This is a genomic window from Lentzea indica, from assembly GCF_012184385.1.
GTDB classification, from domain to species: Bacteria; Actinomycetota; Actinomycetes; order Mycobacteriales; family Pseudonocardiaceae; genus Lentzea; species Lentzea indica.
The window spans coordinates 55,818-98,757 of the sequence record NZ_VSRL01000005.1; the positions used below are offsets into that span (position 1 = coordinate 55,818).

The 42,940-nt window shown below is 67.8% G+C and carries 42 protein-coding genes, 2 tRNA genes and 2 pseudogenes; 27 read left to right on the plus strand and 19 right to left on the minus strand.

Translation table 11 applies throughout. The features are described from left to right. Positions 1–35 precede the first annotated feature (35 nt). From FXN61_RS02605 to FXN61_RS02615, 3 genes are all read left to right on the plus strand, one after another. Positions 36–434, plus strand: coding sequence for a DUF7674 family protein (locus FXN61_RS02605; protein ID WP_167969826.1), 399 nt, complete (start codon positions 36–38; stop codon positions 432–434). Between the two features lie 32 nt (positions 435–466). Next, positions 467–542: transfer RNA gene (locus FXN61_RS02610), tRNA-Gly, on the plus strand. 229 nt (positions 543–771) lie between these two features. Beyond that, positions 772–1,200, plus strand: coding sequence for an OsmC family peroxiredoxin (locus FXN61_RS02615; RefSeq protein ID WP_167969828.1), 429 nt, complete (start codon positions 772–774; stop codon positions 1,198–1,200). On the opposite strand, the gene FXN61_RS02620 is transcribed toward FXN61_RS02615, so the two are convergent. After that, positions 1,175–1,966 (minus strand): cytochrome P450, encoded by a 792-nt coding sequence (locus FXN61_RS02620; protein ID WP_167969829.1) that lies wholly within the window; start codon positions 1,964–1,966, stop codon positions 1,175–1,177. The genes FXN61_RS02615 and FXN61_RS02620 overlap by 26 nt on opposite strands. Before the next feature lie 157 nt (positions 1,967–2,123). Here FXN61_RS02620 and FXN61_RS56895 point away from each other — a divergent pair. From FXN61_RS56895 to FXN61_RS02640, 3 genes and pseudogenes are all read left to right on the plus strand, one after another. Beyond that, positions 2,124–5,068 (plus strand): annotated as a pseudogene (locus FXN61_RS56895) (AfsR/SARP family transcriptional regulator). An 81-nt stretch (positions 5,069–5,149) separates the two neighbouring features. Continuing rightward, a complete protein-coding gene (locus tag FXN61_RS02635) occupies positions 5,150–5,542 on the plus strand; it encodes a contact-dependent growth inhibition system immunity protein (protein ID WP_167969835.1) in 393 nt (130 codons plus the stop codon). 45 nt (positions 5,543–5,587) lie between these two features. Beyond that, positions 5,588–5,944, plus strand: coding sequence for a septal ring lytic transglycosylase RlpA family protein (locus tag FXN61_RS02640; RefSeq protein WP_167969837.1), 357 nt, complete (start codon positions 5,588–5,590; stop codon positions 5,942–5,944). Between the two features lie 130 nt (positions 5,945–6,074). Here FXN61_RS02640 and FXN61_RS02645 read toward each other — a convergent pair whose 3' ends face one another. Continuing rightward, a complete protein-coding gene (locus tag FXN61_RS02645; RefSeq protein ID WP_167969839.1) occupies positions 6,075–6,275 on the minus strand; it encodes a hypothetical protein in 201 nt (66 codons plus the stop codon). Between the two features lie 282 nt (positions 6,276–6,557). Between FXN61_RS02645 and FXN61_RS02650 the strand changes: the two genes are divergently transcribed. From FXN61_RS02650 to FXN61_RS02680, 7 genes are all read left to right on the plus strand, one after another. After that, the gene (locus FXN61_RS02650) at positions 6,558–7,682 is read left to right on the plus strand and encodes an SHOCT domain-containing protein (RefSeq protein ID WP_167969841.1); all 1,125 of its coding nucleotides are present in this window, start codon (positions 6,558–6,560) and stop codon (positions 7,680–7,682) included. Further along, the gene (locus FXN61_RS02655) at positions 7,675–11,391 is read left to right on the plus strand and encodes an FkbM family methyltransferase (protein WP_167969843.1); all 3,717 of its coding nucleotides are present in this window, start codon (positions 7,675–7,677) and stop codon (positions 11,389–11,391) included. The genes FXN61_RS02650 and FXN61_RS02655 overlap by 8 nt, the downstream gene beginning before the upstream one ends. A 69-nt stretch (positions 11,392–11,460) precedes the next feature. Beyond that, positions 11,461–12,084 (plus strand): hypothetical protein, encoded by a 624-nt coding sequence (locus tag FXN61_RS02660; protein ID WP_167969845.1) that lies wholly within the window; start codon positions 11,461–11,463, stop codon positions 12,082–12,084. Continuing rightward, positions 12,077–13,057, plus strand: a complete 981-nt coding sequence (locus FXN61_RS02665; protein WP_167969847.1) for a hypothetical protein — start codon at positions 12,077–12,079, stop codon at positions 13,055–13,057. Before FXN61_RS02660 ends, FXN61_RS02665 begins: the two co-directional genes overlap by 8 nt. Next, entirely contained in the window at positions 13,054–14,163 is a 1,110-nt protein-coding gene (locus tag FXN61_RS02670; protein WP_167969849.1) for an acyltransferase family protein, read from the plus strand. Before FXN61_RS02665 ends, FXN61_RS02670 begins: the two co-directional genes overlap by 4 nt. A 163-nt stretch (positions 14,164–14,326) precedes the next feature. Next, on the plus strand, positions 14,327–15,682 hold the full coding sequence (locus FXN61_RS02675; RefSeq protein ID WP_446684928.1) for an acyltransferase family protein: 1,356 nt from the start codon (positions 14,327–14,329) through the stop codon (positions 15,680–15,682). A 317-nt stretch (positions 15,683–15,999) separates the two neighbouring features. Continuing rightward, the gene (locus FXN61_RS02680; protein ID WP_045313056.1) at positions 16,000–16,374 is read left to right on the plus strand and encodes a hypothetical protein; all 375 of its coding nucleotides are present in this window, start codon (positions 16,000–16,002) and stop codon (positions 16,372–16,374) included. 5 nt (positions 16,375–16,379) lie between these two features. Here FXN61_RS02680 and FXN61_RS02685 read toward each other — a convergent pair whose 3' ends face one another. After that, positions 16,380–16,478: a DUF397 domain-containing protein gene (locus tag FXN61_RS02685; RefSeq protein ID WP_223165290.1), complete on the minus strand. Its 99-nt coding sequence runs from the start codon at positions 16,476–16,478 to the stop codon at positions 16,380–16,382. 151 nt (positions 16,479–16,629) lie between these two features. Here FXN61_RS02685 and FXN61_RS02690 point away from each other — a divergent pair, with 151 nt between their 5' ends. Further along, positions 16,630–16,977: a hypothetical protein gene (locus FXN61_RS02690; RefSeq protein ID WP_167969851.1), complete on the plus strand. Its 348-nt coding sequence runs from the start codon at positions 16,630–16,632 to the stop codon at positions 16,975–16,977. 86 nt (positions 16,978–17,063) lie between these two features. Then, positions 17,064–17,291, plus strand: coding sequence for a hypothetical protein (locus FXN61_RS02695; protein ID WP_167969853.1), 228 nt, complete (start codon positions 17,064–17,066; stop codon positions 17,289–17,291). On the opposite strand, the gene FXN61_RS02700 is transcribed toward FXN61_RS02695, so the two are convergent. Together FXN61_RS02700 and FXN61_RS02705 are read right to left on the minus strand one after the other, a co-directional pair. After that, positions 17,288–19,069 carry a gamma-glutamyltransferase family protein gene (locus tag FXN61_RS02700; RefSeq protein WP_312877507.1) on the minus strand — a complete coding sequence of 594 codons (1,782 nt, stop codon included), beginning with the start codon at positions 19,067–19,069 and terminating at the stop codon, positions 17,288–17,290. The genes FXN61_RS02695 and FXN61_RS02700 overlap by 4 nt on opposite strands. Positions 19,070–19,088: 19 nt before the next feature. Then, positions 19,089–20,390: a UDP-glucose dehydrogenase family protein gene (locus FXN61_RS02705; RefSeq protein ID WP_167969855.1), complete on the minus strand. Its 1,302-nt coding sequence runs from the start codon at positions 20,388–20,390 to the stop codon at positions 19,089–19,091. A gap of 293 nt (positions 20,391–20,683) precedes the next feature. Here FXN61_RS02705 and FXN61_RS02710 point away from each other — a divergent pair, with 293 nt between their 5' ends. After that, the gene (locus tag FXN61_RS02710) at positions 20,684–21,442 is read left to right on the plus strand and encodes an SDR family NAD(P)-dependent oxidoreductase (RefSeq protein WP_167969857.1); all 759 of its coding nucleotides are present in this window, start codon (positions 20,684–20,686) and stop codon (positions 21,440–21,442) included. Here the strand turns inward: FXN61_RS02710 and FXN61_RS02715 are convergent. Next, the gene (locus FXN61_RS02715; RefSeq protein WP_167969859.1) at positions 21,439–23,082 is read right to left on the minus strand and encodes a TM0106 family RecB-like putative nuclease; all 1,644 of its coding nucleotides are present in this window, start codon (positions 23,080–23,082) and stop codon (positions 21,439–21,441) included. The genes FXN61_RS02710 and FXN61_RS02715 overlap by 4 nt on opposite strands. Before the next feature lie 82 nt (positions 23,083–23,164). Between FXN61_RS02715 and FXN61_RS02720 the strand changes: the two genes are divergently transcribed. Continuing rightward, complete coding sequence (locus tag FXN61_RS02720; RefSeq protein WP_167969861.1) at positions 23,165–23,599, plus strand: DUF6474 family protein; 435 nt, start codon at positions 23,165–23,167, stop codon at positions 23,597–23,599. Here FXN61_RS02720 and FXN61_RS02725 read toward each other — a convergent pair. Further along, positions 23,577–25,226, minus strand: a complete 1,650-nt coding sequence (locus FXN61_RS02725) for a BCCT family transporter (RefSeq protein WP_167969863.1) — start codon at positions 25,224–25,226, stop codon at positions 23,577–23,579. The two genes, FXN61_RS02720 and FXN61_RS02725, sit on opposite strands and share 23 nt — an antisense overlap. A gap of 58 nt (positions 25,227–25,284) precedes the next feature. Between FXN61_RS02725 and FXN61_RS02730 the strand changes: the two genes are divergently transcribed. From FXN61_RS02730 to FXN61_RS02745, 4 genes are all read left to right on the plus strand, one after another. Continuing rightward, positions 25,285–25,800: a hypothetical protein gene (locus FXN61_RS02730; RefSeq protein ID WP_167969865.1), complete on the plus strand. Its 516-nt coding sequence runs from the start codon at positions 25,285–25,287 to the stop codon at positions 25,798–25,800. Between the two features lie 68 nt (positions 25,801–25,868). Next, positions 25,869–26,582, plus strand: a complete 714-nt coding sequence (locus FXN61_RS02735) for a YcnI family copper-binding membrane protein (RefSeq protein ID WP_312877508.1) — start codon at positions 25,869–25,871, stop codon at positions 26,580–26,582. Continuing rightward, a complete protein-coding gene (locus tag FXN61_RS02740; RefSeq protein ID WP_167969869.1) occupies positions 26,579–27,115 on the plus strand; it encodes a copper resistance CopC family protein in 537 nt (178 codons plus the stop codon). The genes FXN61_RS02735 and FXN61_RS02740 overlap by 4 nt, the downstream gene beginning before the upstream one ends. Continuing rightward, positions 27,112–28,131 carry a CopD family protein gene (locus FXN61_RS02745; RefSeq protein ID WP_167969871.1) on the plus strand — a complete coding sequence of 340 codons (1,020 nt, stop codon included), beginning with the start codon at positions 27,112–27,114 and terminating at the stop codon, positions 28,129–28,131. Before FXN61_RS02740 ends, FXN61_RS02745 begins: the two co-directional genes overlap by 4 nt. On the opposite strand, the gene FXN61_RS02750 is transcribed toward FXN61_RS02745, so the two are convergent. Then, positions 28,109–28,951 (minus strand): LysR family transcriptional regulator, encoded by an 843-nt coding sequence (locus FXN61_RS02750; RefSeq protein WP_167969873.1) that lies wholly within the window; start codon positions 28,949–28,951, stop codon positions 28,109–28,111. The two genes, FXN61_RS02745 and FXN61_RS02750, sit on opposite strands and share 23 nt — an antisense overlap. An 87-nt stretch (positions 28,952–29,038) precedes the next feature. Here FXN61_RS02750 and FXN61_RS02755 point away from each other — a divergent pair, with 87 nt between their 5' ends. After that, complete coding sequence (locus FXN61_RS02755) at positions 29,039–29,758, plus strand: SDR family oxidoreductase (RefSeq protein WP_167969875.1); 720 nt, start codon at positions 29,039–29,041, stop codon at positions 29,756–29,758. Positions 29,759–29,839: 81 nt separating this feature from the next. Here FXN61_RS02755 and FXN61_RS02760 read toward each other — a convergent pair whose 3' ends face one another. Together FXN61_RS02760 and FXN61_RS02765 are read right to left on the minus strand one after the other, a co-directional pair. Beyond that, positions 29,840–30,121, minus strand: a complete 282-nt coding sequence (locus tag FXN61_RS02760) for a hypothetical protein (RefSeq protein ID WP_089949382.1) — start codon at positions 30,119–30,121, stop codon at positions 29,840–29,842. A 152-nt stretch (positions 30,122–30,273) separates the two neighbouring features. Continuing rightward, a complete protein-coding gene (locus tag FXN61_RS02765) occupies positions 30,274–31,656 on the minus strand; it encodes a helix-turn-helix domain-containing protein (protein ID WP_167969877.1) in 1,383 nt (460 codons plus the stop codon). Between the two features lie 246 nt (positions 31,657–31,902). Between FXN61_RS02765 and FXN61_RS55045 the strand changes: the two genes are divergently transcribed. Next, a complete protein-coding gene (locus FXN61_RS55045; RefSeq protein ID WP_312877512.1) occupies positions 31,903–32,136 on the plus strand; it encodes a hypothetical protein in 234 nt (77 codons plus the stop codon). Positions 32,137–32,149: 13 nt separating this feature from the next. Further along, entirely contained in the window at positions 32,150–32,509 is a 360-nt protein-coding gene (locus FXN61_RS02770; RefSeq protein ID WP_035909125.1) for a hypothetical protein, read from the plus strand. A 249-nt stretch (positions 32,510–32,758) separates the two neighbouring features. Here FXN61_RS02770 and FXN61_RS02775 read toward each other — a convergent pair whose 3' ends face one another. The 4 genes from FXN61_RS02775 to FXN61_RS02790 are packed head-to-tail and all read right to left on the minus strand — an operon-like array spanning position 32,759 to position 36,270. Next, positions 32,759–33,001, minus strand: coding sequence for a three-helix bundle dimerization domain-containing protein (locus tag FXN61_RS02775; RefSeq protein WP_167969879.1), 243 nt, complete (start codon positions 32,999–33,001; stop codon positions 32,759–32,761). Positions 33,002–33,042: 41 nt separating this feature from the next. Next, positions 33,043–33,822, minus strand: a complete 780-nt coding sequence (locus FXN61_RS02780) for an SDR family NAD(P)-dependent oxidoreductase (RefSeq protein ID WP_167969881.1) — start codon at positions 33,820–33,822, stop codon at positions 33,043–33,045. Next, positions 33,822–34,982 carry an MFS transporter gene (locus FXN61_RS02785; RefSeq protein ID WP_167969915.1) on the minus strand — a complete coding sequence of 387 codons (1,161 nt, stop codon included), beginning with the start codon at positions 34,980–34,982 and terminating at the stop codon, positions 33,822–33,824. The genes FXN61_RS02780 and FXN61_RS02785 overlap by 1 nt, the downstream gene beginning before the upstream one ends. A gap of 40 nt (positions 34,983–35,022) precedes the next feature. After that, the gene (locus FXN61_RS02790; protein WP_167969883.1) at positions 35,023–36,270 is read right to left on the minus strand and encodes a GH1 family beta-glucosidase; all 1,248 of its coding nucleotides are present in this window, start codon (positions 36,268–36,270) and stop codon (positions 35,023–35,025) included. 113 nt (positions 36,271–36,383) lie between these two features. Here FXN61_RS02790 and FXN61_RS02795 point away from each other — a divergent pair, with 113 nt between their 5' ends. Then, positions 36,384–36,998, plus strand: a complete 615-nt coding sequence (locus FXN61_RS02795) for a TetR/AcrR family transcriptional regulator (protein ID WP_312877509.1) — start codon at positions 36,384–36,386, stop codon at positions 36,996–36,998. Here the strand turns inward: FXN61_RS02795 and FXN61_RS02800 are convergent. Then, a complete protein-coding gene (locus tag FXN61_RS02800) occupies positions 36,995–38,176 on the minus strand; it encodes an amino acid deaminase/aldolase (protein ID WP_167969885.1) in 1,182 nt (393 codons plus the stop codon). The two genes, FXN61_RS02795 and FXN61_RS02800, sit on opposite strands and share 4 nt — an antisense overlap. Before the next feature lie 86 nt (positions 38,177–38,262). Here FXN61_RS02800 and FXN61_RS02805 point away from each other — a divergent pair, with 86 nt between their 5' ends. Further along, positions 38,263–39,543 carry a D-arabinono-1,4-lactone oxidase gene (locus FXN61_RS02805; RefSeq protein WP_312877510.1) on the plus strand — a complete coding sequence of 427 codons (1,281 nt, stop codon included), beginning with the start codon at positions 38,263–38,265 and terminating at the stop codon, positions 39,541–39,543. Here FXN61_RS02805 and FXN61_RS02810 read toward each other — a convergent pair. From FXN61_RS02810 to FXN61_RS02825, 4 genes are all read right to left on the minus strand, one after another. Beyond that, positions 39,540–40,196 carry an NAD(P)H-binding protein gene (locus tag FXN61_RS02810; RefSeq protein ID WP_167969887.1) on the minus strand — a complete coding sequence of 219 codons (657 nt, stop codon included), beginning with the start codon at positions 40,194–40,196 and terminating at the stop codon, positions 39,540–39,542. The genes FXN61_RS02805 and FXN61_RS02810 overlap by 4 nt on opposite strands. Before the next feature lie 14 nt (positions 40,197–40,210). Next, the gene (locus FXN61_RS02815; RefSeq protein WP_167969888.1) at positions 40,211–40,828 is read right to left on the minus strand and encodes a hypothetical protein; all 618 of its coding nucleotides are present in this window, start codon (positions 40,826–40,828) and stop codon (positions 40,211–40,213) included. A gap of 315 nt (positions 40,829–41,143) precedes the next feature. Continuing rightward, positions 41,144–41,956 (minus strand): NADP-dependent oxidoreductase, encoded by an 813-nt coding sequence (locus tag FXN61_RS02820; RefSeq protein WP_167969889.1) that lies wholly within the window; start codon positions 41,954–41,956, stop codon positions 41,144–41,146. Between the two features lie 88 nt (positions 41,957–42,044). Then, positions 42,045–42,127, minus strand: a tRNA-Leu gene (locus FXN61_RS02825). A 117-nt stretch (positions 42,128–42,244) separates the two neighbouring features. Here FXN61_RS02825 and FXN61_RS02830 point away from each other — a divergent pair. Continuing rightward, positions 42,245–42,845, plus strand: a pseudogene (locus tag FXN61_RS02830) (DUF3662 domain-containing protein); the annotation flags it as partial. Positions 42,846–42,940: the final 95 nt, after the last annotated feature.

A 42,940-nucleotide genomic window follows, 5' to 3' on the forward strand; every position in this document is an offset into this window, starting at 1 on the left:
CGGACGAAGAAGATCGAGCGACTATCGTCACGGGCGTGGTGGACTGGCGGGAACGCGCTTCGGCCCTGGTGCCGGAACTTCGTGCTGTCGCCGAGACCGAGGAGTGGTCCTGCCACGTCTTCTTCTCCGAGCTGTCTCAACTGGCGATGGAAGCACACCGCGAGCAGGACGACGACGTCCTGCGGCGCGCGTACGGGTTCGCGCACTGGTGTTTCCACCAGCCGGAGCAGTTCCTGGAGAACGCGGCACTGATCAGCTTCTACGAGCACGTGTTCGACGACTGGGACCTCCGCGAGGAGGTCGCGGCGTGGCTGCCGGTCGACGTGCTGCCCAAGGTTCGGGCGTTGTGGGAGTGGCGCTGGCCCAAGGAACAGTTGGACGAGGTAGATCAACTGTTGGCGGGTTTGCAGCCCCCCGGTCGAGACGCCGTCTAGCGCTGTTGTATAGTTGTTCCCCGTAAGGCAGTGCGGATGTAGCGCAGTTGGTAGCGCATCACCTTGCCAAGGTGAGGGTCGCGAGTTCGAGTCTCGTCATCCGCTCCACTCGGGACGGCTCATGCTCATGGAGAGCATGAGCCGTTTCGTTTCGCCATGATGTTGGGGGGACGACCCCCAAACCCCCCGCGTGAACTCAAGGGCCGGTACTCAAATGAGTACCGGCCCTTTGTGTTGTTCACCGTTGGCGGGGTGATCGCCGGCCAAGTCCGTGGAAAGGTGGACACGTCCGCTCGAACCGTCCCGTTCGAGCTCGTGCGAGAAGGACTTGGAGACCATGGCTGTCACCCAATCGGCAAGCGCGCACTGGGAAGGCTCTCTCATCGAGGGCAAGGGCAACGTCAACCTCGACACGTCCAAGAGCGGCAGCTTCGACATCGACTGGAAAGCCCGTGCCGAGGAGGCAGGCGGCAAGACCAGCCCGGAGGAGCTCATCGCGGCGGCGCACTCGTCCTGCTACTCCATGGCGCTCTCGCACGCCCTGACCGGAGCGGGCACGCCGCCCACCTCCATCGACACCAACGCGAAGGTGACCTTCAAGGCCGGCGACGGCATCATCGGCATCCACCTGACCGTGCGCGCCAACGTGCCGGGTCTCTCCGCGGAGGGCTTCCAGGAGGCCGCCGAGGGCGCCAAGGCGAACTGCCCGGTCTCCAAGGCGCTCGCGGCCGTCGAGAACATCACTCTGGACGCCGCCCTGGTCTGAAGCGCAACGCCGCAGGCCCGTGACTGATCAGGTGCCTGCGGTAGCGCACGTCGCCGGGCTGCTCGGCCACCTCGGACGAGCGGTCGAGCAGCTCTTCGGCGACGATGCGGCCCTCCAGCCTCGCGAGCTGCGCTCCGAGGCAGTAGTGCGGGCCGTGCCCGAAGCCCAGATGCGCAGGCACGGACGGCCTGCCGGGATCGAAGTCCTCGGTGAACACGCGCGGATCGCGGTTGCCCGCCGCGTAGTCGAGGAACATGTGGTCGCCCTCGGCGATCTTCACCCCGCCGATGGTCACCGGACACGTCGCCGTCCGGAAGAAGCCGATGAACGGCGCGTCGAGCCGCACCACCTCCTCGACCACGCCACCCAGTCGACGTTCCCGCCGGTCGAGCCGCAGCAGAGTGCTGGCCAGCAGGTTCGTGGTCGAGTCGGTACCGGCCACGACGATCGCGAGGCACAGCGACAGCCGTTCCTGCTCGGACAGCTGCCCACCCTTGAACGCGTCCGAGCGCCCGAAGTAGGCGCAGAACTCGTTCATCCCGGTGAAGTACGACCCGAGGATCCGTTCGCTGACCTCCTCGCCGCTGGTCAGCTCCAGCACCGGCGCCACGAACTCGCGGAACAGCGGGAAGTCCCGTTCCGGCACTCCGAGCACGTCACCGACGACGCCCAACGCGAGCGGCGCGGCGAACTCGCTGACGAAGTCCGCCTCTTCCGGCAGTTCGTCGAGCAACGCCCGTGCGCGTTCCCGAATTGGGTCAGCCATATGGCGCACAGCCGATGGGGTGAATTTTTGATTCGCCGCCGCACGGATTCGGGCGTGCCTCGTGCCGTCCGCCGTGTTGAGCGAGGACATCAATTCCAGCAATCGCCGCTGCTCCGGCGGCAGCAGTGCCGCTACGGCCGCGACCTGCGGGCCTGCCATGTTCCGGGAGGAGAACGTCGCCGGATCAGCCAACACTGCACGTAGATCGGCGTATGCGGTCACGCGGTGGGCGTTGATTCTCGGGTCGAATTCCATTGAAGTATCTTGTCCCGGTTCCAGCCTTTGTCGGGGGCTGACGACAGGACGAATTGAAGTGATCATCCGGCTGCTCGGACCGCTCGAACTCACCGGCCCGAACGGAGCAGTCCACCTCAGCAGCGCGGGACAGCGGACCCTCGTGGCCCGCCTTGCCCTGAAACCCGGTGAAACGGTGCCGAGGAGCGCGCTGATGGACGCGCTCTGGTCGGACGAGGTGCCGGCCACAGCCACGAAGACCCTGCACAGCCTCCTCGCGCGTCTGCGCGGCCAGATCCGGGACGCCGGGCTCGGCGAGCTGATCACCACCCGCGAACCCGGCTACGCGCTGAACGCGCCCGCCGACACCGTTGACGCGGCACGGTTCGAGGCGCTCGTCGCAGCATCACGGCAGAGCGACGGGCCCGCAGAGTCCGCGAAGCTGCTGCGCGAGGCCCTCGCGTTGTGGGTGGGTGACCCGCTCGCGGACTGCCGGCCGGGTGAGTGGATCCGGCAGGAGTCCGCGCGCTCACCGAGCTGCGCATGGACGCGACCGAAGACCTGATGGAGGCGTCGCTGGAGCTCGGTGAGCACGCTGCGGTGGCGCCGTTCGTGAACGCGCTGGTCGAGCAGCACCCGTTCCGCGAACGGCTGTGGGAGCAGCTGATGATCGCGCTCTACCGGTGTGGCCGGCAGGAGGAGTCGCTGGCCGCGTTCCAGCGAGCGCGCGGCGTTCTGGCCGACGAGCTGGGCATCGAGCCCAGCGCCAGGCTGCACGACCTCGAACAGGCGGTGCTGAGCGCCGATCCACGTCTTGACCTGCCAGAACGTGCTCCCGTCGTGGTGCACGGCAACCTGCCGGCCGACCGATCGAGCTTCGTGGACCGCCCGGAGACCGAACACGTCGCCGGCCTGATCAGGCAGCACCGGCTGGTCACGTTGATCGGTGTCGGCGGCGTGGGCAAGACACGGCTCGCGATGCACGTGGCACGCGGCGAGAAGCCACCGGACGGCGTGTGGCTGGTCGAGCTGGCGGCGTTGCGCGACAGGGCGCTGATGCCGCACACCGTGGCCGAGGCGCTGGGCGTGGCCGACCAGACCGGGCGCGGGCAGCTGACCGTGCTCACCGAGTTCCTCGCCGATCGGGACGCGCTGCTGGTGCTGGACAACTGCGAGCACGTCGTCGATCACTGCGCGGTCCTGGTCGACACGCTGCTGCGGGCTGCGCCTCGGTTGCGGGTCATCGCCACGTCGCGGCGCGCGCTGCGGGTCTACGGCGAGCAGGTGCTGTCCGTGGCGCCGTTGTCCGTGCCTTATCCGGCGGCGACGTTGTTCGCCCAACGCGCCGATGCCGCGATGGCCGGCTCGTTCGTCATCACGAGGGCGAACGAGCAGGCCGTGACGGACCTGTGCAGGCGGCTGGACGGTATCCCGCTGGCGATCGAGATGGCGGCGTTGCGGGTGCGTGCGCTGACGCCGGCGCACTTGCTGGAACGGCTGGACGACCGGTTCAAGGTGCTGACCAACGGCGGGCGGACCGCGTTGCCGCAGAACCAGACCCTGCTCGCAACGATGGACTGGAGCTTCGATCTCTGTTCGCCGCGCGAGCAGCTGCTGTGGGCACGGGCGTCGGTCTTCGCCGGCAGCTTCGACCTCGCCGCGGCCGAGGCGGTGTGCTCGGACGACTCGCTGACCGCGGACTTCATGTTCGACGCCGTCGACGGGCTGGTCGACAAGTCCGTGCTGCAGCGCGAAGAACACGTCGGCGTTGCGCGCTATCGGCTGCCGGAGACCATGCGCCAGTACGGGCAGACGCGGTTGCGTGCGAGCGATGAAGAACCACGGCTGAAGGCGCGCCACCGTGACTGGTACGCGGGCGTTGCCGCGCAGGGCGAGCGGGCCTGGTTCACGTCACGGCAGGCCGCGACCGTCGGAGCGATGACGGCGGAGAGCAGCAACCTGCGAGCTGCGCTGGAGTACTCGCTGACGACCCCCGGCGAAGCCGACACGGGACTGCGACTGGCGGCGACGCTGTGGTTCTACTGGGTCGGCTGCGGGCGGTTCGACGAGGGACGGCACTGGCTGAACTGGGCGTTGTCGCTTGAGACCGAGCCGTCACGTGCACGCTGCAAGGCCCTGTGGGTCAGCGGGTACGTCGCGACGTTGCAGGGCAACACCTCCGCGGTGCCGGCGTTGCTGAAGTCGTGCCGCACCGAGGCCGCCCTGCTCGACGACGCGGACGCCGACGTCTACGCCACCTACGTGCAGGGTGCGGCGGCGGTGTTCGACGGCGATCTGCGGCTGGGCGCGTCGTTGCTGGCCGAGGCCGACCAGCGGCACACCGAGCTGGGGCACCTCGACAGCAACGTGATCATGGCGCGGGTCTCGTTGGCGATCACCGTGGCGTTCGGCGGTGAGCTCGACAAGGCGGCTTCGTTGTGCGTCGAGGCTCTGTCCGTGTGTGAGGAGAACGGTGAGCTATGGGCGCGCGCGTACGCCTTGTACGTCCTGGCTTACGTCACGATGGGACGCGGTGACGTAACCGAAGCCCGCGAGCTGGCCACCTCTTCGTTGCGCATCAAGGAGAAGTTCGACGACCTGCTGGGCATCGCGATGTCGGTGGAGCTGCTGGCGCTGATCTCGGTGATCACCGGGTCTCCTGCGCATGCCGCACTGCTGCTGGGCGGCGCGGACCGGGTGTGGCAGTCGGTCGGGCCGCCGCTGTTCGGGTCGGCGAACTTCGCCGCGTCGCACGACCACTGCGTGGCGTTGTGTCAGCAGGCTTTGGGCGAAGAGGCCTATGGCGAGCACTTCGCACGCGGTGCCGCGATGAGGTTGGCGGCAGTGGTCGCGGCGGCGCAGTCGTGACGCGGTTCGCGTGCACACCCAATGCCGAACCGTTGCCTCAGTCTGCACGCCAGGTCTTCCCCTGGAGTGGACCATGTGTGCGTGGACCGCGACAGAACGCTCGCGCACCTGAGCGACGACGACTGGCTGAGACCTGACTCGTCGTCCACCCAGCTGTACCGGGACCTGTGCGCGTTGCGCGACCTACCCGTGGGGCAGCTGACGCCGACGTCACTGCACCTGCTGGTGACGCATCAGGTGGGACTGGACGTGACAGCGCTGCTGGCGCTGGAGCACGTGGAGTCCGACCCGCTGCGGTCGGTTGCGCTGTACCCCGGCGACCTGCTGGCCGCTCTACTGAGAGTAGATCCCACCTTTTGGACCGATCACCCGGAGTTGCTGACCCGAATGTCGGCTTTGCTGGATCGGCTGCGCACGTTGCCAGAAGGCGACTGGCAGCTGCTGGTGTCGGCGGCCGAGCAATTTCCCGGTTAAGCGCGCGTTAGGCGAGTCTTTGCCGCGTGCTGAGTTCCTTGCAGCATGGCTAAGACTCTCGCGGCTGCCGGCCTCACGCTGGCCTCTCTCGCCGCCACCGCTGTGTTCTTCTCCCCCGTGGCTTCTGCCGAGACCTGCAAGGCTTCCTACTACACCGGTGGCGGCACGACCGCCAGCGGCGAGCGCTTCGACCCCAACAAGCTGACGGCCGCGCACAAGACCCTCCGGTTCGGCACCAAGGTGAAGGTGAAGAACCGCTCCAACGGCAAGACCGTGACCGTACGGATCAACGACCGCGGCCCGTTCATCACCGGCCGCTGCATCGACCTGACCCCGAGGGCGTTCAAGGCGATCGCGCCGTTGTCACAGGGCGTGGTCGGCGTGACGGTCACCAGGGTTTGATCCAGTAGAAAACTCCCGTTTTGCTTGACCCAATCGAGTGAACGAGATAGGCAATCCGGGTGTTGGCGGCGATGAGCGGGCCGGGTCGGCTCGCAACCGGGGCGCTACTGGGCGCTGTCGTCGCCGCGTTTTACGTGCTCGCGCCGCATGTCGGATCGTTCGCATCGGGCGATCCGACAGGTTCGGGGGACGACAAACCGGCGCGTGTGTCGCTGATCAACACCCCTTCGCTGATGCCCACGCCGACCGAGGCGCAATCACAGACAGTGGCGTCCAGTTCGTCGTCCGCGCCGTCTTCTTCTTCCAAGACAACGACTACGACGACCGCCACGACAACCGCTCCTGTCGTGACAACAACTCAGGCGCCACCACCCGCCACCACGACGACCACGCGGCCGCGGCCTCCAACGACGACCACGACCACGAGGCCGTGCGGCATCATCTTCTGCTGACGCGTCGCTCGTAGACCCTGTTGAAAGGTGCGGGTCGGTGAGCCAATGCACCGGTGGGTCTCGCCACAACCAGGTCACGACTTGAGAGGCCAGCACGATCCCTTTCGGGGGCACGGGCACAATGTCCGAGTCTCATGTTCGCGCGGAAGGGGGTGCCAGGGGTGACCTGGCAAGACGAGCTGCAGAAGCTCGACAACGAACTCGCCTCTGGTCGGATCTCGGCTGACGACTATCGTCGTCGCCGGGACGAGATTCTCTCCGGCTCTGCGGGTGGTGCGCCCGCCCAGAGTCCTCAGCAGGCTCCGTTCGCTCCCCCGTTCAAGTGGGAGGCGAAGCCGCCGAGCGGACAGAACTCGGACGCCACGCAGGTGGTTCCGAACCAGATGCCGCAGCAACAGCAGCAGCCGCAGCCGCAGCAGAACCACAACCCGGACGCCACGCAGGTGGTGAACACGCAGCAGCGCTCGAACGACGCGGAGCGGACCCAGTTCGTCTCGCCGGTCGCGCCGCCGCACGGCCCCGGCGGTTGGGGCCAGCAGCAGCAACAGCAGGTCGCACCGCCGCCGTGGGTCGGCGGTGACTTCGACGCGATCAATCAGCCGTCACCAGGCTGGAGCCACGGACCCGAGGTCTTCGACGAGTCCAGCGGCGGCGGCAAGGGCAAGGTCATCGGCATCGTTTTGGCCGTGGTCCTGCTCGCCGGCCTCGGCTTCGGCGCCTACTGGCTGTGGGGCCGCGGCGGCAGCGACCCCAACGGGGGCGGCCAGACCTCGAGCGCCCCGACCAGCGCCACCTCGAGCGCACCGCAGGACCCGTTGCAGGTCGGCAAGGTCGCGGGCAACCCGCAGGAGCGCAAGGACATCACGACCTTCGCGCAGATCGAGGGCCTCAAGCCGCCGTACCTCACGCCCGGCGAGGTCAACGCGTACAAGACCGCCGGTGGCGCCAAGTCCAAGCTCAGCCTGGCCACGCCCGCCAAGGGTGTCAGCACCACGATCATGATCGTCACGGCGTCCGAGAACGCGGCAGCGAACAACTGCGCGCTCGAGCTCAAGGACGTCCAGACGACGAACGGCATGACCGAGGTGACCTCGGACGTGCCCGCCAAGACCTACGTCACCCAGGTCGATGCCAAGGACGGGCAGCCGGCCCGCATCCGCGGCCACTACTCGAGCACGAAGTACGTGGTGCGCATCGACGTCACGGCCGCGACGCTGGCCGAGGCCATGCAGCACTTCAAGGCCGCGGCCGAGATCCAGATCAAGGCGATGCCTGCTGATGCCTAGAGTCACCGCCTGCACGGTGGTCGCGAAGAACTACCTGCCGGCCGCCCGAGTTCTTGCCCGTTCCTATCTCGAGCACCACGAAGGCCACCGGTTCGTCATCCTCGTCATCGACGCCCCGTGGGGCAGCGTCGCCGACGAGGACGGCGTCCGCGTCGTCGGACCTGACGCGGCAGGCATCGGCGAACTCGACTACCTGCGCATGGCCACCGCCTACTCGGTGACCGAGCTCGCGACCGCGGTGAAGCCGTACCTGTTGCGCCGCCAGCGCGAACAGTCCGACGTGGTCATGTACATCGACCCGGACATCAAGGTGTTCGCGCCGATGCCGGAGCTCGCCGAGCTCGCGGTGGAGCACGGCATCGTGCTCACCCCGCACTTCCTGGAGCCGCTGCCGCGCGACGGCAAGGAGCCCAGCGAAGCGGTGATCATGGGAACCGGGATCTTCAACCTGGGCTTCGTCGCCACGGGCCCAGGTTCCGAGCCGTTCCTCGACTTCTGGGCCGAGCGCCTGCGCCACGACGCGATCGTCGCGCCGGAGCGGCAGCTCTTCACCGACCAGCGCTGGGTCGACCAGGTGCCCGCGCTGTTCCGGAACCACGTGCTGCGCGATCCCGGCTTCAACGTCGCCTACTGGAACCTGCACGAGCGCTCCATCCAGAAGCGGGACGGGAAGTACTTCGCCGACGGACACCCGTTGCGGTTCTTCCACTTCAGCGGTTACCGGCCGGAGCACCCGTGGCTGCTGACATACCACTGCCAGCGCCGGCCCCGGATCCTGTTGTCCGAGAACCCGGACCTCAAGGCGGTCTGCGACGACTACGGCACCGCGTTGCAGGCCAACGGATACGCCGAGACGCTCGACGCGATTCCGTACGGCTTCAACAAGATGGCCGACGGCTCGAAGCTCAGCCCGACCATGCGCGGGATGTTCCGCGACGCGTGGATCAAGGCAGAGGTTCCGCACGAGCGGATCTCCAAGCACGACAACGAGATTCCGCCGCACGCGTTCGGACCGGACGAAGGCCTCGGCTTCCGCCGGTGGCTGACCTCTCCCGCCACACAGGGGCAGGCCGCCGCCGGGCTCAGCCGGATCACGGTGGCCGTCTACGAGGCGCGCACCGACCTGCAGCTCGCGTTCCCGGACGTGCTGGGCGCGGACGCGGACGACTTCCGCGCCTGGTGCCGGACGTCGGGCGTCACCGAGGGCATGCTCCCCGAGTGGGGTCTGCCGGTCGACCCGAAGCCGGTGCGTGAGCCCGTCGACGAGTTCGGCGTCAACATGCTCGGCTACCTGACCGCGGAGCTCGGGCTCGGTGAGATGGGCCGGATCGTGCACGACGCGATCGAACTGGCCGGAGTGCCGATCGTGTCCGTTGTGGAGGATCGACTCGTCTCCAACCGCACGAACGTCGACCACCAGGGCACCATGGGTGAGCCGAAGTTCCCGGTGAGCCTGCTCGCGGTGAACGCAGACCAGACGAAGGCAGTGCTGGGCAACCACCCCGGCGTCGGCCACCACCGCTACCGCATCGGTCTGTGGGCGTGGGAGCTCGAGGACTTCCCCGAGTGGCTGCACTCGGCCTTCGCCCTCGTCGACGAGGTGTGGACGGTCAGCGACTTCTGCCGCGAGGCGATCGCCAGGCACTCGCCGGTTACGGTCAAGACGATCCCGGTGCCGGTGCGCGATCCCGGCGAGCCCGCACCGGCACCCGTCGGCGGGCCCGTGCAGTTCCTCTTCGCGTTCGACTTCAACAGCATCGGTCAGCGCAAGAACCCGTGGGGCGCGGTCACCGCGTTCCAGCAGGCGTTCGAGGGCCGCGACGACGTCCGGCTGGTCATCAAGGCGATCAACGGCAAGCTGCACCCGCTGAGCGCGGAACGCCTGCGTGTCCTGGCCGCCGACGACCCGCGGATCGAGCTGCTGGAGCGCTATCTGACGGTGCAGGAGCTGCACGACCTGTACGCCGACAGCACCGCCTACATCTCGTTGCACCGCAGTGAGGGTTTCGGCCTCACCGTGGCCGAGGCGATGGCGCGCGCCCTGCCGGTGATCTCCACGGACTACTCCAGCACGACGGAGTTCTTCGACTCCCGCGTCGGCTGGCCGATCCCGTACGAGCTCACCGAGGTCGGCAAGGGCAACTTCCCGTACCACGAGAACGCGGTGTGGGCTGACCCCGACCTGGCCGCCGCGGCACACGCCATGCGAGAGATCGCCGACAACCCTGCCGAGGCTCGGCGGCGCGGACTCGCCGCACGGGAGTACGTCCTGCGCACGAGGTCGATGGACGCGGCCGCGGAATGGATGCGCGAGCAGCTGACCAGCGCGTACGACAGCTGGCGCGCCAACCGGTACGCGACGGCCGAGCAGGCGACCACCGTCGATCCGCTGCAGCCGCTGCGGGACTCGAAGCAGGCCCTGCTGTGGCAGCCGGAGGCGGGTGCGCCGTCACGGTTGCCGGGTGCGCCCGCGATGCGCCGGGCCGTGCTGCGGGTGATCGACCACTACGACGTGCACCAGCGCAAGGTGATGGGCGCGCTCATCGAAGGCGTCGAGGACACCTCCGCGCAGATGCTGGCCCGCATCGAAGCGATGGAACACACCTTCGCCACCCGGCTCGACGAGGTCACCAAGAATCTCGACGAGGTCACCAAGAACGTGGCCAAGAACATCGAGCGGCTGGAGCGGGCGCCCGACCTCACCGCCGCACTGCGGGAGATCGCGCAGGCCGGCGAACGCGTCGGCGAGGACCTCAACGACGTCCGCGAGTCGATCAGCGGCGTGCGCGACCAGGTCGAGGCCGCGGAACAACGCCACCACCAGATGTTCGCCGACCGCGACGTGCGGATCGACCAGGACGAGCGCACGTTGCAGCAGATGAAGCGCGACCTCACGGCCGTGCACACCGCCGCGCGGCTCGACCACGCCCCGGTGCCTCGCGGCGCCCAGGTGGTGCTCTGCGACGCGGGCGCCCTGCTGGTGCCCGAGGACGACGTGGTGCTGCCGTGGCTGGCGTACCACCGGTCGTGGGAGGTCAGCGAAGCCGATCTCATGGCGGAGCTGATCGGCGAGGGCGCGTTCCTCGACATCGGTGCGCACGTCGGCTACCACACGCTGCGGCTGATGCAGCGCACGTCGACGCCGATCGCCGCCGTCGCGGTCGAGGCCAACCCGATGAACGCCGACTACCTGCTGCGCAACGTCTCGGTGGTTCTGCCGGCGGAGGTCGCGGAACGGGTCACCGTGCTGCCCATCGCCGCGTGGGACTCGGACACCGAGGTCGTGCTCGTCCAGGAGGAGGAGTTCAACAGCGGCGACCACCGCGTGCGCGAGAGCTCCGGTGACGACGACACCACCGGTGTCGTGGTGCCGGCGGTGCGGCTCGACGGCCGTCCCGAGGTCAACGGCCAGCGCATCAGCCTCGTGAAGGTCGATCTTCAGGGTCGTGACCACCGGGCGCTCGCCGGTCTGTCCGAGGTGCTCGAACGCGACCGTCCGCACGTCGTGTGCGAGTTCTGCCCCGGTGCGATCGCCGAGCTCGGCGACGACGCGGCCGAGGTGCTCGTGACGTACCGGAAGCTCGGCTATCACCTCGTTCCCGTGGACGACAACGGACCGGTGACGGGCGAGCATTCGGACGAAGAGCTGATCACCATGGCCGACTCCGCCGAGACGAAGTTCATAACTCTCTGGCTTCGCCCCCTCTGAGCTGCGCGCTCTCGTACCATTCGTCCGGACTCGCGGTCATCCACGCGAGCCTGGACCAGGGGGAAGTACGTGAGCCGGATCAACCAGGGCGCCACCACACGTCGCAGTGAGCTGCGCCGTGCGGTCGGCACCCTGGTGATCTTGGCCGTACTCCTCTCGATCGCCGGCGGCAGCTGGCTCGCCTGGGGCAGCGAGCTGGAGCTCGGCGGCGCGCGGGACGCCCGTCCGGTCGGCGAGGAAGGCCGCATGCCCGCAGATCCGCTCGCCATGGCGGACATGGGCGGCGTCCACGAGAACTACGAGCCGGTCCGCTCCTTCGGCGGCGTGCGCCTCGTCGACTTCCTGACCGAGGAAGAGCTGGGTGCGTACGAGACCGCCGGCGCGGCAGGAGCCCGCATGGCGGTGTCGATCTTCCAGGAGGGGAAGGCCACCCTGGCGGTCATCCAGGTCCGCGACGCTGACGCTGCCCGGACCGCCGCGGCTGAACTCGTGGCGCTCCAGGAGGGCTACGGGCTGCGGCTCTCCGCCCCGCACGTCTACCTCGCCAAGGACGGCTCGCTCATCAGGTCGGTCTACTCCCACGAGAACGTCGTGGTCCGGCTGGAGGTGCGCGGCGAGACCCATGGGTGGGTGGTGGCCAAGACCGCCGAGATCATGGCGGCCCAGTTGGAAGCGCTGCCCGCCGATGAGTAGTCCGCCCGAACCGACGCAGCCGATCGCGTCCGTGTCCGCCAGGCATGCAGGCCTGCACGCGCCTGTCGCAGTCGCGACCGTCCTGATCGCCTACAGCTTCCTCGGAGGGCTCTGGCTGAACCGGCACGGCTACTCGCCTGAGTGGCTCGTGGTCGTCCGCGAGTGGTTCAACAAGCCGCTCGGCCTCGGCGAGGACTTCGGTTTCCTGGCGATCGCGCTGCTGCTGATGTCCGTCGGCCACCTGTTGACCGCACGGGCGATGACCAGCCCGTGGGCGGTGTTCGCCAAGCGACTGGCCTGGCAGGCCCTGCCCCCGGCAGCGATCGCGGCCGTGCTCGGGCTCCTCTTCTCGCTGTTCGCCGACCCGCTCCCGCTCGCCTTCGACTACCAGGCCAACCCGTTGCTCTTCAGCCTGCTGGTCGGCCTGGCGTTCGCGGGACTGCTCGTCCTGACCGCACCACTCCTGCCGCGTCAGTGGCCTGTCGCGGTGGTCGCCCAGCTCGCCGTCGTGACCTTCACCCTCACGGTGGCCGGGATCGCGGACGTCCCGCAGCTGGGCATCCTCGCCGCTCTGGTGACGCTGCCGATCATCGGCGAGCTGCTCTGGCTGTCCAGGAAGGGCCTCGCCAGGTTCTGGGAGGCGGCCCCGCTCGCCCTCTTCTGCTTCGCCCTGCTGATGGTGTGCGAGCACCTCTTCCGAGAGGCGCGCGACTGGTGGTTCCCCGTGGCGGCGGTGAGCGCGCTGATGCTGATGCTCCTCGCGGTCCGCGGCGACGCCAGGGCAGAGCACCCCAGGCCCGTCGAGTGGCTCGTCAGCCGCAGCTACTACCTGGTGGTGCTGTGCGGGGTGCTCGCCTACCCGCTGGTGGGACTGCTGGACCTGCTGTCCCTGCCGATCTCGTACGTCGTCTCGTTGCTCGTCTGGGGCCTTGGGGCCGAGCTGCTGCACCGCTGGTTCGGGAAGTCGACATGAACACACTCACGAGCACGACCACGACGCAGGCCCGGCCACGCGGCAACGGCGGCGGGTACATGCACGGACTCGACATCCTGCGGGTGATCGCGTCCACGGCCGGCGTGTACGTGCACACCGCGAACTGGTTCGCCGTCAACCAGCGCGAATTCTCGCTCAACGGTGTGGTGCGGACCGTCGTGGCCGACCCGCTGCACCTGAACCCGCACCTGTCGTTCACCGACGTCACGATCTTCATGGTCATCAGCGGCATGGTCGTCACCCACGTCGCGGACCGGGAACGACCGGGGCAGTTTCTGCTGCGCCGGTTCGGGCGCATCATCCCGCTGCTGGTGGTCGTCCTCTTCATCACCGCAATGCTGATCAACCTCGGCGTGTTCCGGGCGGAGACGAAGCAGACCTCGCTGAGCTTCCTCGACGTTCTCGCCGGGGTCACCCTGACCGGTTTCTTCACCACGCCGACCGTGATCCTGGTCGGCGTCACCTGGACGCTACTGCTGCAGATCACCTTCTACTCGTACGTCGCGGCCACGATGCCGCTGTTGCGACGGAGGCCGTGGCTGCCGTCAGCCGCGGCAGCAGCGCTCGTGTGCGTCGGTCTGTCGCTCGCCAGCGGCCCGCAGCCGGAGCCCGTGCACCGCATCGGCGTGATCGCCACGTTCATCACGCTGATCTTCATCGGCCAGCTGATCACCCTGGTGCGCTCGGGCAAGGTGAGCGTCGGCACCGGCTCGGCCATCGGCGCGGCCCATTTCGGCCTGTTCGTCTGGGCGGACAAGCTCGGCGGCTACGCCTACGCGGGCGGCGGCATGGTCCGCACCGCATTCCTCGCGATCCTGCTGATCCTGGTCGTCATGTACATGAGCGGCCCGATCACGAAGTCGGCCTTTGTGAAGGCCTGGTCGGCGCGGACCTACGCGATCTACCTGATCCACCCGGTCGTCATCTACCCGACGCTCGCCGCCCTCGCGCCGAAGATCGGGAACATCCCGGCGCTGCTCGTGGCACTGGTGTTCACCGCCGCCGTCACCGAGGTGCTGCACCGCTACGTCGAGATGGCAGTGCACCAGCGCATTCGCCGCTGGGAGAAACAGCGTTCTTCGTAGTTGGCCTGCCACCGTCGGTATTCGTCCGTTACTCTCCTTGCCGTAACGCCATTTCGGGACCGCACGATGGCGAAGGGGGTCGGTCCCGCTGGATTCACCAGCGCGCGAACCCGCCGGCACGGCCAGCGCACGGTCGGAGAAGACGCGGGTCGCATTCATCGACATCGGCCGCGCGGTGGGCGCACTGCTCGTCTTCTACAGCCACATCGCGGCACAGTGGGTCGGCAAGCGGGACGAGAAATCGGCGTTCTTCGACACGCTCAACGCGGTGTCGAGCGATCCGTTCCACATGTCGCTGCAGGGCATCGGCGAGGTCGCCGTCCCGTTCTTCTTCCTGGTCAGCGGCTTCGTGGTCACTCCGATCGCACTGCGTCACGGCCAGGTGCGCTTCGGCCTGAACCGGCTGTCCCGCGTCTATCCCCCGATGATCTTCACGGTGCTGCTGACGGCGCTGCTGATCACCGTGGGCGGCGGCCTGCTCGCGACCGGCCAGTCCCAGACGATCAGCGCGTGGACGCTGTTCACCAACTCCGTGCTGGTGAACTACCTGATCTTCCCTCAGGTCGTGCTGGTCGGCGTGGCGTGGACGCTGATCGTCGAGGTCATCTTCTACGTCCTGCTGATCCTGCTGATCCCGGTGCTGCGCCGCTGGGTGTGGCTGGCGCTGGCCATCGAGCTGACGTTCGTGTTCGTCGTGCTCATGAGCCGCGCCCAGTTCGGCAAGTCCTGGTCGCTGTTCGCGGTCAACGTCTCGTACCTGCCGATCCCGATCATCGGCCAGATCATCTGGGCGACCACGACCAAGCGGATCCCGCTGTGGCTGGGCGGCCTCTACACGGCGGGCGCCTGGTCGTTGTACGTGCTGGGCGACGCGCTCAAGCTCGGCCGCGTCGACAACTCGTACAGCCTGGCGCTGGCCATCGCCGTCCTATGCTTCCTGCTGGGTCTCTTCGCCGAGCCGCGGCTGCGCGAGCGGAAGTTCTGGATCGCGCTGTCCGAGCGGAGCTACTCGATCTACCTGCTGCACGGCCTGGTCGCGTTCGCGATGCTGGACCTGCTGCGCCCGGCGGTGCCGCTGCTGCCGGCCGTCGTGATCGCCGTGGCCATCACCTTCGGGGCAGTGGAACTGAGCTACCGGTTCGTGGAGAAACCGAGCCACAAGCTCGCCCGCAAGCTGTCCAAGCCGAAACTGCGGCCCGCAGCCGAAGAGCCCGCCAGCGAGTCGGCCACCGAGTCGGCCGAGAGGGTCGCCGACTCGCGCGCAATCGTGACGGCAGAGGTCACCATCGAGATCCCGCGCCTGCGGGCAGGGCCACGGACACCTGCCTCCCAGCCGACCGAGGACGACCACACCCAGGTCCTGCCGCGCGTGCCGAGCTATCCCGCCAGCGATCCGGACGAGAGACCGAGGCGCCGCCGCCTCGAGGCCAACGCCAACGGAGCCGTCTCCGTGGCGCGACTGCTGGCGGACCAGGCGCAGAAGGAACAGAAGGCCAGGCAAAACCGGCCGACGAGGTGAGTCGCTCCCGCCTGCAACCCCGGGCGAGTGCTACACGTCTAGTACTTGTGTAGGTCACCACTCGGAGGCGACACATGTGGATCAGCGTGACATTAGTCACATTGGGCGGTTTGGCGTTTCTGACGCGAACCGTAATGGCCCTCCTGGCCGTTTCCCCCAGCAAGGACGCCAGTGATTACCCTAAGCCACAAGCGTCCACCAATTGAGATACTCGTTCGGACTACGGCTTACGGACTTACGTTGACTTACCGTACGATCCTTTTGGGTCGTATGACTGAACGGTCACCCGATGGGGGCCTCACAGGGGTAGGTGCGCCATGGACCACGCACTGAGCAAGGTCATCGAGCTGCGCGAGAGCGGTTTTCAGTTCCTCCACCTGAGGGACGACGCCGGGCAGCTCGACCGCATCATGGCGTTCAAGCAGCGCAGAGGATTCATCGACTCGATCCTGTTCTGGTCGGAGACAGAGGCGCGAGCAGGGCGTTTGCCCGCGGTCCGCGACTCGGCTCGACCGGCCCAGGCCGTGTGGATCTACGAGGGGCCGCTCTGCGAGGCCGTGGACAGGCTGCTGGACCTGCCTGAGCCCGGCGCCCGCAACGCTCCCACGTTGATGAAGGCGACGGCTTCCGATCTGGCTGTCGTCACAACGCTGCCATTTAAGTTGAAGCTTCCACCGGGCGCGATCGCCTAGTCCGGTCAGACCTTTTCAAAGTCGCCGCGCTTGATGGCGCCGATGAACGCTGCCCATTCGGGCGCGGCGACGACAGGGCCTGTCTTGTTCTTGGAGTCGCGCACGCGCGCCTGTGGGCCGTTCAGAGCAACTCCGGAAGGACATCCGGGTTTGCACGCTCGGAATCGAGTGGCGTCCCTCCAAAGGATGAAGAACTTCCCTCGCCTGAGTTACACAGCTTGATGTAGAGGGTCTGAACACGCAACGTTCGCGCCCATGAACCTCAGGAAGACCGTCACGGGGGCCGCTGTTGCCCTCGGCAGCGCTACCGTCATGCTCGGCCTGGGTGGTATCGCACACGCTGACGACCACGCCAGCGCCACTGCTCACACGCAGCCGGACATCGGCGGCCAGCTCGGCGACGTCGCGTCCGTCGGCAACCTCGCGAAGGTCGACACCTCGGACGTGGCCGGCAAGATCCAGGCCATCAACGCGGAAGACGCCGACGTCACCGCGCTCGTGGAGAACGTCGACGCGGGTGGCAACGGCGTTCCGGCCTCCACGCTGCTCGGGCTCAACGAGCCGCAGGGCCCGTGGAACGGCTTCGCGCACCTCGACATCTGATCCGACCAGTACTTCCTGGCCGGGGCGGCGCCCGATTCCCTCCCCCTCGAATCGGGCGCCGTTCCACTTTTACGAAGCGAAACGCCTTGAGCATCAAGAAGATCGTCGCGTCCGCTGGTATTGCCGCCGGTGCGATCGCCGCACTGGCGGGCACCGCGCAGGCAGCGCCGCTGCCTGCGCCGCAGCTGCCGGACGTCGATCCGATCAGCAAGGTCAGCGAACTCGGCGAGAGCGCCGGCATCAGCACGCTGCACAACTTCGGTGGCGCCAACGTGGAAATGGTCCACGACGGCACTCAGGTCATCGGCGACTAACGACCGACGGCATAACCCTGCGCGCCGCGTGGATTCGCACCGGCGCGCAGGAGTCCGTCCGAGGAATCCCTTGCCACGGCCGACATGCGGCCAAGGGTCCACTCGCCGGCGTCCACGACCTGGTGGCCACGCGCACGCAACGCAGCCAGGACGTCCGCGCCGGCGCGGGACTCGATGACCAGTTCGCCAGGGGTCCAGGCGCGCGGGTAGAACGAGCTCGGGAACGCGTTCGAGTGCCACATCGGCGAGTCGATCGCCTCCTGCAGGTTCAGGCCAGCCCTGTGCGCCAGCCAGAAGCCGAGCTGCCACTGGTCCTGCTGGTCGCCGCCGGGCGTGCCGAACGCCAAAGCCGGCAGACCATCGCGCAACGCCATCGACGGCGACAACGTGATCCGGGGGCGCTTGCCGGGGGCCAGTGAGTTCGGCAAACCCTGGTCCAGCCAGAACATCTGGGCGCGGCTGCCGAGGCAGAAGCCGAGCGACGGGATCGTCGGCGAGGACTGCAGCCAGCCGCCGGACGGGGTCGCGGAGACCATGTTGCCCCAGCGGTCCACGACGTCCACGTGCACGGTGTCGCCGCGCGTCACGCCGGAACGAGCCACTGTCGGTTCGCCGATCGCGCCGGTCGGGTCGGAGACCAGCACCGAGGGGCCGCCGATGATGTGCTTGGGCAGCAACGGTTCCCGGCCGTCGGGCGAACCCGGTCGCAGCTCGAACGAAGCCGAGTCGGTGATCAACGCACGGCGTTCGGAAGCGTAAGAGCGCGACAGCAACGTTTCCAAAGGCACGTCGGGAACGTCGCCGTACCAGGCCTCGCGGTCGGCGAACGCGAGCTTGGCCGCCTCGATCGCGAGATGCACGGTCTCCCCGGTGGGCTTGCCGTCCACATAGGACAGGTCGTAGCCCTCCAGCAAACGGAGCTGTTGCGCCAGAACGGGTCCCTGCGTCCACGCGCCCGCCTTGACGAGCGACCACTCGTCGAAGTCCACGACCAGCGCGTCCTCGTACGACGCCTCCCAGGACGCCATGTCGGCACCGGTCAGCACGCCCGCGTGATCACGGCCCGTGTCGTCGCGGAACTCGGAACGGCAGAACTCGTCGATCTGCGCGGCGACGAACCCCTGCGACCAAGCCCGGCGCGCTGCCTCGATCTGCGCTTCACGATCGGAGCCCGCGGCCTCGGCGGCGGCCAGCAGCCACTCCCAGGTGTCGGCGAGCTTCGGATTGCGGAACAGACCACCGGGCTTGGGCAACACGCCACCCGGCATCCACTGCGCCGCCGACGTGGTCCAGTGGTCGCGGAACAGGTCGGAGACGAGCGAGATGGTGTCGACCGCCTTGGACAGCAGCGGGAAGCCGTCGCGGGCGTAGCCGATCGCGCGGTCCAGCACGTCGCGCAACGACTTGGTGCCGTGGTCGCGCAGAAGCGTGAGCCAGCCGTCCCACGCACCCGGCACGGTCGCGGCCAGCAGGCCGCTGCCCGGCACCAGGTCGAGGCCCAGCGAGGTGTAGTGCTCGATCGATGCACCGGCAGGTGCCACGCCCTGGCCGCAGAGCACGCGCGGGGCCGAACCGGCCGCCGCGAAGATGATCGGGACCTCACCGCCGGGGCCGTTGAGGTGCGGTTCCACGACCTGAAGAACGAAACCAGCTGCGACAGCGGCGTCGAAGGCGTTGCCGCCGTCCTCCAGCACAGCCATGGCCGCCGACGACGCGAGCCAGTGGGTCGAACCGACCATGCCGAAGGTGCCGACGAGTTCGGGGCGAGTGGTGAACACCCCATAAAGGTATGCGACGCTAACTAAATTGCGTGACTCCGAGTGATGCACGCCCCACGCCCGAATGGAGCAGCCCGGCGCGCAACAACGCGTCGGCGTCCAGGTGGTTGCGGGCGTCGACCACGACGTGGCCGTCCATCACCTCGGCGACGCGCACCCAGTCGAGCGTGCGGAACACCGGCCAGTCGGTCAGCAGCACCGCGGCCTCCGCGCCCTTGACCGCCTGGTACGGGTCGTCGACCAGCAACATCCCCGCGATCGGCCCCGTCACCTCCGGATCGAACGCGGTGAGCTCGGCACCCTCCAGCACCAGCTGCTCCGCGACGGCCAGCGCGGGCGAGTCCCTCAGGTCGTTGGTGCCCGCCTTGAACGCGAGCCCCAGCACGCCGATCCGCACGCCGGCCAACGAGCCGCCGCACGCGGCACGCACCTTGTCCACGACCCGCATCTGCGCGCGGACGTTGGCCTCTATCGTCGACCGGACCAGTCCGAAGTCGACACCGACCGCCTCGGCGATCTGCACCATCGCGTGCGTGTCCTTCGGCAGGCACGACCCGCCCCAGCCCGGCCCCGGCCGCAGGAACGACTGCCCGATCCGCTTGTCGTAGCCCATGCCCTCGGACACCGACTCGATGTCGGCACCCAGCAGTTCGCACAGCTCGGCGACCGCGTTGACGTACGAGAGCTTCATCGCGAGGAAGCAGTTGGCCGCGTACTTGACCATCTCGGCGCTGGCGGCGTCCATCAGCACGGTCGGCGCACCGAGCTTGGCGAACAGCGCGGCCACCCGCTCAGCCGCGGAGGGTGAGTCCGAGCCGACCACGATCCGGTCCGGGTGCAGGAAGTCGCGCACGGCCGTGCCTTCACGAAGGAACTCCGGGTTCGACACCACCGCGACGTCCTCACGACCGAGCAGCGCGCGCACGCGTCCAGAAGTACCCACCGGCACTGTGGACTTGGTGACGACGACCGCCCCGTACGGCAGCACCTCACGGATCTCCGACGCGACCGACTCGACGGCGCTCAGGTCCGCCGCACCGCCAGCGCCCATCGGCGTGGGCAGGCAGAAGAACACGACCTCGGCATCGCGAACCGCCTCGGCGGCACCGACGACGAACTCCAGCCGCCCGGCCGCCTGACCTTCGACGACGAGCTCGGCGAGTCCTGGTTCGAGGATGTCGACCTGCCCGGCGCGCAACCGCGCCACCTTGAGCGAGTCGACGTCCGCGCAGACCACGCGGTGCCCGAGGGAAGCGAGACAGGCTCCCGTGGTCAGGCCGACATAACCGGTGCCTACAACCGCGATGCGACGCGCGAACATGCCGGTGAGGCTGGCAGCCCCAGTTGGCCGCAGGGAGAACTACGTACGACTTTCGTCGTAGCTGACCGTGACAGATCTCCTACCAGAGGTCTACCGGCGCGGACGATGTGGGCGAACACCTTCGAACGGCACAGTTCAGGCATGGGAATCCTGGGTCTCGCGACGATCTTCATCGCCCTCGCGCTGCTGGCAGCGGTGCCTCTGGTGGCGCTGCTCCACTGGACCGACCGTTGATGTCCAGGTAACGAGCGTTAACCTCCTCGCGAGCAGTTCGCTTCGAGGAGGATGAAGGCATGGAGATCTCGGGTACCGCGGCCATCGTCACCGGTGGCGCGTCCGGTCTCGGCGGCGCGACCGCACGTGCGCTGGCGGCGCGTGGAGCGCAGGTGTTCGCGCTCGACCTGCCCAGCGCCATCGAGAAGGCCGACGTCGTCGAGAACGTCACCTACCTGACCGCTGACGTGACCTCCGGCGAAGAGGTCCAGGCCGCCGTCGACACCGCTGCAGGTTCCGGCGCCCCGCTGCGCATCACGGTGAACTGCGCGGGCATCGGCCCGTCGTCCCGCACCGTCGGCAAGACCGGCCCGCACGACCTCGACCTCTACCGCAAGATCATCGAGGTCAACCTGATCGGCACGTTCAACGTGCTCCGCCTGGCCGCCTCCGCGATGGGCAAGACCGAGGAACTGGAGCACGGCGCCCGCGGCGTCATCATCAACACCGCGTCGATCGCGGCGTTCGACGGCCAGATCGGCCAGGTCGCCTACGCCTCGTCCAAGGGCGGCGTCGTCGGCATGACCCTTCCGGCGGCGCGTGACCTCAGCAACGTCGGCATCCGCGTGCTGACCATCGCGCCCGGCATCGTCGACACCCCGATGCTCGCCACGGTCTCCGACGAGTTCCGCGCGGGCCTCGCCGCCGGCGTGCCGTTCCCGAAGCGCCTGGCCCAGCCGTCCGAGTACGCGCAGCTCGCGGTCTCGCTCGTCGAGCACGACTACCTGAACGGTGAGGTCATCCGCATGGACGGCGCTCTTCGCATGGCGCCTCGCTAGAGATCTCCCGCGTACGGCAGACGTGACATGGCGTCCGAGGTCATCCACTCGCGCAGGCGGTGGGTGGCCAGGACGTCGTCCTCGTTGTACTCGAGCAGCCGCCGCCGCTGATCGGTGTCGAGCGTGTCGCCGTTCATCCCGACCGCGGCCCGGTACCAGCGCATGGAGTTCTCGCCGCCGGCCTCCGGATCCCGCCACGAGAACCCCGCGGCCGGCGCGATGATCTTCAGGCCCTTGCCGTGCGCACACAGGAACTGCTCGCGGACGATCCCGAACAGGTCCACCCAGGAGTCCGACTCGATGAACTCCTTGATCTGCGCCACCGTCGGAATGCCGGGCTTGCCCGCGAACCGTTCCGCCGACGCCAGCAGCCAGCGGTTCTCCGCCAGCTCGTTGTAGCAGTAGGCACGGAAGCTGAGGCCCCGCGCTTTCGCTCGCAACCTGACCCCCGTGAGCCAGGTCCAAAACTCGGCGAACGAGCGCGCTTCGTCATCGCACGGCAGCGCGTCCCACGTGACGAACGAGCGGTAGCCGTGCTCCTCGTCGATGTCCTTTCCGGACAACAGGCAGCCCCACATGTACGCGCCGAGATCGCCGAAGCTCTCCATGTCGACGTCGACCTCGACGTCCGCGCGCGGCACGTTCATCTCGGGCACCCTGCGCACCAGCGTCAGGTCGCGCAGCCAGGCACGCGCCAGCACCACGGCGTCCCCGAACGGCATGCCCACGAGCTGGACCGGCCCGTCATCCCGTGGATCCAACGCAGCCAGCTCGTCCACAGTGGACAAGCCGGCCTTCCGCAGCGCCACGGCGTCCTCGCCGCGCACGACCAGGCTGACGTCCCGGCCTCGCTTGAGATCGTTGTCGCACGTCGGCCACCACGGGCACGTCTTGCAGTCGACGATCCGCGACGGCCTGGCGAGCGGGTCCTTCTGGTTCACGGCGGCGAGCGCCACGGCCAGCCTGTCGCTGAACCTGGCGTCGTACTCGGCCAGCGCGTTGCGGCCACCCGGCCACGTCGGCGCCTCCAGGTCGTGCCACAGCACGACGTCCGCGTCCATGCCGATCACGCCACCGGTCGCGCGCCCGTTCGTCGCGTACCCGGCGGCCTGCAGCTGCCGTTGCGCGTGAGCGAGCCTGAGCTGGTCACGCGGCTGCGGCCGGACCTTGCGGTGCGGGTCCGTGCGGCTGCTGCCGGGCAACGGCACGGTCAACGGACTGGTCCTGGCCCCCTGGCCGGGATCGGTGATCTTGTGCCGCACCACCAGCACCGGCACGTACCCGGTGGAGTCCTTGACCAGCAGGTCGATCCCACCCCGCCGCCCACCACGCGTGTCACGAGGCAGCGCGGCTCCCCAGATGTACGGCGCGCCCATCTCCATCGCGGCGAGCGTGACGCGTTCACGATCCGCACTGCGAACATCCGGCCCGGTCGGCACCTCGAAGAGGTTCGAGCCGACGATCCGGCCGAGCGCGTCCGCCACCGCACGCCGGTGGTCGTAGGCGTCCGCTTTCCGTTGTTCCGAAGCCGGATCCGGCGCCGCCTTGGGGGCGTCGCGCATCTCCGGATCGTTTTCGAGGTGCACCCGCCGCCGACAACGAGTGACCACGCCGGCGTCGAGCTGCACCTGGGAAGTCACGGAAGCAGGGTATGTCGCGCGTCGACCTGATGTGTCAGCAACCTGGGCAGTAAGTTTCACGTGACGGAGGAGGTGTACCCGAATGGCGCGCAAAACCGGGCATCTGATCACGCCCAGCAGGGCCAAGAACCTGGTCGGAGTGGCAAAGGTGGTGGCCCCCGCGCTCATTCCGGTGCTGGCCCCTGTGATCGCCCGCGGAGCCGGGATTCTGAGCGAGCAGTACGACCGGTACCGGGCGCGCAGGCTCGGCATCGACGTCGCCGACATCGGGAAGTACTCCGGGTACGGCGCCCGGCTGCACGCGCGGATTGTCGGCTTTTCGGAGTCGTTGGACGCATTACGGGCTTCCGATTCCGAGTGGGTTTCGAAGACGGAAGCACGGCTGGCGCAACTCCTCGCCGCGGTGCGCGCTGCCGAACGCATGCCGACGGCCCGGCGCAAAGCCGCGCACCGGGCCGTCGGAACCGATCTGGAGATGCTGGAGCAGGAACTGCTCAGGCGCCTGAACGTGCGCTGACGTCCGGTGCTTTCCCCGTCACCTCGGCCACGGCCCTGACAGCGGCCTCCTCGACCACCTGTCCTGGATCGAGGTGCGCGGTCACCTCCTCCATGACCTCGGCGACCCGCTCCTCACGCTTGATCATCGGGTCGGTGCGCAGGTCCTTCGCCAACGACACGCACAGCCCGACCATCACGACCATGAACGGCAAGGCCGCGATGATCGTGAGGTTCTGCAGGCCTGTCAGCGCGTTGGACCCGCCGACCAGCAACATCACCGCGGCGACGGCACCGGTCAGCACACCCCAGAAGACCACCACCGGCTTCTTCGGCCGAATGGTGCCTTCCTGGGAGAGCGTTCCCATCACGATCGAGGCTGCGTCCGCACCGGACACGAAGAAGATCGCCACCAGCACCATCACGACGACACCGGCGATCGCCGCCAGCGGGAACTGGTCGAGCAGCGCGAAGAGCTGCGACTCCGGCGTCGACTGGCCGGCCAGGTCGACACCGCTGCGCTGCTCGAAGATCGCCGTCCCGCCCAGGACCGCGAACCACACCAGCGACACGGCGGACGGCACGAGGATCACGCCCGCCACGAACTGCTTGATCGTGCGGCCGCGTGAGATCCGCGCGATGAACATGCCGACGAACGGCGTCCACGAGATCCACCACGCCCAGTAGAAGATCGTCCACCCGGACAGCCACGTCTCCGTCGCGTCGCCACCGGAGGCAGCGGTCCGTCCTGCCATGTTCGCGAGCTCGCGGAAGTAGTCGCCGAGCGCGGTGGGCACCAGGTTCAGGATGAAGACGGTCGGGCCGACCACGAACAGGAACAGCGCCAGCGTCACCGCCAGCACCATGTTGATGTTCGAGAGCCACTGGATGCCCTTCGCGACACCGGAGACGGCGGACGCGACGAACGCCACGGTCAGGATCGCGATGATCGCGACCAGTGCGCCCTTGCCGACGTTGCCCGCCCAGCCGGCGGCCTCCAGCCCGCTCCCGATCTGCAGTGCGCCCAGGCCGAGCGACGCCGCCGACCCGAACAACGTCGCGAAGATCGCCATGACGTCGATGGCACGTCCCCAGCCGGACGCCGCCCGACGCCCCAGGAGCGGCGCGAAGGCGGAGCTGATCAGCGAGGACCGGCCACGGCGGAAGCTGCCGTACGCGATGGCGATGCCGACAACGGCGTAGATCGCCCACGGGTGCAACGTCCAGTGGAACAGCGTGGTGGCCATCGCCGTTTCGAGGGGATCACCCTCGCTACCTGGCGGCGGCTTCACGAAGTGGGTCAGCGGCTCGTTGACGCCGTAGAACATCAGGCCGATGCCCATACCGGCACTGAACATCATCGCGACCCACGAAACGGTCTTGAACTCGGGTTTCTCGTCGTCTCTGCCGAGCGGGATCTTGCCGTAACGGCTGAACGCAAGCCACAGCGCGAAGACGACGAACCCCGAGGCCGAGATCACGAAGGCCCATCCCAGATGCTGGATGATCCAGCCGATCGCCGTCTTCGACACCGAGGCCAGCGAGTCCGTGCCAACGATTCCCCAGGTCACGAACGCAAGCGTCAGACCAGCGGCAACGCCGAACACGACCCGGTCGGTACGGCCCGGCTGGTCGCATTGGTTGTGCATGCGGCCCTACTTACCCGTTCGTGGACCGGGGCAAACTCCTCCGATTACCCTCAGCCCGGTGAGCACACGGTCGAGTGAGTTGCGCACCCTGCGTGGTGCCGGGCTCGCGCTGACCTCTGCAACGCTCACGATCGCCGCTCACGGGCTGGGCGGCGGAGAGCTGTCGGAGTTCATCCACGCGTTGCCGCTGGTGGTGCTCATCGCGTTCGCCGCGTCGAGTCTCGCCGACAAGCGCACCGGGAAGCTCTCGGTCATCACCGGGCTCGGTACGGCCCAGCTCGCGCAGCACCTGCTGCTGACCTGGGTGAACCACGAGCACACGAACACGCTCACCGGGCAGATGTTCCTGGCGCACCTCGTCGCCGCGACGCTGACCGGGTTGCTCCTGTTCCACGCGGAGAACGCCCTGTTCAGGCTGTTCTCCGCGATCACTCGCCTGATCCCCCGCAGGCTCACGCCGCTGCCGGTCACCAAGCCGGTGCGGACGTTCACCAGCACGCCTTACGTGCAGAACGCGCACTACACGCACTTGAGGCGTGCCAACGGGCGGCGCGGCCCGCCCTGTGGTTCCTGACACCCCGAATCCCCCCAATCCCTTTGGCAATCAGGAGCCACAACTTCATGTCGACAAATCGATTTGGCGTGCGCACGCTCGCCGTTCTAGCCGTGGCCGGCATCGCCGTGCTCGGCACCCCGACCATCGCATCGGCGCACGTCAGCGCTCAGCCGGCCGAGTTCACCCAGGGCGGCCGCGCGACGTTCGCGTTCCGCGTCCCGAACGAGCGGGACAACGCAGGCACCACCAAGATCGAGGTGACGCTGCCGCAGGACACCCCGCTCACCTCGGTGCGCACCAAGCCAATGGCCGGTTGGAAGGCCGAGGCCGTCAAGGGCAAGCTCGACAAGCCCGTGACCATCGCCGGCAAGGAGGTCACCGAGGCGTTCAAGACGATCACCTGGACCGCCGAGCCCGGCGTGAAGATCGGGGTCAACGAGTACCAGGAGTTCTTCGTCGCGCTCGGCACCCTTCCGGAGAAGGACACGCTGCTCCTGCCGACCAAGCAGACGTACGAGAACGGTGAGGTCGTGGACTGGAGCCAGGCGCCAGGCGCCGACGGCAAGGAGCCGGAGCACCCGGCGCCCGCGCTGAAGCTCGCCCCGAAGAAGGCCGGTGACGACGGCCACGGTGGCCACGGCACGACGCCGGCCGCCAACAGCAGCACCGACACGCACCAGGCGTCGGCTGCCGGTTCCGACAAGACCGCCCGCTACCTCGGTGGCGCCGGTCTCGCCGTCGGCGCGCTCGGCCTGGGCTTCGGCGTCGGCGCGATCCTGCGTTCGAGGCGCAAGGCATGAAGCGCGCATTCATCGCGTGCCTGATCGCTGGTGCGGCCGTGCTCGTCACGGCCGCCCCCGCGGCGGCGCACAACGCTCTGATCAGCAGCGACCCGAAGGACAAGACCTCGCTGGAGGTCGGCCCGTCGACCGTCACGCTGACGTTCGACCAGGACGTGCAGGGCGGCCAGGGCATCAACACGATCTCTGTCGTCGACGCCAACGGCGGCCACTACGAGGTCGCGGGCGACCCGACGATCAAGGACAACGCGGTCTCCACGAAGGTCAACGCGCTCGGCAAGGCCGGGCAGTACAAGATCGGCTATCGCATCCTGTCCGCGGACGGCCACCCGGTGTCCGGTGAGCTGACGTTCACGCTCACGAAGGACGGCACCGGCACGCCCACCGCGCCGACGAGCGCGAACACGGCGTCCGGCAGCGACGGTTCGAGCGACGGCCTGCCCATCTGGGTGTGGATCGTCGGCGCCGTGGTGCTGCTCGGCGGTGGCGTCTTCTTCGCCCTGCGCGGCGGTGGCGGAGGCACGAAGGCATGAGCGACGTCCGGACCACCGCCCCCACCCACTACCGCGTGCTCGCCGGGCTCGTCTTCGGCGCACTCGCGGGCATCGCGCTCGGCCTGGTGCTGGCACCACCGCTCGTGGTCGCCGGTGTGGTGGACGCCGGGGCGGCGGTCCGGTACGGCCTGCCGGTCACACGGGTGCTGCTCGACGTCTCGGCGACCATCGTCGTCGGGCTGTCGATCCTGCCGAAGCTGCTCGGCTTCGACCGGCCGACGCACACCGAACCCGTCATGAGGATCGCCAGGCCGGCAGCGGTCATCGCCGCCGCGGTCTGGGTGGTCACCGCTCTGCTGGCGATCGTGCTGCAGGCCGCCGAGCTGCGGCCGGGCAGCGACGTCAGCATCGGCAACGCCATCGACTACATCGCGACGGTCGGCGCGGGCAAGGGCCTGCTCTTCAGCGCGGCCTGCGCGTTCGTCTACGTGGTGATCGGCGTGATGGCCGTGCGCAGCGGCGAGTCCGTGCCCGCTGAGCTGCGGATTCTCATCTCGATGTTCGGACTGCTGCCGATCCCGGTGACAGGGCACGCCTCCAACTGGAAGTACCACGACTACTCGATGGTCTCCATGGAGCTGCACGTGCTGGGCGCCGCGGCGTGGACCGGTGGGCTCGGTGCGTTGATGGCGCTGGTCGCCTACCGCAAGGGGCTGCTGGCGATCGCGCTGCCGAAGTTCTCGAAGGTCGCGACCATCAGCCTGATCGTCGTCGCGGTGACAGGCCTGTTCAACGGGCTGCTGGAGCTGATCCTCAACCCCGTCGTCCCGTTTCCGCAGTCGATGTTCACGACCGGTTACGGCTTGCTGTTCATCGGCAAGACCGTGTGCGCGGTGCTGATCGCGGTGCTCGGCGCGCACATCCGGTGGCGGTTGCTACCGAAGATCTCTCAGCACAAGGTCACCGCGATCGTGCAGTGGGCGGTGCTGGAGGTGACCATCATGGGCGTCGCGTTCGGGCTCGCCGTGGTGCTCAGCCGGGCCCCGGTGAGCTGACCTCCGTCGCCACCCGGACCAGGTCGGCCACGGCACGCGACCTGCTGTGCGATGGCCACGCGATCGCCGTCGTCACCTTCGGCGCGTCCACCACCGGTATCGCGGTCAGGCCTTCGAGCAGGCCCGTGCGTACGACTTCCGGCATGACCGCGATCGCACGGCCGAGCGCGATCATCTGGAACAGCTGCGTCAGGTTGTGCACTTCCACGCCGGGGCCGGGAAGGTAGGTGCCGTCGGGCTCCGGCCAGCGCGCGAGTTCAGGCAGGTCGATGACGTCGGCCATCCGCAGCTGCGCCGCGCCGGCCAGCGGATGCGAGGTCGACAGGATCGCGAACTGGCTCTCGGTGCGCAGGGCCTCGACGTCGAGACCCGCGGTCGAGTCGTACGGCTCGTGCAGGATCGCCACGTCGGCCCGACCGTCGAGCAGCGGTTGCCGGGTGTGGGCCTCGCACAGCAGCAGGTCGACGGCGACCGCACCGGGTTCGGCGGCGTAGGCGTCGAGCAGCTTCGCCAGGAGTTCGTTCGAACCACCGGCCTTGGCGGCCAGCACCAGCGAAGGCCGGTCGACGCTGCGGGTACGCCTCTCGGCCGCGGCAATCGCACCGAGGATCGCCGTTCCTTCGGCCAGCAGCACCGCGCCGGCGTCGGTGAGCGACACCTTGCGGCTGGTGCGGGTCAGCAGCGCGACGCCGAGCCGGTGTTCGAGCTGGGCGATCGTCCGCGACAGCGGTGGCTGGGCGATGCCGAGACGGTCGGCGGCCCGGCCGAAGTGCAGTTCTTCCGCGACCGCGACGAAGTACCGAAGCTCTCGGGTCTCCACCCGTCCACGCTATCGATACCGGCCGGGTATCGCTGCCACACCGAAGTGATGTTGGTCTTGAACGCGTGTCCGACCACGATCAAAGGCATGAGCGAACAGACGATTGCGCTGGTCACCGGCGCGAACAAGGGCATCGGGTACGAGATCGCGGCAGGGCTCGGCGCACTGGGGATGAGCGTCGGGGTTGGCGCGCGGGACCGTCAACGAGGCGAGGAGGCGACGGCGAAACTGCAGGCGGAGGGCGTTGACGCGTTCTTCGTACCGTTGGACGTGACCGACGACGAGAGCGCCACCGAAGCAGCAGCACTGTTCGAGGAGCGGTTCGGCCGACTCGACGTGCTGGTCAACAACGCCGCGATCGCCGGAGGGTGGCCGGACCAGCCGTCCACGACGACGCCGGAGAGCATCAGGGCGGTGCTGGAGACGAACGTGATCGGCGTCGTCCGGGTCACCAACGCGTTGTTGCCGCTGCTGAGCCGTTCACAGAGGCCGCGAATCGTGAACCTGTCGAGCCACGTCGCATCGCTGACCTTGCAAAGCACACCTGGTGTCAGCCTCGGCGGGGTCAGCGGGACCTACTCGCCGTCGAAGACGTACCTGAACGCGATCACCGTCCAGTACGCCAAGGAACTGGAGAACATCAAGGTCAACGGTGCGTGCCCCGGATACGTGGCGACCGATCTCAACGGCTTCCAGGGGACCGACACACCCGCGGAGGGAGCCAGGATCGCGATCAGGCTGGCCACCCTGCCCGACGACGGTCCGACCGGCGGACTGTTCGACCACAGCGGATCGGTGCCCTGGTGATTGTTCAACGTGAAACATCCGCAGACTCGGGCCGGACTCGGTGAGTGGTCCGATCGGCGCGACGAGCTGCGCACGAACGGACTAGTCGGTGATCAGTCGAGCCGAAGATTCTTCGCGCATCCGCGCCAGCCGGTTCATCGTCCGCTGACCGCGGCGGTCCAGCTCGCGACTGTCGATCCAGCCGTTGGCGTAGTAGCGGTAGTCCTGCGCCAGTGCCACGAGCTCCGCGAGGTAGTCGGCAGATCGACGCCGTCGCTCCTCGTCGAACGCCGCCAGCAGCGGCAGCTGGGTGTCCACCACCTCGTCGAGCAACTGCGCGGACCGCAGCGCTCTCCTGGAACGCCACCTCCGAGTAAGGCTCACGCGCCGCACCTCGTCCTTCGCCCCGACCTGCCGCACCTTAGGCGTGGATTTCTTGCCCGTCGATGCTGCATTCGTGTGCGAAGGTCCTGGCGTTACCGGTTCGTGTCCCACACCATCCAAAAGTGATGCTAAGGGGCCCAAACGAGATGAGGCTAGGCGGCCGTGTCGGCTCCGGTGAAGCGGGCGACGCGGTCGGCCAGCTCGCGGGCCTCCGGGTTGTTGCGGCGCTTCTCGGCCTCCTGGCGCAACGGCTCCATGCGCTGCTTCGTGCGCACCGACTTGAGGCTTTCCGACAGGTCAACGGCCTGACGGCCGATCTTGGCTCCGTGGTCGATGTCGCCCTCGAGCAGGTGGTTGATCGCCATCGAGGTCAGGTTGAACGAGCGGCTGCGCGCGTACTCGTCACCGAAGTTGTTGATCGCCTTGGACAGCGCGGGGATCGCGGTCCTCGTGTACTTGGCGTCCACCGTCTGTGCCAGCTCCGTGTGCACCGTGCCGATCATGGACGAGAGGTCGATCTCGTTGAAGAACTTGGCCCAGGCGGGGGCCTCTGTGACGTTCGCGCGGGAGAACTCGTCGCGCGCGCGTCCGAGCAGCTTGAGCGCCTGCTCGTCGGAACCCATCTTCGCGTAGGCCCAGGCCTCGTTCGCGCACAGGATGCCGACCGCCAGTTCGGAACCGGAGTTCTGCGCGGCCAGCTGACCCAGCTGGAACACCTTCAGCGCGTCGTCCGGGGCGTTCTGGTGCAAGTACACGCGGCCCATGCGGTACAGGATGTTCGCCATCAGCGCCTCGTTCTCACCCTGCTTGGCGAGGTCGAGGGCCTGGCCGAAGTGGTTGCGGGCCGAGTCCATCAGGCCCGTGTCGAACGACGTCCAGCCGGCAAGGTTGTGCAGGTCGGCCAGCGCGACGTAGAGGCGCTGGCGAACGATCTCCGTTGAGTTCGCACCGAGCATCTGCTGTCCCCAGGACAGCTGGGCAACCACCGCGTCGCGGCAGGAACCGCCGCCGTACTGGTAGTCCAGGGCACGCAGAGCCCGCGTCGCCGCTTCGACCTGGCGCACATCGGTCATGCCGATGCGTCCCGGAGCCGGAGTCTGTGTGGGGTGTGAAACCCACGACCCGGAGTCCGCTCCGAACACGGCCGCGCCGACTGTCACGGCGGCGGCGTGCGCGAGGAACTTCCGACGCTTCACCGACTCGTCCTCCTCAGGATGGGGTGAGTCCGCGGTTGCGGCCACCCTCACTGCCGTTGTCTCGTCGTAAGCGAGACCCATGTATCCACGTGGGACACCCAAGCCACAGGCGATCCGAGTCAGGACGTCATATGCCATCACCTGGCGTCCCTTGAGGATCTCCGAGACTTCGGACTGCGACTGACCCGTGAGTGCCGCGATCTGGCGCTGGGAGACGCCGTGCCTTCGGAGCAGCCGGTAGACCGAGCTGATCTCTCGTCGGGCCAGTGCGTCCCGCATCTCCTGGTGGTCCCACACCTCAGCGGGGATCGGAGAGCCCTGGGAACTCATGGTGTTCATCGCGCACCCTCACAGTCCGTTGGGCGTCATCGGCAGACTAGGGGCAGGTCCCCGAGTCGAGAAGTCCTCTTCGGCGGAGCTGATCGGCTCTGCCGAACACCACTTACCGCTCACCGTAAGACTTCCACCGGTGGGCGCTGTGACGTCCCGTTCCGGCATGAATCATCGCAATCTAGATTCCGGTAAGCGAGTGAGCACGGAGAGGAACGACCGATAGTGGACAGCTCCTCCCCGTACTCCACCTCCATTGTGGAGACGGATGACTCCGAATCCACATGGCGCGGCACGACCGGGCAACGTCGGACGTGGCAGATCAGCTGCGGCGACGTGGTCGACCGGGACCGCCAGCTCACCGTGAAGGTCGTTCAGGGCCAAGTGGTCCTGGTAGGCCCTCCCGGGGAGACGGCAGTCTTGTCCCACGACCAGCTCGTACAGCTCAGGGCTGCGCTACGCGAAGCCGCCGACCAGGCGGAAAGGTGACGGTGACGTTTCGATGGACGCGATCCTCGGACAGGTTCTTCGCAACGCTGTGTGGGAACGTCTCGACCTGCTCACGGAGCTGGCGAGCCGCGCGGACGCCCCGTCCCTCCTGTCGGTGGCTCGATCCGAGCTCCCTCGGCTGACCGAGGGATGGCGTGCTCTGCTGGCAGCGCACGAGCCGGACGAGAAGGGCAACTGCCCTGAGTGCTCCGGCCGTTGGCGCCAGCAGAAGTCACCTTGCTCGGTGTGGCGCGCCGCGTACGAACACCTGGTTGCGGGCGGACTCGCCCCGCGCCCGGCTCGCCATCTGCGCGAGGCTCCTGTGACTCCTCCTGTCACCAGGACCCGCCGCGCGGTGGCTCGAGCCCACTAACGGGCGTTTGCGACTGACCTGGCGTCCCCCCGACACGACCAGGTCTGCAAACCGCCTACTGACCGGTGGTCCGCGATGCGCGAACCCCCGACCGCGACATCGCGGACCCCGGTCAGCTCACCAAACTCCACAGATTCCCGCGGGCCGGTGACGTGCACCTTCCCTCCCCGACCGGCACCGGTCCGCGGTCACCAGCTTCGGCCCCTCGTCTGCACCTCCCGCGCAGGCAAGGGGCCGTTTCCACTGCTCTCAGGCGCCTTCTTCGAGCTTCTCCTCCGCTGCCCGCGCAACGAGGATCGGCAGGAACGACTCGACCTTCGCGTGGTCGACGATTTCCGCGTAAGCGTCCTGCACCGCACGCTGAACGGTCTGCTCGTCGAACTGGTCGCCGACGCGGCGATGCACCTCCGCAGCCGCCTGCCTCAACTGGTCCTGGACATCGGCGTGCAGGTCGTGCGGGTCGCGGACGAGGTGGCCGTCGATCCGGTTCATGGGGTGCCCTCCCTCGGCTTGTGGCCAGGGGATTCCCAGGTTCAGCGGTGCGTACCCGTTTTCCAGGTCAGGTAAGAGGTCAGACCGGGGAAGAGCCGGCCGGAGATCTCGAACGCCTTGAGCTGCCACGGGAACAGGTGCTCGGGCCGTTCCTTCTCCACGGCGTCGACGATCACCTTCGCGCACTGGGCCGGCGTCACGGTCGGGATCAGCCTGGCGATCGCCGGGATCCGTTCCTCCGCACCGGGGTTGTTGTTGAAGTACTCGCTGGACACCTTGCCCGGCACCACTTCACTCACCCCGATGCCGGTACCGCGCAGGTCGAGCCGCAACGAAGCAGTCAGACCGCGAAGTGCCCACCGCGACGACTGGTAGCCCACGCAACCGGGAATCGGCAGCCGCGACACCGGCGAGTTCACGTTGACGATCCAGCCGGACCGGCGGGAACGCATGGCGCCCAAGTACTCCCTGGTCAGCAGCAACGCCGCCAGGTACGGCACGGCGATCATCGTCTGCAGCTCGTCGGCCGAGGTGTCGTCCAGGAACAGCCAGCGACCGACGCCGGCGTTGTTGACGAGCACGTCCGGCGTCTCGATCTCCTCAGCGAGCGCGCGAATCTGCTCGGCGTCCGCCAGATCGGCCGTGTGAGCGGACGCCGAGCCGCCGAATTCGATGATCCGTTTGACCTGTAGATCAAGCAGTTCGGCGCTTCGGGCCACAAGATGGACGTGCGCGCCGTGCGCCGCGAATCGAAACGCGGCCTCCGCACCGATCCCCTGGGACGCTCCCGTGACCAGAACCCTCTTGCCCGACAGCTGCATCAGACCACCGATCGCACTCGACTCATCAACACCGCCGCCAGCGTCGTCGCCAACGCCGACACCGCGAACAGGCCGCGGTAGCCACCAAGGTTGGCCAAGATCAAGGCGGTGAGCAAGGGGGCGATGACCTGCGGCAACGCGTTGGCCACGTTCAGCACGCCCAGATCCTTGGCCCGATCGGACGCCGCGGGCAGCACCTGGGTCAGCAACGCGATCGCGACCGCCCAGTACGTGCCGAACCCGACGCCGAGCAGCGGAGAAGCGACGAGAACCGCGGTCCAGGTCGGCCAGATCACCAGGATCAGCGCCGCCAGCGCCATCACGGCCGAAGCGCCGTAGACATACGGCTTGCGACGCCCTGAACGATCACTTCGTGCGCCGAACAGCACCGCTCCTGCGGCGAGCGCCACCCCGTAAAGCGCCATCAGCACCAGCAGACCGTCCTCGGGAGATTCGTGGTGCACCACGTCGCCGAGGAAGTACAGGAGGTAGAGCGTCCCGAACGCGTTGCCGAGGTTGATCATCAGATGACCACCCCACGCCCACGCGAAGTCCGGGTGCTCACGCGGCGAGATCCAGAACGTCGGCCGCACCGGCTTCAGGACGAGCTGCGTGTCCGGCGTCCTCAGCACGAAGAACAGCGCGCCGACCACCACGATCACCGCGCACGCCGAGTACCCGGCCGGCAGACCGCTGACCAGCAGCGTCACCACGACCGCGCCCAGCACGGTGCCGAGCATCTGGCTGATCCCGATCAACCCACCGACCTGCGCACGTTGCACGACCGGCACCTGGTCCGGCACGACCGCGGTCAGCGCGGCGAGCATGCCGCCGATCCCGGCCTGCACCAGGCACCAGCCAATGGTCATCACGACGACCGAAGGCGCGTTGGCCAGCACGCCGAGGCCGACGGCACCGATGATCGCGCCGCCGAGCGTCCACGGGTGGCGACGACCGAACCGCGAGGTCGTGCGGTCGGACATGAAGCCGATCAACGGCACCACGAGCAGCGAGACCAGTCCGCCGAAGCCTGTGACGACACCGAACACGAACTCCTTGTTCGCCCGGTCCAGCAGTTCGGCCTGCTGCGGCAACAGCACCTGGATCGGTGCGTAGACCGCCAGCCACAGCCCCAGGTTCGCGGCGAACAACCACGCCATCCAGCCGCGGCGGACACGCACCACCGGCTCAGCGAGCGCCTCACTCACCACTGATCACCCTTCTGTACCAGTGAAAGGAGTCGCGCGGCGTGCGGCGTTGCGTCTCGTAGTCGACGTGGACCAGGCCGAAGCGCTGCGAATATCCGGCCTCCCACTCGAAGTTGTCGAGCAGTGACCACACGAAGTACCCGGCGACGTCCGCCTCCCGCGCGGCGTTGAGGTGTCCGTCGAGGTACGAGATCCGCTCGGCGTCCTCGATCTCCTGCGGGAAGCTGCAGCCGCTCTCGGTCACGTACACCGGCGGCAGGCCCGGGTGTCGCTCGCGAAGAGCGTTGATCATCTCGGTCAGTCCGGCCGGCACGACCGGCCAGCCGAAGGCGGTCCGCGGGTACTCGTCGATCTCGACCAGCTCGAACGGCAGCGGGTTGCCCTCGGACGGGAGCTTCAACCGCGTCGGGTTGTAGTAGTTCACGCCGTAGAAGTCGAGCGGCTGGTGGATCGTCTCCAGATCACCCTCGACGATAGGCAGGAGGTCGGCGACTGCGTCCGGATATCGGCCCGACAGAAGCGGATCCGCGTACAACCAGTTGTGGATTTCGCTGTACGCGTCGGCGGCGGGCTGGTCTGCGGGCGTGGCGGGCCAGGCAGGCGTGTGGTTGTTCGCCGTACCGACCTGGTGCGCGTTGAACGAACGGAGCACCTCGACCGCACGACCGTGAGCGAGGTTCAGGTGGTGGGCGGTCGGCAGTGCGTCGAACAGCAACGTCTTGCCCGGTGCGTGTTCACCGATCGCGTAGCCCTGCAACGTCACCATCGCGGGCTCGTTGATCGGGATCCACATCTTCACGCGGTCGGCGAGACGGTCCGCGACCAGCGAGGTGTAGTCGGCGAACCGGTCGGCGATGTCCCGGTTGAGCCACCCGCCTTCCGCTTCGAGCTCCAGCGGCGTGTCCCAGTGGTACAACGTCACGACGGGGGCGATGCCGACATCGACAAGGGCGTCGACCAGGCGGTCGTAGAAGTCGAGTCCCTCGGCGTTGACAGGCCCCTTGCCGGAGGGCTGGATGCGCGGCCACGCGATGGAGAACCGGTACGCGTTGACCCCGAGCTGGGTCATGAGCGCCACGTCCTCGCGCCACCGGTGGTAGTGGTCGCACGCAACGGATGCGTTCTGGTTCTCGTGTATTGGAGTGAACTCGTCCCACACCGATGGCCCCCGACCGCCGGCATCGAACGCGCCCTCGATCTGGAACGCGGACGTCGACACTCCCCAGAGGAAGTCGCTCATCGATCCTCCAAAATGTGAAACTTGTTCGGATCGTAGGCGTGTTGACAGGTTCAGGGAAGTGAAGAGGCCGTACAACAGGCAAGATGGAAGCACCCGAACCACTGGGAGTCGCCGTGACGAGCACCACCCCGCTTCGCCGTCAGCCCGTCCAGCAGCGCAGTGCCAAGAGAGTCGAGCGAATGCTCGAGGCCTGCGCGACCCTGATCGACGAGGTGGGCTACGACGGCGTCACCACGACGTTGATCGCGGAGAGAGCGGGTGTGGCGGTCGGCTCGCTGTACCAGTTCTTCCCCGACAAGAGAGCCGTCGTGCAGGCCCTGACGCTGCGCAACGTCGACAAGTTCTCCCAAGGCATCACCGAACGGCTCGGGCAGGCGACGCTCGAGCACTGGTGGGACGCCGTGGACACGGTGTTCGACGTCTACGTGACGATGCACCGCGAGATCCCCGCGTTCGGGAGGCTGCACTTCGGTGATGTCGTGGACATGCGGCTGCTCGACGACCGCCGTGACAACAACGCCGTCATCTCCGACAAGATCTCCGAGCTGATCTCGGTGAACTTCGGCATCCCGATGGGCGAGGTCCAGCTGCCGATCGCGATCGCCGTCGAGGCGGCCGACGCCGTGATGAAGATGGCGTTCCGCAAGAGCGCGATGGGCGACCCGGCGATCCTCGCCGAGGCGAGGGCCCTGATCAGGGGTTACCTGTCGTCGCGCCTGCCCGCCTAGCCGAAGTTGCGGCGCTCGCCGCGGTACGTGGGCACGGTCCGCTCGATGCGGTCACCGTGCACCAGGTGCACCTCGTCGAACCGCTCGAAGAGCTCGCCCGCCTTGGCGTGCCGCATCCAGACGCGGTCGCCGATCCTCAGCTGCTCCGCCGCCTTGCCGGTGACAGGTGTCTGCACCTCGCCGGCTCCTTCGAGGCCGAGCGTCTTCAGTCCAGCCGGCAGGTACGGCGACGGCTGGCGGTCGGGAGTCGGCGTGCCGGACGCGATGTAGCCGCCGGCGAACAACGTCGCCGTGCGCTTGTTCGGCTTGCGCACCACGGACAACGCGAACAGCGCCGCGGGTTCCGGCCTGAACGCCTGGTAGCCGTCGAAGAGCGTCGGCCCGAAAAGACCCGACCCCGCCGCGAGCTCGGTGACCGACGGGTCGGAGCCGGTGAGCTCGAGGCTCCCGGTGCCGCCACCGTTGACGAACTCCAGGTCGGCGATCTGCCGGACCGCGCTGACGACGGCGGTCCTGCGATGGATCAGCTCGGGACCGGACTTGCTCTGGATGGCGCGGATGGCCAGTGCGCGGAGCGGCTGACCAGGAGGGTTGTCACCGAGCCCCGCGATCTGCCCCTCGTACGCCATGACGCCGACGAGCGTGAAGCCACGCCGCTGGTTGATCTTGGCGGCCAGCGCCTTCGCCTGGGCCGGTGTGTGGATCGGCGAACGGCGCGGACCGATGTGGATGCCGGGAAACGGCTTCCACGAGACGTCCAGCTCCAGGCAGACCCTGATGTCGGAGTGCGGCCCGATCGCGGCGTCGACGAAGTCGAGGTGCTCGGTGGAGTCGACCATGATCGTGACCCGCTGACGTGCGGTTTCGTTCGCGGCGAGCTTCTGCAGGCTTGCCCGGTCAGCCGTCGGATACGCGACCAGCAGGTCCTCGCTGACGTTCTGCTCGGACAGCCACAACGCCTCGGCCAGCGAGTAGCACATCACCCCGGAGTAGCCGGGCCGGTCGAGCGCCCTGCTCACCAGGTCACGCACGCGAATCGACTTGCTCGCGACCCGGATCGGGTGACCGGCAGCGCGACGGGCGAGGTCCGCCGCGTTGTGGTCGAAGGCGTCCAGGTCGACGATCGCGAACGGAGGATCCAAATCCTTCGTCGCGGTGTCGAGTCGAGTTCTGCGCATGCCTTGACGGTACGTCGCCAACCCTTGAAACGTGAAGAGCTTTCACCTACGTTGCTGTGTCAAGTCACACTCTTGTGGAGGTTCGCGTGTGGACGAACTGGGCTAGAACTGCTTCGTGCACCCCAACGCGCATCGTCCACCCGTCGAGCACGGACGAGATCGCGGCGGCGGTCATGTCCGCCGGCCGTGTCCGCGCGCGGGGCAGCGGTCACTCGTTCAACGACATCGCGGTCGCGCCGGAAACAGCGCTCGACCTGGACCGTTGGACGGGAATCGTGCGCGCGGACACGGAAACCGGCCTGGTCACCGTCCGCGCCGGCACGCCGCTGCGCACCTTCAACGCCGACCTTCACCGGCTGGGCCTGGCCATGCCGAACCTCGGTGACATCGACGCCCAGACCGTCGCAGGTGCCGTCTCGACCTCCACTCACGGCACCGGCGCGAAACTCGGCGTCCTGGCCACGGCGATCGAGTCCCTGGAACTGGTCCTGGCCGGCGGCTCGGTTGTGACGTGTTCTCGTTCCGAACGCACTGACCTGTTCAACGCCGCCCGCGTCGGGCTCGGCGCACTGGGCGTCATCAGCACCTTGACCCTCCGCTGCGTGCCTTCGTTCGTGCTGCAGGCCTCCGAAACGCCGGGCCACCTCGACGCCGTGCTGGAGCAGTTCGACGACCTGTGCGCGGTCGAGGACCACGTCGAGTTCCACTGGTTCACGCACTCGGACCGCGTGATTCTCAAGCGCAACAACAGGATCCCCGAGCCCGCGAAGCCGTTGTCGAAGCTCCGGCAGACGTGGGAGTACGAGGTCATGGAGAACGCCGCGTTCGGCGCGGTGTGCAAGGTGGCCAAGACCTTCCCGCGCTACACCCGGCGTCTGAACGAACTCTGCGGCTCGCTGATCACCGAACGGTCCTATTCGGACTACTCGCACAACGTCTTCGTGACGCCCCGGCGTGTGCGGTTCGTGGAGACCGAGTTCTCGATCCCGCGCGAGACGCTGATGGACGTGATCGCCGAACTCCGCGTGGTGGCGAACAAGCTCGGCGACCGGGACGCGCTGATCGTGCCGTGCGAGGTGCGCGTCGCGCAGGCCGACGACATCTGGCTGTCGACCGCGTCCGGCCGCGACACCGCGTACATCTCGATGCATCAGGCGCTTGGCATGCAGTACAAGGCTTTCTTCGACGCCTACGCGAGCATCGCCGCCTCCGTGGGCGGCCGCCCGCACTGGGGAAAGATGCACGACCTGACGGCAACCGAGCTCCGGCCGCTGTACCCGCACTTCGACGACTTCCTGCGGGTGCGGGACGAAGTCGATCCAGGCAGGACGTTCAGCAACCCCTACCTGGACCGGGTGCTCGGTTAGAGGATCGCGCGCACGGCGTCGGCGACCGGCGTCTCGCCGTTCACCAGCTCCAGCGTCTTGCCGATCGTGTTCGGCGCGGTCAACAACTCCGCCAGCACAGCGGCAACGTCTGCCCGCGTGACGGAAGCCCGTGGCAACCGAGGCGCCGCCAGCGTGACCAGCCCGGTCGGCGCGTCGTTCACGAGCGGACCCGGCCGCAGGATCGTCCAATCGAGATCACGCGGCTTCAGGTCTTCCTCTGCCAACCGTTTGGCCTTCAGGTAGACCGCGAACTCCGGGTCCACAGAAGGAGAGTCGGCCGCTTCGATGCCCACCGTGGAGACCTGGACGAACCGCCGCACCCCTGCCTCGACCGCAGCGGAGGCGAACAGGGCGGCGGCCCCGTAGTCCACGGTGTCCTTGCGAGCGCTTCCTGAACCAGCCCCGGCGCCGGCGGCGAACACCGCGGCATCAGCACCGTTCATGTACGCGGCGACCGAGTCCAGATCGGCGGACTCCAGGTCGCACAACACCGGAACGGCTCCGGCTTCCTGCACGTCGGTGAAGTGATCGGGGTTGCGGACCAGTGCGGTTGCCGTGTCTCCACGGGTGGCCAGCTGCTGCTCGAGAAGCAGCGCGATCTGCCCGTGTCCGCCGGCTATGACTACTCGCATGCCCCGACGGTAGATCAGGAAGCGGTGGCGAGCACCTGCTCGTAGACCAGCTCGTTGACCCAGCGGGTGATGGCGGTGTCCTCTGCGGGCACGTGCTCCTGGCGGCCGGACACGTCGACCGAGAGGTCCTTGTCGTCGTCGGCCAGCAGAACCGAGACGCCGTAGCGGCGCACGCGGGGCAGGCAGTTCGCGAGGTAGTCGTGTGAGAAGGCGACCGACTCCGGCATGACGACCGCGGCGTTGCCGTAGCGGGCGAAGGGCACGGCGGACGCGAGCGCGGTGCGCCAGTGGCGGGCGACGGCCATGACGCCGACGATGCGGACGGCGGACGGCGGGACGCGGCCTTCCATCTCGGGCCACACCCAGGTGGAGACGGTGGTCTTGTCGGCCTCGGGGCCCGCACCCACGCACACGCGCTCGGCGTGGGCGTCGGCCAGGAGCTCGGCCACGACGACGACCTTGCGGCCCATCAGGACCATCTCGGGGAGAACCACGCCGTGCCAGCCGAGGCGGATCGCCGCGGCGGCTGCCAACTCCTCGACGGACGCGGGCAGTTCCGGAACCGGGACTGCGGTGGTCGACAGTCCGCTTGCGCTGTCGAGTGCCGCGATCCGTGCTGGGGTGCTGCTCACGCCAGTGCCTCCTCGCCACCCGCGGCGGGGGATCCGCCGCGATTCGACTCGTGCTCTGCATAAGGCTTAGCAGTAAGCGCGCGGCCCTTCTGCAGGTCGCAGAGCCTGTTGCGATCGACGGCGCCGACCGGTCGGTGACCGGTCGAAGAGTGGCGCGGGGAGTTCGGTCCTACGGTGCTGCCGTCTGGGTGACGTTAATCCGGATGGACGCACCAAAAGACCTGCTCAGAGTGTGTCCGTCAGGCGTGAGGGCAAAATGCCGGTCAGCGGTACCGGTCACCGTCCGTCGACCGTTCACCGCGCCAGAACGACCACCTACATGATGATCACGGTCTTGCCAGGTCCATGACCTGCGGAAACATCAACAGCCTCGCGCAGCGGGACGCGGCGGGCGATCGGCACGTCCAGGTCTCCCGCCTGAACCATCGACGCGAGCCGCACCAACGTTTCCCGCGACCCCTTCATGCCGAAGTTCTGCGCCGGATCGCTGGAGACGTAGTTGGTGTTGAAGGCCAACGGCGCGTAGCGCGCGTTCGCCTCGAACGACGAGCGGTCGGCGCTCACGAGGTCGATGAGCGCGTCGGCCTCGACCAGCGAATCACCGCGGCCCACGGGGATGACCCGCTTGCCCGCCGCACGGGCGATCTGCACGGCGAACGACCCGACGCCGCCGTTGGGCCCGACGATCAGCACGGATTTCGCGTCACCCAACGACTCGACCAACTGCAACGCCGTCATACCCGCGGTCGGCAATGCGGCGGCAACGGCGGGATCGAGGTCTTCCGGCAGCGGAGCCAACGCGTTCCCTGCCGGAACTGTGACGTACTCGGCGTATGTACCGATGCCGGCGGGGCGGTGGAAGAAGGTGCCGAAAATCCTCTCTCCGGAACCGACGACCTCACCAGCCCCATCAGTTCCCGGAACCAACGGGAACACGTGAGGAGTGGAACCGCGAAGCATCCCGTCGACGACTTTGCGGTCGAACGGGTTCACGCTCGCGGCGAACAACCGGACCTTGAGCTCGTTCGGACCCGCTTCAGGCTCCGGAAGCTCCACGAGTTCGAGCTGTGCCCCGAAATCCCGTGCCGCTATCGCCCACATGCCGACCCCCGAACGAGTGACAGACATCACCTGTTGGATCAAGGAATCCGATACTGCCGGTCAACGAAAGAACCCCCCTCGCGATTCTGCGAGGGGGGTTCCATCTGTCTTTGGATGGGCAAGGGGGGAGTTGAACCCCCACGTCCTTTCGGACACACGGACCTGAACCGTGCGCGTCTGCCATTCCGCCACTTGCCCCTGGAGACGTTGGAAACACTAGCACGCACCGAAACGAGGTTCCTAATCGCCCCCTGTCGGCGCCGTCGTACCCGGATACGATCGGTACAGGAGCCGGTCCGAGCGGAAGGAGTTGACGTGGGCCTGCAACGCTTCGAGCGCAAGCTGGAGGGTCTGGTCGGCAACACCTTCGCGCGGGTGTTCGGCGGCAACGTGGTGCCCCAAGAGGTGGCACAGGCGCTGCAACGGGAGGGTGACAGCAACATCCGCGAGCTCGCGGGTGGCAGACTGCTAGCCCCCAACCACTACAAAGTGTTGCTCGGAGCCCGGGACCACGAGCGTCTTGCGGGCGATGAGCAGGATGAACTACGCATCACCCAGCTTCTCGCAGAGGGCCTGCGAGAGCACCTGGCCGAGTCCGGATGGGATACCTATGGTGACGTCGTAGTCTCCCTGGAGCGCTCCGAGGCGCTGCACACCGGACAGTTCCGAACCAGCTCGTCCGTCGACCCCGACGTGAAAGCGGCCAGCCGACGGTCAGCACCACCTCGCACCGCAGGAGACCGATCCATGAGCCAGCCACCCGGCTACGGACAAGGACAGGGCCAGCCCGGCCAGGACCCTTATGGTCAGGGCGGCTACGGCCAGCAGGGATACGACCAGCAGGGCTACGGCCAGCAACAGGGCTACGGCCAGCAGGGTTACGAACAGGTATGGCCAGCAGCAGGGCTACGACCAGGATCAAACACCCCTTGGACAATCCGCACATCTCACGGTGTGGTCGCCGACCATAACCGTTGTACATACCTCTCCCGTGTCAACTCAGGTCACGAT

What these genes read in the sequence shown, in the direction of transcription:
- FXN61_RS02810 (WP_167969887.1), bottom strand. Translation starts at nt 40,196, where the DNA reads ATGCGAGTAGTCATAGCCGGCGGACACGGGCAGATCGCGCTGCTTCTC.
- FXN61_RS02740 (WP_167969869.1), top strand. Translation starts at nt 26,579, where the DNA reads ATGAAGCGCGCATTCATCGCGTGCCTGATCGCTGGTGCGGCCGTGCTC.
- FXN61_RS02775 (WP_167969879.1), bottom strand. Translation starts at nt 33,001, where the DNA reads ATGAACCGGATCGACGGCCACCTCGTCCGCGACCCGCACGACCTGCAC.
- FXN61_RS02800 (WP_167969885.1), bottom strand. Translation starts at nt 38,176, where the DNA reads ATGCGCAGAACTCGACTCGACACCGCGACGAAGGATTTGGATCCTCCG.
- FXN61_RS02705 (WP_167969855.1), bottom strand. Translation starts at nt 20,390, where the DNA reads ATGTTCGCGCGTCGCATCGCGGTTGTAGGCACCGGTTATGTCGGCCTG.
- FXN61_RS02755 (WP_167969875.1), top strand. Translation starts at nt 29,039, where the DNA reads ATGAGCGAACAGACGATTGCGCTGGTCACCGGCGCGAACAAGGGCATC.
- FXN61_RS02620 (WP_167969829.1), bottom strand. Translation starts at nt 1,966, where the DNA reads ATGGCTGACCCAATTCGGGAACGCGCACGGGCGTTGCTCGACGAACTG.
- FXN61_RS02745 (WP_167969871.1), top strand. Translation starts at nt 27,112, where the DNA reads ATGAGCGACGTCCGGACCACCGCCCCCACCCACTACCGCGTGCTCGCC.
- FXN61_RS02780 (WP_167969881.1), bottom strand. Translation starts at nt 33,822, where the DNA reads ATGCAGCTGTCGGGCAAGAGGGTTCTGGTCACGGGAGCGTCCCAGGGG.
- FXN61_RS02710 (WP_167969857.1), top strand. Translation starts at nt 20,684, where the DNA reads ATGGAGATCTCGGGTACCGCGGCCATCGTCACCGGTGGCGCGTCCGGT.
- FXN61_RS02785 (WP_167969915.1), bottom strand. Translation starts at nt 34,982, where the DNA reads ATGGCGTGGTTGTTCGCCGCGAACCTGGGGCTGTGGCTGGCGGTCTAC.
- FXN61_RS02720 (WP_167969861.1), top strand. Translation starts at nt 23,165, where the DNA reads ATGGCGCGCAAAACCGGGCATCTGATCACGCCCAGCAGGGCCAAGAAC.
- FXN61_RS02640 (WP_167969837.1), top strand. Translation starts at nt 5,588, where the DNA reads ATGGCTAAGACTCTCGCGGCTGCCGGCCTCACGCTGGCCTCTCTCGCC.
- FXN61_RS02820 (WP_167969889.1), bottom strand. Translation starts at nt 41,956, where the DNA reads ATGTCTGTCACTCGTTCGGGGGTCGGCATGTGGGCGATAGCGGCACGG.
- FXN61_RS02615 (WP_167969828.1), top strand. Translation starts at nt 772, where the DNA reads ATGGCTGTCACCCAATCGGCAAGCGCGCACTGGGAAGGCTCTCTCATC.
- FXN61_RS02670 (WP_167969849.1), top strand. Translation starts at nt 13,054, where the DNA reads ATGAACACACTCACGAGCACGACCACGACGCAGGCCCGGCCACGCGGC.
- FXN61_RS02765 (WP_167969877.1), bottom strand. Translation starts at nt 31,656, where the DNA reads ATGAACACCATGAGTTCCCAGGGCTCTCCGATCCCCGCTGAGGTGTGG.
- FXN61_RS02655 (WP_167969843.1), top strand. Translation starts at nt 7,675, where the DNA reads ATGCCTAGAGTCACCGCCTGCACGGTGGTCGCGAAGAACTACCTGCCG.
- FXN61_RS02770 (WP_035909125.1), top strand. Translation starts at nt 32,150, where the DNA reads ATGGACGCGATCCTCGGACAGGTTCTTCGCAACGCTGTGTGGGAACGT.
- FXN61_RS02680 (WP_045313056.1), top strand. Translation starts at nt 16,000, where the DNA reads ATGGACCACGCACTGAGCAAGGTCATCGAGCTGCGCGAGAGCGGTTTT.
- FXN61_RS02790 (WP_167969883.1), bottom strand. Translation starts at nt 36,270, where the DNA reads ATGAGCGACTTCCTCTGGGGAGTGTCGACGTCCGCGTTCCAGATCGAG.
- FXN61_RS02690 (WP_167969851.1), top strand. Translation starts at nt 16,630, where the DNA reads ATGAACCTCAGGAAGACCGTCACGGGGGCCGCTGTTGCCCTCGGCAGC.
- FXN61_RS02665 (WP_167969847.1), top strand. Translation starts at nt 12,077, where the DNA reads ATGAGTAGTCCGCCCGAACCGACGCAGCCGATCGCGTCCGTGTCCGCC.
- FXN61_RS02725 (WP_167969863.1), bottom strand. Translation starts at nt 25,226, where the DNA reads ATGCACAACCAATGCGACCAGCCGGGCCGTACCGACCGGGTCGTGTTC.